Genomic DNA, 57671 nt, shown 5'->3' with positions numbered 1-57671 from the left:
CGCTTTTCCGATTCGAACGTTTGATCCGATCGAATTGGTTAAGCGAATAGACTCTGAATAGACTTCTACAGGTTCAGCAAACAAAACACTAATACGTTCTGGTGAATGGTCCAATATTTCATTCATTCCCGGACTTATTTCTTTTATTTCTGAATGGGCTTCAACCGCAGTACCGTCTACCAGTGAAATGAATATTGTCAGAAAGAGAATAAGACCGGCTAGTAAGTCTTTTTTTGTCCACACTCCATACACACATCCCTATTTTTTCTCATACAATTGCTTACTTTCTTTTTTTGAACAACAGAAAAATTAGTCCAATCGTTAGAGATGGAATTCCTACCCAAAGACAAATTTTTAGGAGAGAGATGATAAAATTCTCGTCCGTCGTTAACGTTAAGGACATACTTAAACAAACTAACCCAATAAGCAAAAGCAGACTAACAATGACCCAGTCTATCCATTTCATATCTTTTCTCCCCTCTCCTTGTTCCCAATATCATTAGGAAAAGAAAGAGTAAATTGGGTTCCTTCGTTTTCCTTACTCGTTATATCTATTGTACCACCGTGTAACTTTACTAACATTTTAACGATGGCTAATCCCAATCCGGTCCCTCCGAATTCTCTTGAGCGAGATTTTTCTACTCGGTAAAACCGATCAAAAATAAATGGAAGTTCGTCGGCTGGAATTCCTGATCCGGTATCTTTGATAATGATGTTAATTTGATTATCACCTTGCCTGAACTCACAGGTTACCTCACCGTTAGTCGTATGCCTCATCGCATTATCCAATAAGTTGGTAAAAACTTGTTCTATTCGTTTTCCATCTCCATAAAACAAGGAAAGGTTTTCATCCACTTTAACCGTAAATAGAAGATCTTTTTCTTTTGCTTTTAATGAATATTTCATATCGAGGTTATCGGCAAGTTCTGTTAAATCGATCCACTCCTTATTTATGTCAAACTTCCCTTCTTCCATCTTCGACAAATCAAACAAGTCTGATATAAGATAATTTAATCGAGTTGCTTCATGTTCAAGGATTGATAAATACTGTTCTTTTTCTTCCTCCGTCTGATACAGCTTTTCTTTCAAGACTTCCGAATAACCCATTAAATATGAAACCGGTGTCTTTAACTCATGAGAAATACTAGCAAAGAATTCACTTCTTGTATCATAGTGCCTCTTTAGTTCCTGAGTTAGGTTGTTAATGCCAACAGCAAGAGAACCGATTTCATCTTTTGATCGTACAATCACTTTTGTATTTAAATCCCCTTTGGCAATCTTTTTTGTTGCAGCCTGCATTTCAAGTAAAGGTGACGAGAGCTTTCGTGAAGCAATAAATGTAAACCCAAGAGCTAGAAAGAAACCTCCAACACCAGCAAGAAGAAACAACTGTCTTACCGTAGACATCGAATCATACATATCATTAAGTGGAAATAACATGAACAGACTACCTTTGAATTGATCAGCATTTATTGGATGACCATACAAAAGATAAGGAATGTCAGTGAACGGTTCTACGTATTCATAGAAAACAGGCCTTCCTTCAAAAAGGTTTTGCAAGTCGAACTCTTTAATGTTTATTTCCAGATCATCCGTACCTGTAAACGTGATCATATCTCCATCTTCGTCTAGTAAGAAGATTTTTTTTTGTGTAATATTTCCTGCCATTTCGACCATTGGCGTTGACATTAACATTTGATTATTCGCTATCATCTGGGCATAATTTGACGTTAATTGATGAGCTTCCTCTTTTGCCTTATTGTAATAATAATTACAAAAAACCTGATCAATGACATAAACAAAAGGTGCGAAAACTAATAAAAAAACGGTAATCATCGTCAGCCCTAATTTTACATCAATTCGATTCCATCTCATGTGTCTATTTCCTTTAACTTATAGCCGACACCCCAAACCGTTTCGATGATAGTAAAGCTCAGCCCTTCTTTCTTTAATTTCAAACGAATACTTTTTATGTGAGAATCAACCGTTCTTTCATCTCCGAAAAAATTCACTCCCCAAATTTTCAAAAGTAACTGGTCCCGGTTAAACACTTGCTTAGGATTCAAGAGTAATAATTTTAATAACTCAAATTCTTTAGGGGTTAAATGAACAGGATTGTCTTGAACAAAAACTTTATGATCATCCACATCCATTTTCAGCTCGTGGAAATGGAGTTGTTTTGTTTGCGTTGTTTGATTTACAACAGCTCTTCTTAAAAGTGCATTCACTCGTGCGATAAGTTCTTCTGGTTTGAAAGGTTTAGTTAAATAATCATCCGCTCCAATATCGAGTCCCTTCACCTTGTCCGTTGTCTCCGTTCTAGCTGTTAACATTAATATAGGCAAAGCCAAATTTTCTTTTCTAATTTCTTCACATACTTCCCAACCATCCATCTCTGGCATCATTACATCTAAAATAATAAGTTGAAAAGAATGACATTTCATTTCTTTAAGCGCTTCTTTCCCATTCACAGCTTCCACTATGTTATATCCTTGCTTGGATAAATGAATTCGAATTAGATTTCTCATATTCCATTCGTCATCAACAATTAGAATTTTAGTGTCCATGTTCTCCCTCTTTTCTATATAAAGAATCTTACTTATAAAATATTTTTTTACACAAATCTACTTGAAAAGAAGAAAATGGAGACAACTCAATTAAAAGCCTCCTCCACCGATTGATTTTACTATAATTTAGACCTATTGTGAGTTTGTTAAGTGGGATAAACTTACAATAAGGTTAGTTACTTTTTTCCCGTTTATCGAAGGGGTCATTCTGTTTATTAATCAAAAATTCATAACCCTCTGGTTTTCTTTTGATAGTAGCATAAGAGTGAATCATCATCGCAATTATTAGTAAGAATAAAAGTATGATCGGAACAAAAATTGATAATTTCTCCAAACGTACTCCCTTCCATTATTGTGACCTTTTTAAAGAATCAATTTCCTTCATCAACTTTTGATTTTGTTCCATTAAGTGATTCATATTTTTTTGTAAATCTTTTCCGTTTGGTTCACTCTTATTACTGTTATTTCCATCAGACATCCTTTTCATAAAGAAAAATACCATCACTAACATTAAAGGACATAATAATAGTGGAAGATAATAAGCTAAATTTTCCATAGTCAAATACCTCCTAATTTTTAAATCTATTTATATTATAAAAGGTAATTGTGTTGAAATTTTGAAGAAAAAAATATAAATTTCCTTTTGAATTAGATCATGGTTTAATGCAACACATACTTCCTTAAATCCCCCAATAAGTTATTGTATCTAAAATCCCAAGTATGATCAGAAAGCCCCCTGCAACTCTCTGTATCCATTTTCCGATGTTTCTTCCTTTTTTCAAAAGTGTCCCGTTTAATCCAAAAGTCCAGATGAGATACATTGTAATGAACAAAGGAATCGATGTACCAAACGAAAACACAGTTGGTAAGATGAATCCGTATGAAGTAGAAAGGGTTAACGGCATTAGCAAAAAGAAAAAGATTGAGAACATGGTTGGACAGAATCCTAATGAAAAACTACTTCCTAAAAGAAATGCCCCCCATTTTCCTCTGTTTTTATCACCAGCTTCTCTTTGTTTTAGACCGATAGACCATTTCCATGTGATGAGTCCAACTAAATAAAGACCGATTATGATAAAAATGGGCCCAAGTATTTTACGTATCCATGGAAGGTAACCAATTAGTTCTTGTTGAAATTCAGAACCTAATATCCACACTAGTAATCCTAACCCCGAAAAAACAACGACTTTCCCAAGTTGAAAGAATATAACTTCTGACCATGGAATAGCTTTTTGGATAGACCGATTCCCATAGAGTGTAATGGCACCTACATTTCCGGTGAATTGACACGGTGCAGCAGCTGCTAGAATTCCAATAATAAGCGCTGCTAAAAGCGGAATATGATCAAAACCATACATTAGTTGAATTAAGGGATCATATAATAATCGACTAATAGAATTAAATACATCATACATATTACAAACCTCGCTTTATAGTAATCAATTTTATGAAGCATCCTCATTTCGTATTTCTACATTTTCTTTTTTTCTTTCTTTTTTTGCCCACCGGAAAAAAAGTATTCCAATGATTGTAATAAATACCCCTTCTTGAACCAGCTTCATTACAATCCCTCCAAGTTGTTGATCATCTTTTATTGATAAGAACGAGATCAATTGAGGAGCATTTATATAGGTTGTATAAAGTACGTTATTAGAAAAGATAATTAAAGCGCAAACCGGTGTAATTAATACACTATTTAAGAAAATGTAGCCTAAACTTTTCAATTCAGATAACTCGTAATTACTTTTGGAATGAAGAATGGATAACCACATTGTAAAAGCTAATATTGTGAGAATTAAATGATAAACAGATTGATATAGATGGTTCAAACGTAAATAGTCAAATAGACTTGGATAATGGTATAGGGAAAATAATCCATTAAATAAAAACGATGCGATGATCGGTTTGCTCAATACTCCTAGTAATCCCCTGCTTAGTAACCTGGAGATGAAAGGATGCTTAGTTAATTGATTAGGTAGTCCTATAAGAATCAATGGTGGTGCCACAAAATAGACTATTGCCTGTTCAAGCATATGAGCACTAAACAAATAGTTGTGTCCGATTAAGTGAAGTGGACTTCCTACTGCAACATAAAAAACCCATACTCCTATAACAAACGATACGGCTTTTCCTTTACTGGTCCTATTAGCAACTTTTTTAGTGACATAGAAATAAAAAAATGTAATAAGAAAAATAAGGATAAGCCACCCTATATTCCATAGCTCTTGGTAACTGTAACTTTCAAAAATATAATTCATCATCTTATCTCCTACTTTTATAATCAAGCGTTCTTACTATAGCGGAAAAATGTGATAGATTTATGATGAAAAGTAAAAATAAAAACTACGTAATATCCATGAAACTAGGTTCATAGTGAGAAAAAAACCAACAAACAGATTCCTTACAAGTGTCAATGGAATTTCATAGAGATAGCAAGAAGAAACTCGAGGATTGAAAGATCCTCGAGTCTAATTTGTTATTATTTTCATTTAACCAGTATTCATACAAGGAAATCTCCTTAAAAACTTTTATGATACTAAGTGTTTTATTGACTAACCATCCTGGTTCATTAATTCGTACATCCACTTGTCATAGGGCATTCAGGAGCAGTGGCACAGTCAGAAACCCCGCGTTCCATTTTTTGTGCACACATAGCTACATGTTGTCCCTTCGACATTTGCGCACATTCCGCAACTCCGTTTCCACTAGCAAAAGCAGGAGTACTAATTGTCATGGTTGCAGCTAATACAAATAAAGCCAACTTCATTTTCATTCCATTTCCTCCTCATAAGTGTATGTTCATTACAAGAAAAGAATATAAAAAAATTGTGATGAAAATATGATGGAATGGAAAAGGTTATTCTTGAAAATAACGAAGCAGTATCGAGACCAGGAAGTCTTCGTTAGTTTTTTATCTTATCATACTGAGAAATTAAATAGCTGCCCGTTTGGAACTCGTAAAACCCTGAAAATTAGACTAATGCCTAAAGCATAGGTAATCAACTAGACATACGATGAACTTGTGATATAAGTTTTTTTAATTTAAGGAATTAAATTGAATCATACTATGTCTTATCATATGGAAAACCACATGTCACAACACAGAGCACTTGAAACGGTTCAACATTGTGAAGCTATTTGTGAATTTACCGAGTATTCTATTTTGCAAATGGACAGCTCAAGTCACAGAAAAGAGCAATTGCGATTACTTAGAGACTGCGCTGATATTTGTACGTTAACTGCTAAATATATGGCCCGTTGCAGCGTCTTCGCTAAATCTCTTGCTTCGTTATGTGCCCATATTTGTGAAGTTTGCGGGAACCACTGTTTACATCACCCAGACGAAGTTTCGCAACGATGTGGTCAAATGTGCTTACATTGTGCTCAAGGGTGTCGCGCCTTTGCTATGGGTGCATAATTATAGTAAAGCTAAAGATAAGAAGTGAATACCAATGGCTAGGTAAAAACAAGTGCGCTACGTAATAAGTAGCGCAACCTTAGCTGAACCTATTTCTTCCTAAATCCTGTCAACAGTTTATTACTTTCAGTAGATTGAATTTTTGATTATCATTTATCTTTTTTTTAGAACTTGCTGCTGTAAATTTTCAAAGCCGAATCGATTAATAAACTTGAAAAACGGTTCTCTTTTTTTTCCAAATTCGTGATAAAGATCTAGTATATCATCCACCATCGCATATAATTGTTCAGGTACTAGTTGTTTCTTGAACAATGTACCTACCTTAGCATCTGCTCCCTTGCTTGTGCCACCGATGTATAAATCGAACTCATTTGTACCTACTTTAATAATCCCAATGTCATTGATTAATGGTTCACCACAACCAACTCGACATCCCGTATATGCTGGTTTGAGGGTAAAAGGCACTTCCCTTCCCGCAATTCGTTTATTTAACTCGATAGCTACCGGCATCCCTTCTTCCTCCGATCCTTTACAAAAATTACAGGTACGAAGGCTTTTAACAAAACTTCCAACCGGATAACAGATTAAACCAGCTTCTGTAAATTTTCCTTTTACTAACTCCAGTTTATTTTCAGACACATCAATATAGAGCTGTTGAAACGTTGTTAATTCCAATTCTTGATCATCATTCATATATTCAGCTAGAACTCGTAATTGTTTTGCATTTAACTTTGCCCCAAAGGATATCCCAGCATTCACAGCAAGTTTAACAAGTTTCTCTGTTTGACTCATCTATTCTTCCCACCTTGTTTGTTTTAACAATGTATTCTAACTAAAGTTACATTACCCTAGTAAGGTATGTCAATAACACAATAAGAGCCAGAATTTAATTCTGGCTAAGGAAAAATCACATTTCTGATTTACATTTTTAACAGAGGTTGAAAAATAAATAACAAGAGATAAACAACAACCCCTACTATTATTGTAAGATTCATTCCAAACGTTAAAGATAACATGGCTGCTACTATTGAACCGGCAACCGTCATTAAACCGTTGATCCCCCAACTAATTGAAATTTGATGTTTTTTAAGCCTACTCATCCCATATGGAAATGGCATTCCTATAAAAAAACCTACTGGGATAAGCATAGTAATGACAAGCAAGGTTCTTTGAAATGTGGAGAGTGCCAGCTCAGACTGATAGTAAAAATGAATTAATAGATACACGACAGATGTTAGAAATGCCACAAGTAATATTGGGACAAATCTTCTATCCTCTTCTCTTTTCCATTTAGTCGAATAGGCACTTCCAATTCCACCGGAAATAAGAAGTGTTGTTAATACGATAACAAATGCCCAAGTAGGATGCCCTAGAGGCAATGTCAGGCGTTGTATCAGCGTTACTTGAATAAGCATAAAACCGATTCCAATCCCACTGAAATAAACCATGCTTCCAACTGGAACTTGCTTTCGATAAATTAAACTCATTACAGAAGCGCCAAGACTTATAAGAATCAAACCAAACCATAAAAAAGAAGGAATCCCATCATTCTTATGAAAAAAGAAAGGCTGAGCATCTCGGTTTGCTTTAAAAGGGATGGCCGTATCATGAAGCCTGTTTGCTAAATCTTTGTAGTGATCAAATCTATATGGAACATGTAAGGGGAGCTGTGCGATATTCGCGGCAGAGTCGAAAAGTTTCGTCGCTTCCTTTTCTGTAAATGGATGCTTTTTCAAAATAAGCAGTGGCCGTTCGATGCTTCCCGGCTCGGCTACTACATGACCAAAAATGTGTTGACTACCGACAACGGCTATGTGATTTTTAATTTCATTAGATGGAATTCCCCTTTCTTGATAATAGCTTTCTGCACTATGGATGACTTTAGCTAGCTCCTTTTCGTCGTGAAGTAGAAATGAAAGTTGGCCATTTTCTTTGAGTTTATTAAAATAGTCACGTAACGCTTCATTCGTATAAATGAAATTTTCCGTTAAGGCTAACCCTAGTCCACTATCAGATTGCTTTGTTACCAGTGAAAGGAATATCAAATCATAAGTATTTGTTGTCTCACGAATATAATTTCGACCATCAGCTACAATCGTTTCGACACCATCTCGTTCAAATACATCCCCAGCAAATGATCGAAGTGAATGAACGGCGTTAAAGCTACCTTTATTTATGTCTAGAGCTTCAATCTTGGAATAGCCTGCCATTTCAGCAGATAAGACTTCTTGTCCACCACCACTTCCAATAATCAATGCCCTCTCTTTTTCTTTTGGATTCTGAAAAGCTAAATCACTTGTATTCATTTGCAAATAGTCTACTGTATTTAGGTCTCCGTCAAAACGAGAAATCGAAGAAACAGCACCTCCGTCTATCGTCATATACAAAAAATCTCCGTCTTTTGCATCGTAAACATCAGTGCGTGAAAATGAATCCCATTCAGAATAGATAATGTTTCCCTCTTGTTCAGAAAACGTTGTATATGGACTTGTTTGATAAGACAAAAAACGGTCCGTTGTTAAGAAAGGAGAAAATATATTTAACATCAATAAGGCTAGTATCATGATTAACATAACTTTTGCAGCTTTTTTTAAATGAGTAAATACGAGAATACTCCCAACTAAAAATAAAGCAAGTGATATCATAGATATCATTGGAATAGGGGATAAATGATTCATCAAGAGAATGGCAAAACTCGCCCCAAAACTTGCTCCGACTAAATCGATGAAATAAACAACATGAACTTTAGTATGTAATTTTTGAAAAATACTAGCTAAAATATAACCAGTAAACAAAAATGGTACTGTTGAGAGAATGGAGTAAAAGGTGATGCCTTGAAATGGCGTAAGATAAATTAATGACGTTACACCTATTAGCAAAACACCTTGCCCACATAGTGCAAGTGGATATAGACTACGGAAAAGAATAGGAAACTGATAAGCAAAATATCCTCCAATTCCAATTCCTAATGTAGCTAACGAGATGACAAGAAATACATAATTGTAATCAAAAATAACTGCAAACAAACGTGTTAAAAAAATTTCAAACATGATCATCGAAAATGCAAAGAAAAAAGTCAGGGATAGATCTTTTATTAATTCTGGTTGTAATTTTACGAAGACTGATTTTTTCTTAATATTTAAAATTAGTTCTTGCATAAATCAATCACTTCCTGTGCGAGAGTTTCACAAATAATTCTTGCCTCAAATCTAATTCTTTAACCCTTGAAACTCCATAGGATGTAATAAGCATTAAATTGGTTAGGAGTAAAAAAAAGGACGAACAAAGAAAAGCCTGGGGTACCACCAACAGTTTGACATAAAACCCACGCTAAGCAAATTTCGACATAAAATAAGCCTATGATTCCTACGCTAAGAAATCATAGGCTTATTAGTAACTATTATAGTAGTTTTATTATCTGTATAATTCCAGACATATTTCCATTTGGTTATTCATGCAATCAATCCAAACATGCTGGTACTTACCATTTTTAGGGTTCCTTTGTGGTAACTCCTCAGTTTTTTCTATTTCACCTGTGTTGCAAATTAATCTAATAGGGCTTCATAAGCTGCACTCTGTATTAGTAACAGGATATGATATGACCAATGCTATATTTACTTTAGTGATCCACTAGCAAACACAAAGAATAGAAAGGCCAAAATAGCAGACTTTGAAGCTGCATGGGTGCAACTGGGTAGACAAGCAATTACTTATATCCAATAGTTAGTTGGTTAAGGTAGGTTCCGTTATTTGTAAATAAGAAAAACAAAAGTCCCAACTGTTAACTAGAGGGACTTTTGAAGATTATTTTTTAATAATTTATTAAACTCAAAAGGGCACTGAAAGTTTCGTTCTCCACCATGATATAGATTCCTAAACCAATAAAGACAATGGGTATAATCCATCTACCGTAATTCTCTAAGGTTTCAGAGACATGTTTAAAAGCTGCCAAACGATATCCAATAAAACACCAAATCGCAACCATAATAAAGAAAGTAATAACCGTTACTGCTAGTTGGTTCATGGTTAAAGTAGAGAAGAAAGGAACATATATTCCAATGTTATCTCCGCCATTAGCAAATGTTATAAATGCTACACTTAAAAAGACACTATTATACTTTCCAGAATTTAAACTTGAAAGAATTGCATTTTCATCCTCATCTTCTCCCTTTATAAACAACATAATCCCTAAATAGATTGGGATTAGTCCAAGTAATCCTACCCATTTCTCTGGAATTAACATAACTCCAAAAGTTCCTAAGAGACTAACTACTACTAACAAGGTAAAACCTAGATATTGTCCAATAATTATATCCTTAGGGGATATATGCTTATTCTCTGTCTGGTTACCTTTTAAACCTTCACTCGTTTTCACCTGTGCTTTTGCCTGTGAAAATAGCAGCATCAAAACAAAAATATCATCAATATTGGTAACTATAAATGCCCCTATTGCAGAAATAACGTTCAAAATTAAAGTCAATTACATCAACTCACTAACTGATTTTTTATTATATTTAGAAGTTATACTAATAATGAGTCCTTTTTAAAAAAGGAATTTCCATCTGTCTGGAAGAGCCCTTTTTAGCACTTTTTCCTTTATTCTTTCACTCTCATTAGTCGCAAACCATTTAGAGCTACTAGAAGGGTTGCGCCCATATCGGAAAGAATGGCAATCCAGAGCGTTAACCAACCTGGGATAACCAATAGTAAGGCAATAAATTTAATAGCAATTGCAAAAGTAATGTTAGCTTTGATGATATTAAGAGTTTTCCGGCTAAGTTTTACAGTGAATGGAAGTTTTCTTAAATCGTCTCCCATTAGAGCGACGTCTGCAGTTTCTAAGGCTGTGTCTGTACCAGCTCCACCCATTGCAATCCCAACTGTTGAGGCCGCCAATGCAGGTGCATCATTGACCCCATCTCCTACCATTGCTACGTTGCCATACTCGGATCTCAACTGTTTAATAAAGTCTAATTTGTCCTGTGGCATTAATTCTGCCTCTATATCAGATACTCCAACCTGCCCTCCGATAGCATTCGCAGTACCTTTGTTATCACCAGTAAGCATAATTGTTTTTTTGATTCCAAGTTGATGTAACTTTTGAAGAATTTCCTTACTTGACTCACGAACTTCATCAGCAACTGCAATAACTGCAAGTATTTCTTTTTCGGTTCCAATAATCATGGCTGTCTTACCTTGATTTTGAAGAGTAGTAACATTTTGCTCTAAGTCTTTATCGAAATCATTAGTCAATAATTCCTTAAAGAGTTTCGGGCTACCGATGTAATAAGTCGTCCCGTTTACGATACCCTTTATACCCTTTCCTGTGATAGAAGAGAAATCCTCTACCTGTACGTCAGAATAAGTAATGTTTTCTTCTTCTGCTTTTTTCATGATGGCTGAAGCAAGAGGATGCTGAGAACGATACTCCAATGCAGTAATAATGGATAGTAATTCTTTTTCATTTATCTGTTTGTTCAACACATTATAATCAGTTACAGCTGGGACCCCTTTTGTTAATGTTCCTGTTTTATCGAATGCAATAGCCTTTAAGGCGCCCATTTCTTCTAAATACACTCCGCCTTTTACAAGGACCCCTTTTTTCGCAGCATTTCCAATCGCTGAAACAATAGAAATAGGAGTCGATATAACCAACGCACAAGGACAACCAACAACAAGAACAGCTAATCCTTGATAAATCCATGTTTCCCAACTGCCATCAAAGAATAATGGAGGGACTATAGCAACTAATGCTGCAATGATCATAATAATCGGTGTGTAATATTTTGCGAATTTATCAACAAATGCTTGCGAAGGAGCACGTTCCCCTTGTGCTTCCTCTACAAGATGAATAATTTTAGAAATTGTTGTATCTTCTACAAGTTTCGTTATTTCTACTTCAAGTAATCCTTCTTCATTTAAGGTACCTGCAAATACTTCATTATCAACCGTTTTCTCGACAGGGACTGATTCACCTGTAATAGCTGCTTGGTTAACGGCAGAGTACCCACTTACAACTACACCATCCATCGCAATCTTTTGACCAGGTTTTACAATCATGATATCCCCAACAGCAATATCATCAACATGAATCATTATTTCTTGTCCATTACGTCTAACAAGTGCCTCTTTAGGAGCGATATCCATTAATGAACGAATCGATTGTCTTGCTCTATCCATAGAGAATCGCTCAAGTGCTTCACTGATTGCAAAGAGAATAACAACAATGGCAACTTCTGCCCATTCTCCAATAATAGCACCACCTATAACAGCCACTGTCATAAGGGTTTTCATATCAAATTCAAAACGTAGTAAGTTTTGCAAACCAACTTTAAAAAGTGATAATCCTCCGATAAACATGGATGCTAAAAACAATAAGGTAGTAACAATGTTCTCTTCTCCATTCACATACGAGGAAAGATAACCAAAGGCAATCAATAAGGAAGCATAAAGTAGAGTACTATGCTTTTTATAAAACGGCACTTTATCTTCTTTCGTATCTTCTTTTACCTCTTGTGATGCTTGGCGAGCAGATTTTTCAGGTGTCACTTTGAGATTCTCAAATGCACCTGCTTTTTCTAGTTCTTCTATCGTTGCATTACCATAAACAGCAATTTTAGATGCACCAAAATTTACTTTTGCATCCTCAACTCCAGATAGCTGTTTTACATTTTTTTCGAATTTACCCGCGCAGTTTGCGCAAGTAAAACCTTGTACACGATAGGCCTTCATTTCTTGTTCAGATGTTATTGCCTTTTGATCAGACATTGACATTCACTTCTTTCTTATGTTCTAGTACAATCATCATTATTTGTCTAATATGTTCATCGTCTAACGAATAAAACGCTAGTTTTCCTTCTTTTCTATATCTTACAATCCCCTGCTTATGAAGGTCCTTAAATGATGAGAAGCATTTGCCACCGTAATACCAATAATATTTGCTATATCACACACACATAACTCTTCATCTTGACACAAAGCATAGGTAATCTTTGCCCTATTTTCATCCGCAATTGCTTTTAACATTTGGGCAACACTAACAATATCGATTGTTTTTAAATCACCTTGTATTCGATTGACCTTTTCCTCGTCATAACAAAAAATTTCACAAGTATCTTTCTTATTCACATTATCACCCCATTGATATTCAAGTGTTCACTTGAATATAGTATATACCTTTCCTTGGTTAATATTCAAGTGAATATTTGAATGAAAAACATAAAATGATTTTTCTAATAGTAATTCCCATTAACGAACGTTTAAGGGAAAAACTTTACCTATCTATAGTACACATGATTTTTGGCGTTTTCTAATCCCTAAACCCTTCCCGTATTCATCTTCCCTAAAATTGACTTATAATCCGAATTAGGGAACAATTATTCTTGGGGAGGGAATTTAATGGGAAAAGTTTTTGGATATGCTCGTGTTTCTACTCAAGATCAAATTTTAGATCTTCAAATTGATGTTTTAGAAAAAGCAGGCGCAGCTGTTATTTACAAAGAGAAAATAACTGGAACGAGAAAAGAACGTCCAGAATTAGAACAACTCCTAAAGGCTATAAGTAAAGGTGATTCTGTGGTCGTTTATAAGTTGGATCGTATCTCAAGGTCTACAAAACATCTAATTGAATTGGTTGAAACCTTTGAAGAAAAAGAGGTCAATTTTATTTCCATACAGGATAATATTGATACATCAACAGCTATGGGACGTTTTTTCTTCCGAACAATGGCGAGTATTGCTGAACTAGAACGAGATATTATCAGTGAGCGTACAAAATCAGGATTACAATCTGCAAGAATGAGAGGCCGAAATGGGGGGAGACCTTCCAAAGACCCCAAGTTGGTGGAACGTGCTTTAAAACTACATTCATCTAAACAATATAGCATCAAAGAAATTACGGATATGACGGGTGTTAGTAAATCAGTGTTGTATCGAGCTTTAGAAAAAAATTAAACCTTCGGGTTGGATTAGGGGGATTTTCCTGTGTATCTAAGAGCAAGAGAACTACTTACACCTGATCAAAGAAAGGATTTTTTGTTAATCCCGTCTACTTTAAGTAATTGGGAATTAGCGTATTACTATACCCTTACACAAGATGATATTGAGGTAATAAGACGTAGAAGAAGAGATCATAATCGATTGGGATTCGCTATTCAAATTTGTCTTTTTCGTTACCCTGGTTGGTCTCTTTCAGATATCAAGAATGTTCCTGATAAGGTGATAAACTATGTTGCTAATCAGTTACAAGTAGATGCAAGTGAATTTAAGCTATATTCTGAACGAGAGCAAACGAAACATGAACATATGGAGGAAATACGAAAGTATTATGGTTTTTCTAATTTTTCAGCACAGTCATATCGGATTATTTCACAGGCATTACTCCCCCATGCAATTGAAAATTCAAATGCACTGTTCCTAATAGGGATGACTTTAGAAGAAATGCGAAAGCGAAAAATCATTCTGCCTGCTATGACAACGATTGAAAGATTAGTATGGGAAACAAGGCGAAGGGCAGAGGAGAAAGTATATAATTCACTCTATAAACCGTTATCTCCATGGCAAAAACAACAATTGGAGAAATTAATTGATACCCCTTCCGATAAATCCAAAACTAAGCTTGGATGGCTAAGGGAAATACCAGGTCAGTCATCACCAGATGCTTTTTTAAAAGTAATTGAGAGATTAGAATATGTTCGTTTATTAAATCTTTCAACAGAGTCCGAAAATATTCACTCGAATAGGCTGCTTCAGCTTGCTAGCTAGGCGCCCGATATGAACCTCATTCCTTTCGGAGGTTTAATGAGAATAAAAGGTACGCTATTCTTGTAGCTCACCTTTTAACTCTTAGTCAAGATCTAATCGATCAAGCTATCGAAATTCATGACCGCCAAATTATGATCTTACAGTCAAAGGGTAGAAAAGCACAAGAAGAACTGCAAAAGCAAAATGGAAAATCTATCAATGAAAAAGTACTGCACTTTGCGGATATTGGTGAAGCTTTAGTAAAAGCACGAAATGAAGAGCTAGATCCATTTGAAGTATTAGAGAAAATAATGCCTTGGGAAAGGATTGTTGATTCTATAGAAGAAGCAACACGTTTAGCTCGTCCTATGGACTACGATTACTTAGATTTGTTGGTCACCCGGTTTAGTTACCTTAGAAAGTATACACCGGTACTTCTCAGTAAATTGGAGTTCCGTACGACTCAGGCTTCTGAGCCTTTATTGCGCGCTCTAAATGTCTTGCGTGAAATTAACAATAATAAGAAACGCCATATTCCCGAAGCGCGCCATTGGATTTTGTGCCAAAGAGATGGCAGAAACATGTCTATGATGAAGATGGAAATATTAATCGAAAGTATTATGAATTAGCAGCATTAACCGAATTAAAAAACCATATCCGTTCAGGAGATATATGGGTTGCTGGAAGCAGGTTACATAAGGATTTTGAAGAATACTTAGTCACTAAAGATAATTGGGATGAAACTAAGAATACAGGCAATAGATTAGCTGTTGGTATGTCAGCTCAAGAATATATAATTGAGAGAAATACTGCTTTAAATGAAAGATTAGATTATATATTGGAAAACATAGATTCTCTTGAGGGAATAAGTATTGACAAGTCAAGGATACGACTTGACCGTTTAGAGAAAGATACACCGGAAGATGCCAAATCTCTTAGCCAAACTTTATATAACATGTTACCACGGGTAAAACTTACTGATTTATTGATTGAAGTTTCAAATTGGACAGGATTCGATGAACACCTTGCTCATGCGTCTAGTAATCGTCCACCTAAGGGAGAAGAAAAGTCTATTGTAATGGCTACGATTATGGCTATGGGAACCAATATCGGTCTTACCAAAATGGCTGAAGCAACACCAGGAATCACCTATCATCAGTTAGCTAATGCAGCCCAATGGCGATTACATGAGGATTCTTTGAGTAAAGCTCAAGCTACTTTAGTAAATTTTCAACATCATCTTTCTTTATCAAAATATTGGGGAAATGGGAGTACCTCATCTTCGGATGGCATGCGTGTACAAGTTGGCGTCTCTTCTCTTCATGCTGATGCTAACCCACACTACGGAACAGGGAAAGGAACTACTATCTATAGATTCACCAGCGATCAATTTTCTTCTTTTTATACAAAGGTTATTAACACAAACGCTAGGGATGCTGTACATGTCATCGATGGATTGCTTCATCATGAATCAGAATTATCCATTGAAGAGCATTATACGGATACGGCTGGTTACACCGATCAGGTTTTTGGATTAAGCCATATATTAGGTTTTCGCTTTGCTCCTAGAATGCGAGATCTATCTGACTCTAAACTTTATGTCATGGATAAATCCAATGTTTATTCAAAGATTGACAGCATTCTACGAGGAAAAATCAACATTAAGATTATTCAAGATAACTATGATGATGTCTTACGATTAGCACATTCCATACGGGAAGGTAGAGTATCGGCTTCACTTATTTTAGGAAAGTTAGGATCTTATTCTCGCCAAAATAAAATGGCAACAGCATTGCGAGAGATGGGTAGAATTGAAAAGACAATCTTTATATTAGACTATATTTCTAATGAAACATTACGCCGGCGTATCCAAAGAGGATTAAATAAGGGTGAAGCTATGAATGGATTGGCAAGAGCCTTATTTTTTGGTAAACGTGGAGAGTTACGGGAAAGAGGATTGCAAGATCAACTTCAACGAGCTAGTGCCTTAAATATTCTTATAAATGCTACTACAGTTTGGAATACCGTTTATCTCACAGAGGCTACAAAGATATTAAAAGAAAAGGGCTTATTAAAAGAGGAGTTATTACCTCACATTTCCCCATTGGTTGGGAACATATAAATTTACTTGGAGAATATTTATTTGATTCGAAAAAGGTACCCAAATCAAATGAATTACGACCTTTAAAGATATAAAAATTATGCTGATATCTCCTTAGCGTTGGTGATATCAGCTTATGTTTTCCATTTATTGTCTTAACGTGGGTTTTATGACAAAATGTTGGTTATACCCCAGCCTTAAAAAGTTTACCTACAACTTCTTAAGGCTTTTCCTCTAGTTTATAGAAATACCATTAGGGTATTCCCCTACATCTAATCGTTTTACTTCTTCTAACGTTTTTAAATCAACAACGGAAACCGTGTCTTCAAACATATTTGTAACAAAGGCATATTGACTATCCTTAGAAATTACAATACCATGTGCCCCTTTTCCTAACGGAACCTCCTTTTCAACTTCTAATGTATCAAGTCCTATAATAGAGATCGTGTCTGATGGGTTCTCTTCACTTCCTTGATTTGCAACAACGACATATTGATTGTCGTAACTAGCAAACATTTGTACCGGACCTACTCCGACATCAATGTGTTTGATTACTTCTTGCGTTGACGTATTAATAACAGCTAGTTGGTTATCAACATGCAATCCAACAAAGGCATACTTTCCGTCATGGGAAAATCCAGTTTGAACAGCACCCTCTCCTACATGAACTCGATTAACTTCTTCATTCAATTGTAAGTCAATAATGCTAACATCAGCACTTTGCATATTCGCTATATAAGCATTTTGTTGATCGGGCGATATCCTTACTCCATGTGGATATTCTCCCACTTCTACATTAACAACTTCATCTGTCTTTCTATTAATAACCGTGACAGAATTATCACCAGAATTTGTTACGACAACGATCTCACCATTCTCTGTAGTCGTTACATGAGCTGGGTGACTCCCTACCTGATGTTCTTCCACTTTTTCTAACGTGTTTATATCATATGCTACAATCATTTCTTGTTTTACCTTATCTTGTTCTTCGTTACCATCATCTTCATGGTTATGACTATGTTCCTCATCTTCATTATCCTCATGTGGCGGATTAATAGTTACCCAAATTAACTGAGACTCGACATTGACTTCTAGATTATGTGCTTCCCCATCAAGGTAAACAAGCTCTTGCCTTCCTTCTGGATAGTAAATGACAGACATAGTCCCATCCTTTTCATTTCCGACTACAACAATGTACTCTTCTTCGAAATCCGCTTCCCCCACGTCCACTTGTTTTTTTTCTGTCTCTTCCATACCATCATTCAACTTGTTTTCTGCATTAGCATTTTCTTCTTTATTTACCACGCTTTCAGCGTTCTGTCCACAAGCAGCAAGCAAAAGTGAAATTGTCAAAATCATGAGTATAAAGCAAATTTTTCTATTCATCTATTTCCCTCCTAGTTCTTTATAAATGTAAGTATAAAAGGAGGATTATTCGACAAATGTGATTCCAATCACAAAAGCAAATATTAAATGATTTTTGTTCAATAGATTGCCTTGCTTTCTTCATAGTTTCTATATAAATATCTGTAATGAAAAGTTGTTATCTGGTGACCCCTTTTTAAATTATAGAAATCAAAACACTTTACCTAATTTCCTAATTACCTGTGTATGATACTGCTTTTTCAAGATAATATTCATAATTTCAATTCATCATAACTTTTAAAATCATCTATAACAATCTCTGAGTTAAATAGTTCAATTTACATTGGGGGGGAAGAACGGTGAAAAAAAGTGTAATGTTGTCTATTGGTGGTTTAGCTCTCTTTGGGTTCATAACAGCTTGTTCAGATAGGGACGATGAAATATCAACAAATGAAGGGGAATACATAGGATCGAGACTGAAGAAAACGAGCTTGCAGTCGAAAATGAGGACGATCACGAGCATCTGCAACAAAAAACACTGATGCCCTTCCCAATGAAGAATCAGAAATTGATCATCACGACGATCTTCCTTATGAATGGCCTGCGCTTTATAATTTTGATCCTGGTACTTATTCCTTAGAACTTAATCAAAATGATTCGAGGATGAGACTATGAGGAAAAATAAAAATATTAAAGACCTAGAACATCATGCTGCTCACCTTATCAAATCAACTGCCGATCCGCAAAATCCAACTGAATATAAAGGACTGGGACACAGTCCTAATTTTCCCCGTTCCCTATAGGATTCCAAAGGTTGAGGTGTGTAGCCATGGACAGATTGTTTATTATAAGTTTGTTGTTATTAACAATTATACTCATTACGAATCCTTCCACCACTCATGCACATAGGTTAGTAATAGAACCTTTAGAACCAGGAGAAATTCGGGTTGTATATGATGATAGTCGTTTTTCAACACGAACAACTGTGACCGTTTATGTTGTAAATGGTATCGTGTTACAAACTGGAGGACTTGATGATCAGGCTATTTTCATTAAGACGAGAATCACGCTCATTTTTTTGTAGCTGATGATAGGATTGGTCACCGTACAGAGTGGACTGCGGGAGAAGAAGTTGTTTTATCTCGGATCCTCATCGCTGGCTTATAGCAGGAATTGTTCTCTTTCTTTTAATAAGCATTGCTGTCTTTTTCTCTTATCGAGTTAGAAAATGAAATTAACTAAACAAAAGTGAACTGAGCAATAGACAACCTGTAATAGTAAAATATTTGCACAACAGGAAGAAGTCCTCTTACCCTCTATTGCTTTAATAGCCCTGGCCTTCATGTTATTTATCAGGAACCCTACTTAAAATCATAAAAGATCCTCTTCAGGTTATATGCACAAATCCATTGACGATTTGTGCATTCATTTAGTTAGATTGTTATAATGGGTAGCCTCTTCAAAAGTAAGCTAAATTCACAAAATCGTTTTTTAAACACTATTCTACCTAGTAACTAAACATTTAACCAAGAGACTTTTCTTTTTATTTTTAACGCTGTAATACCTACAACAATAAGGAATAAGAATAGATATACAATATATTGTTCCTCAAATGAAATCAGTCCAATAGATAAAATAGATAGTACAAATACAAAGATAGCGTGACCAAACATAGTACTAAGTACGTAATCTTTGGTTTTTATATTACTCATTCCACATGAAATATTTATAATACTAGACGGAATTACAGGTGTAATGCGACTCACTAAAATAACTAGGAACCCATTCTCTTCAATCGTTTTCTTTATTTTCAAATGATTGTGTTTAAAGATCTTCCCTTGTGAAAAATACCTCGCTATATAAAATACAATCACAGACCCGATAATATTTCCGGCTAAACTCCAAAGATACCCATAAAAGAAACCAAATAACCAAATATTGAACATGGTGAGAACTAAAAATGGTAGAAATGAGAATAGATTTTGCATTATCATAAGTCCCATGGTTATTAATAAGACAATTATTAATTCATTGCCGATTAGTCTTTTTAATTCTATCCATTCACCAGCTTTCAGATATAAAAACCAATCATTTTGGCTGAAAATTAAAATTTTGAAGATAAGTAGTGTTACTAAAAATAATAATACTTTCATTCTATTTCACTCTCCTTCTAGGAAAGAAATAGAGAGGTATCATCTAGACTTAGATGTACCTCTCAGATGATTAGAACCAACCTTTAATTGCGTTATAAAGAGTTACCCATAGTTCTGAGAAAAATCCACCTACTGAACGAAGAACCAAGCTAAAGAAACCTGCCTCTTCAATCGCTTCATTTGTTATTACATCTACTTGGGCAATATAATTACTATCTATAAATTCATAATCATTTTCTCCTACATACTCTAACGATATCGTTCCTATTTTCTCTCCTTTTTCTACAGGAGCAATTAGCTCGCCATTCTCGTTTAAACGTTCTTGGTCAAAAGTAACTACAGGAATATAATTGTCTCTTTCTCCTACACGCACGAAACTTATTAGACTTTCGTCAGTAATAACAGCAACTTCATGTTCTTTCCCTTTCGAAACTCCAACGGTTTCCTGTCCCTCAGGTCTATATCCTTTAGGGATAAGTTCTTCTATTGAAAATTGTGAAAAACCATAGTCTAATAGTTTTTTAGTCTCGCTAAAACGTTCTTCAAGTGAGCTTGTCTTTGTTACAACTGTAATTAATCGAACGTTATCTCTTTCAGCAGTTCCAGTAAAGCTATATCCAGCTTGAGCAGTATATCCCGTTTTCAAACCATCTACGTCCGGGTATCCATAAACTAAACCAGGGAGCATCCAATTCCAATTATCCATTTGGATAAAGTCCTCTGTTCCTTCTTTAAAGATTTTTCTTTCAATACTAGCTGTCTCTAGAACTTCTGGATAATCTTTTAGTAAATGAAAAGCTAACTTCGCAGTTGCCCTAACCGTTAATTCGTTCTCATCCTTTTCTGTCGTTCCTTCTGGGTGCTTTCCTAAAAGATATTGGTTCGGTAGACCTGTAGAGTTAACAAATTTATAATCAACTCCATACTCCCCTAATTCCAATTGCATTGCTTTATCATTCATCATGTTAACGAATGATTCTTCTGATCCAGCAATTAGCTCTGCTAATGCCATCGTAGCACCATTAGCTGAATATATAGCTACTGACTCATAAAGTTCTTTAACTGTATATGTTTCATCTTGCCGTAAATAAACGTTGGAAAGATTATTATTATGTGATATTTCACGAACGAGGTCACTTATAGGAACGACCTGTTCCCAAGATATTGCCCCATTATTAATAGCCTCGAGAACTAAATATTCACTCATCATTTTTGACATGCTAGCAACTTTTAATAATTCATCTATATTTTTTTGTAATAAGATCTTTCCAGAGGTAGCATCTACAAGGATAGCTGAGTTTGTATTTATATTTGGATTCGCACTAACTGACACGGGAGAAGTTATTAATACATTTGTTATCACCAATACTAAAACTGCCATTGTAAAACTTTTTTTGAATCTAATTCTCACTTTTTCTGCCTCCAGTTCCAATTCTTCATTTAATATTCATTATTTATAATTAGCGACCTTACTACTATATTAGCGTACCTCTTAATTGTGTTTTTTTTGTGGACTTCTATCAATTATATTTTTTAAAACGTCAGCTCATCCATTTCTATGCTTAGAAAGTCATTCTGGTAGTTTTTTCAATCGTATAGTATTCGTTTTATATTTACACTAGCCTTTGTAGAATTATAAGCAAAAAGAAAAAGACAAGAATTTTTGAGATTCAAGTCTCTGATTGGCGTGATAAAATATTTCATGCATTTACTTTTCCTTTACTTCTATCCAAAAAGGAAAAGCAATTATTTGTTCTGCAAATTTAAATTCAACCCATAGTTTGTAAAAACCGCTATCTATAAATTGAGCAACAAATACTGTTTCATGATCTGAATTAGGATGCACATGAATAAATTGCTTTACTTCATCATCAATGATTACTACATGTCCAAGAGCCCCTAGATAAGGTTCAGGTTTCTCACCTTTGAGATCGAAATGAAGTGTAACATCTTCTCCGATTTTCAATGGACCGTGAGTCATTTCAACGATCTTCCCACTAATTTCCTTTATCTTTTCTTTGTTAGGAATAAGATTCATTTCATTATGACAGAAATGAGTATGATTAAGTATATTGCCCTCTATTGCATTCGCTTCAATTAGATAATGTTTCCCTTTCGGATTTATATCAACAAAAGCCTTATAAGATGTAAGATCACGAAGAGGGAGCGTTACTTCATACGTATACAAATCAATTTGCTCAGGATGTAAATGATAAAACTCTTGCAAATCATCACTGACGACGATCAGGTGCATATATTTCTCATGTGTTTGTAATAGCTCTAGTGGGCTCCCTTCTCGATCTTCTAAATGAATATTCAAAATAGAGTCCTGATACGTAATGGTTGTAATGATATCGTTTTCGGCTGCGCCCATGTGCATATGATGTTGCATTTCATGATGTTGATGTTGTTCCATTTGATTCTCCTATCTCTGTGGATGACTTTTTTTCCTAAAAATTACTTCTTGTTCCCAACCACTAAACGGATGAGAGCGGTTTTTCGTAGGTCACGGTTGAACTCTTGGTGCGTGTCTCGGCTTATCATCTTGTGTCGTAGCCTTTTGTAATAATTGTTCAAGTGGCTGCCATTTCTTGAGTAATAGAACAACCAAGAATAACGCTACCCCTGTTGCTCCATACACGACCCACGGTAAATAACTAACTTCTGTTCCGATTTGAAGTAATTGACCACCAATAAAGTTTCCACCAGCTTCACCTAAGCCTGACATCACATTCGCCAATCCAAAGAAGAGACCGATCAATCCGGCTGTCGATAACTGTGAAATTGTACTATCGATAGTTGGTAAGATAAGCATTTCACCTACAACAAAGATGGCACCACTTAAAACAAGGTGAAAAAACGATGTAGCAAAGTAAAGAGAACCGACTCCAAACCCAATAAATAACATCCCGAATGCAAGTGCGGTTAACGGATGTAACCTCTGAATAACTTTTCCTGTCATCACGTTTTGAGCCAAAATGACAATCCCACTATTGATCGTCCAAATCAAAGCCACATTACTTGGATCAGGCAAAACCTCCGTTGCCCGTAGTGGAAGCGTTAAAGCTAACTGAGCATACAAAGCCCAAATCACAACACTTACTACACCAAACATAATAAAAGGTTTGTTCTTAAACACTTCCTTATAAGCACCCGATGGGATAACGGGACAATTTGCATCTCCGCAATTTTTCGGAAGGAAAAACCAACTCTTTAATGCGAGTACCACATAAATAACTCCCGCTATCCAAAAAATCAACTTAGAGGATCCTGTCACAACAAAGAAGATAATAAGGCCAGCAGCTGCTGTTCCGATATTAGCTGCAATCCCACGCATCGAAAAGGCTGTCGTTTGCGTTTCTTCTGATGCCAGTGCCGCAATGGCCGCCTTGGTTGATGGAGCATTCAATCCATTGCCAAGACCTGTAATCAGTGAGGCTACAAGTAACAATCCAAATATATTAAAGAGTCCAAAACCGATTAATCCAACTGCACCAATCATGCTCCTAACCCAATAATGAACCTTCTGCCAATACGATCTGCCAAAAATCCTCCGAGTAAGCTCCCAAATTGAAATGATATGGCATTCATTGCTAAGATCATTCCTATTTGCGCTAGAGATAATGCTGCATCTATTTTTAACATAATCGGTAACATAGGAATCACTAAGTATGTTCCTAAATGGGAAAGCAAGACTCCGAATAATAAAATCAGCATGGTACGATCTAACTTTTTAATGTCTTGTATAATCATTTGACCCCTTCTTTAACAGGTATTGAACAAAAACAGGCAACCTTGGTCACCTGCTTTTGCTCGATTTTAAGCTACCATTTTACGGCACTCTTCTGCACACTTGCGGCAGTAAGTAGCACATTCCTGGCAATGAGCGTCTTGGAACTTCTCACAGTCAGTAGCACAGGCTTCGCAGATCATAGCACACATTTCACAAAATTGTTTTGCAAACATACTTCCACGTGACATCCACTGAGATGCCATTGAACAAATATCTGCGCAGTCTCTTAACATACTGATACAGTGAGTTCTAGCTTGGACATCAGGCTCTTTTAGACATGATGATAAACATTCTTCGCATGCTTGCATACATTTGTTGCAAGCATCAATACACGCCTGATGTTGCTGTATAGTTGAATCAATCAAAGTGGTCATTTTACATCTCCTCCCTTCTTCCTTATTATTTAATAGACCACTCTACAAAAACCTAGTAAATATTACCAAGTTACATAAGGCAGAAGTATTAAAGGAAATTTGTTCGAAATTTAATTATCATCATGATACCAAAACGTAAATAAGCCCCCTGGAGAAGAGAGCTAAGAATAAAGATATTAGTATTTACTTTAATTAAAATCTACTCTTCAAAGCTTACTCAAATCCTAAGTATTCTTCTAACGTTAACCCTTGTTCATGAATTATTTTGGCCGGCTCTTTGCCTACAAACCGAAGATGCCATGGCTCGTATTGATAACCTGTAATTTTTTCTTTATCTTTTGGATAACGTATGATAAAACCAAACTGCGCAGCATTTTCCTTAATCCATTGCCCCTCAGGTGTATCTTCAAATGAGGTGACTAATTGAAAATTCACTTCCGGACTAGTGACATCCATGGCTAGACCAGTTTGGTGCTCACTATGCCCAGCATTCGCACTTACTCGACTTGCCTTTTCTTCACCGGTTCTCTCAACATAATACGCAAAGATACTCTCCTGTCGTTCATAAGAGCGATACCCGGATTGAGCATAAAGATTTAAGTTTTCATCATTGGCTTTTTTAAATAAATCTTCAAGTGCTGCCGCTGCCTCCTGTCGTATTAAGCGTTGAGGCAGATCCTCAATGAACGGAAAGGGGACATTTGGCTCAACTAAATCCGAAGGTACATAGTCTTTTGGTAAGCCCCGCTCTTTATTTATTAATAAAAGAATATCATCTAATTGCTCTTCCGTGTAAGATTCCCATGGTTTATCTTTATCAAAATCTTCTTGGGATTGTTCGCCTTTATCAATACTATTTTTTATTGGAGCACTATCTAAATCATCGTTCTTATTCTTCATTTTTCCGTCGTCTGTTGATAAGTAGTCACTTAATAACATTTCTTTATTTTCTTCTTTTGTAGAATCTGTTAATAGTGAATTTTCTTTATAAATTACAATTAAGATTCCAAATACCACTGCTAGTGCAGCAATGTAAAAATACCTCATTTAATACATGACCTATCCTTTCTGTGTTATTACTGCAATTACAACTTAGCGAGATTTCAGATCTTAAACTTTCTTAATAAGTGGCTTATTCATACAGAAGTGGGTTGCTTCCTTTTTTTCCAAACAACAAAAATTAAATAAAGCGCTGCAATGCTAAGGATCATTTTTCCTTGCCACTCAAATTGAGTAATCTGATAAACCGAATACGCTTCAATCAAAAGCGCAGGTATTTTACCTACTGAGCTTGCAATAGCAAAAGTGATAAATGAGACACTACCAATGGCTCCAGCAAGAGTAACCAGACCTGAAGGAACAAAAGGAAGAAGGCGAAGGGATAAAATTAAATAAAAGGCATCTTTTCCTTTTAAATGTACTAACCGTTTTAATTTCGGGTACTTGTCCAATGGCTTCTGAGAAAATTGTTTTAACCCTTTTCGATACAAATAAAATGCTATGATGCTCCGAGCGCCTCTCCAACAAAAGAAATAATTGTCCCCATCCAGAACCCGAAAAAGATAAGATTCGCTGCAGTCACAAAGAAACTTGGAATAACTCCTAATACTGCAACAATAATACTAATTCCAATACTAATTAAGATTGCAAAGTGTTCATACTCTTGAAAGTAATATATAAGTCTATCTTCCATTTTCCCCTCCTCTATTTATCTTCATAATGATTTAAACCCTCGTAATTTTAATAGATCTCCATAGACCCTTACGTTTTATTTTTCGTGTATTGTTACTCTGATCAAGAACTATTATTCTATCGTTCAATTATGTAGAAAATATGAAGTTTTTTAAATTTTGGTATTATCTATAGTAACTTTGTTTATAGACAACAAAAGACTCCTACAACAAATTGATAGGAGTCAATGCCATTATTCTTTCATGCGTCATTTGTTTTCTTCAATTACCAACATTACATTAATCTTTTACAATGATTACTCTATAACATGAGCATTTTCCTTAAGATGACTTTGACTTTTTTAGTTCCTCTAAAGATGCAGTCAACTTTTTATTTTCTTCCATTAACTTACTCATTTGTTTATGTGCTCGCTGCCAATCTTCAGATGAGTTAATTAAATTCTCATTCTTATTTTTTTGCGTCCCATTAGGGGTACTCTGCTTAGCCATCTTGACGGCTTTCCAACAGAAGAACAGACAAACGATTTTAATCGCAATAAATACTAGTAAAAATGTGTTCAATTGTTACAACTCCTTTCGTAATCCTTCCATTTCTTTCAATAGTTTTTGATTATCCTTTTCTATTTTCTCTATTTGTGAATGCATTTTTTGTAACTCGATCGATTCAGAAACTGATTCTTCGTTGTTTACTGGATTAGCAGTTATGTTTTTTTTAGGCGAACAACAGGTAGAACTTCCACCGTGCTTGCCCATGCCTTTAACACAAGTCAGGATTAAGAGCACAAGAACACCAAGTAAAAGAAATGTAACTAAATCCATTTTTCCAAACCCCTTTCATTAATTCGGTTCCCTACAGAACTTTAAGGATCTTTCATAAAAAATGTAACAAAAGAATTTGATGGAAATATGAAGAAATACAAAAGATTAATACTTTCTTTAGAAAATTTAATTTTTGAGGCTATTTCTATTTATGAAAAAAGGACTTATTCTGCTCGCTGGTTGTTAAGTCCATCCATATTTGATAACAATATATCAAGAATTGTTCAATCTTATGGTGAAGACCGTTCCTACATTAACTGTACTTTTGATTTGTATTGTTCCACCATGCTGTTCAATAATTTGCTTAGTAATGGCTAACCCTAATCCGCTACCACCGTATTTCGTGGAACGCGATTTGTCTACTCGATAAAAACGGTCCCATATATAGGGAAGATCCTTAGCTGGAATTCCTTCGCCATTGTCTTCAATTTCAATTATTATTTCTTTGTATCTCTCCTCTAATCTAACTTGTATTTTCCCATTTAGGTTTGTGTGTCTAATACTATTATTCAAAAGATTAAGTAAGACTCGTTCAAACTGATCTGGGTCAATGTTAGCAAGAAGAGTTGGGTGGGCGTACGAAAAGAGTATGTCTATTTTCTTATCATCAGTAGCTAATGTTACTTTCTTTTTAACTTCTTGAATGAAATCTACAAGATCGATTTCCTGAATATTCAACTGGATTTTACCTTCCTCTAGCTTCATTAATTGAAAAAGGTTCTTTACTAAACTTTCCATTCGCACAGCTTCCTGGTGAATGATTGTTGCCTGATCATGAACAAGGTCTGCTTCCACCTTCTGATCTTTTAACAATGCAGCATAGCCTTTAATATATGTTAGTGGTGTTCTGATGTCATGGGAGACGTTGGTTAGAAATTGTTGTCTTGTATCCCTATATTCTTTAAGTTGTATTGCCATAGTAGAAATATGCCTTAATAAATCGTCTATTTCGTCATTTCCTTTACTAGAAAGTTGGACATCAAAGTTCCCTTTTGCTATTTGCTTTGTCAAATCCCGTGCATTCGTAATTGGAAGAGTAATCTTTTTTGATAAGAAAATTGTAAACATACCCGAAAATAAAAGTGTAATCAATCCCATTGACATTGTAATACCTAAAAGAGTTAATCTAGCTTCTTCAAAGCTACCAGTATCTTGGTCAATAAATAGATACCCTGCCAACTCTCCGTTGATTTTAAACGGTTCGTATGACCAAATATGGGGAATATGTTCGGTCATCGTGTTAACAAATTCTGTTTTTTCATTCGATCGTTTAGAAAGACTAACAATCCAACTTTGATATCGATCAATCATTTCCTTTGAAACTTGTTGGGTACTATTTTGAACATTAAAATTCGCATCAAAAATAATAAATGTATTATCTTGGTTTCTTTTTTCCATAATCATCACATGTTCTAGCGTTTCTGGCACCATATGCAGTTCTACTACTTCGCGGTGTGCGTCAAGTCTATGCTCAATTTCCCCCTGGAGTTGATTTTTGTAAAATGATTTCGAAAGGGTGTAAAAGGAGAAACCCATCATGACTATGATCAATACCACGGACAAAAGAACAAGCAAGCTCACTTTAGTCGACAATTTCATGTACTCAATCCCTCATGCTGAGGAACTTTATAACCAATCCCCCATACTGTCTCCACGACAGTGTTGTCAAGCCCGGCTTTTTTTAATTTGTCACGGATGTTTTTAATATGGGTATCAATATTTCGGAAATCACGATCATCTGCCTCATCCCATACAAGGTAAAAGAGTTGTTCCCTTGTATAAACACGTCCAGGGTTGGATAGAAGGGTACTAAAAAGTTGATACTCTTTTTTCGTCAGTGGAATCCCTTTCTGATTGTAGAAAACCATTTGCTGCGAATGATCTATAGTAATTCCAAACATCCCCTTCCTTTTTTCTACCTGTTGTAAAGGTTCTACACGTCGAAGTACAGAATTAACTCTGGCCACTAGTTCTTTCGGTTCAAACGGCTTCGTAATATAATCAGATGCCCCAAGGTTTAACCCCTCTACCACCTGATCTGTTTCACCAATAGCTGAAATAATAATAGTAGGCACTAATAATTCTTTCTCTGTTAATTCCTTTAATACTTGAAAGCCATTCATTTCTGGCATCATAATATCAAGTAACATTAAATCAAACTGTTGCTCTTTTATTAATTCAAGTGCTTCTTTTCCAGAACCCGCGCTCGTTAACTCAAATTCACTAGAACCAATACATACACAGAGCAATGATTGCATTTGTTTTTCATCATCAACTATAAGTATTTTTTTCATTGATCTCACCTCATGCTTAATCTATTTCTTAAACATACTGCCTCTTCACCTAAATTTTTAATATAAACTTCCTAATGTCATACTAACTTAAAAGTATGTAAAAACAATGAACTTTTAGTCAAAGAAGATTCATTTTCATTCCATTACCACTTTATAATGAACTATTCTCTTGCCTCTTTTTCTATTATTAATAAAAAATCTCACTTAAATTAATAGAGTTTTGTAGAATTTGATTCTTCTAATATTTAACTTATGGTCATATCTATTAACGAGTGAAAGGAGAGGTCGCTTTTGAAATCTAGCAAAACTCATAGTACTGCACCCATACAAAATATGATAATTATGTTGATTTTAAGTATGATTTCCATCTTTATAATTATTGGAGCATTAACGACCTTGCAAACATCGCTAACAAGTGACGCATTAAAACGAACAACTTATGACATCTCCGTTGAATCACTCTTTTATTTTATGAGCATAGAGAATCATTATTTTTCAGAAGTTTTGCCAGCTGAAAGTCAAAATCCTTCAATAGGGAAATTTGCATTTGAATTAATAACTAATATAAATTTTGATGATCCTAGAACTTTTTTAGGAAGAGAACTTCCTGGGTTTTCTTTTTATGATGGAACGATTGTTGTCGCTGGAGAAGGATCTGATTTTACAAATATGCCTACTTCTGAATCAGCGCCCCCTTTGGATGTCATTCTTGCTGAAAGAGAGGCCGCTTCTGAGAATTTGGCAAATATGAACGAAGAAACTTCTGATGAACGTAATGATATGAGCGCCGAATCGCAATCAACACAGAATAAAATCGTTCATATTATCCATTCACATAGTCGGGAATCATTCCTGCCTGAATTAAAAAACGCATCTGAACCGGACGATGCTTGGCATGCAGAGCTAAATGTTACTTTAGTAGGCGAGAGATTAGGAAAAGAATTAGAAAAAAGAGGAATTGGAACAGAAGTCGACAAAACTGATATTAGTGGTATGTTAAGCGAACGTAGCTGGAGCTATCCTCAGTCCTATGAAGCGTCAAGAGACCTTATAAAAACAGCAATGGAAGACAATCAAGACTTGGAATTTTTCTTTGAAATTCATCGTGATGCATTACGCAGGGATATAACAACTGTTACAATAAACGGGATAGAATATGCGCGAACTTATTTTGTTATAGGAAAAAATAACCCTAACTATGAGAAGAATCAAAAACTAGCTGAGGACTTGCACTATTTACTCGAAAAACAATATCCAGGGTTAAGCAGAGGGGTACTTGTAAAGGACGGGACTGGGATTAACGGTAGATATAATCAGGATCTTTCAGAAAACTCCATCCTTATTGAAATGGGCGGTGTAGATAATACATTAGAGGAAAGTTACCGGACAACTGAGGCATTAGCAGAAATTATTAGTGATTATTACTGGAACTCCGCTGAGAAGGTGAATAACTAATTTTACTTAGCATTATTTCTTAGAGTATAGTAATTACTCTAGTTCTACTTGATTTTTGACAAACGTAACCAAATGAAAAAATTACTGAAATGACATGACTATAATCCTGTTATTGAAGGCCCCTATAATTTTGGGACCTTCAATAACAATATTGGTTCCCCCTCAAAAAGTACGTAAAAAACAGAAAGCAGGAGAGAATTTACTTAAGTATAGTTAACATCGTCTTAAATAAAAATGATTAATTTTATGAGCCCCTGTTGAGATTATAATAAATTCATCAAAATTAATTGATCTTTTCTTTAGTAGTGGTATCACTTTTTCCACTATCAAATTAGAAATATTATTTGGTGAAAAAGCAGAAACTCGCTCGTATAGCTCGTTAGGAATGTCTATTATAAGTTGATTGGATTCATTAGATATTTTAATGAGAATTTCCGAGCTAAGATTTTCTGCTTCTGCACTTATTCCATATAATTTTTCACTTTTTTGGTTTAATGTATTTTGATCGATTCTTAGAAACTCGTACGATAAAAGTTCATTTGTTGTTACTGACAAATAGTGACACAGAGTGTTCAAAGTATTAAAATTTATTTTATTTGCATGTTTAGAACAAAGATACAAAATTTCCTCCAGTGGAATTTTTGTATCTTTTGCAATATCTTCAAAAGAAATCTCCTTATCCAGCAACAAGTTTTTTAAGTGGAACACGATCATTTATACTCCCCCTAAATTATTCTATAATGAATTAAGTAATACAACTGAACCTTCGCGCAATCTTACAATCAAACCCTTTAAATAATTTGAAAATTCAAGGAAGCTAATGTTCAACCGTAATAATAGGTGTTCCTATTGTCACATCAACATTATCTGAGTATGGAACACTCCTAACCCCTATTTGTAAATTCATTTTATCATTCTGATTTAAGGGTAGACTTAAATCCCACCTAGGGTTATACGCAGAAACCGATATGAATTGATCCTCTTCAACCCCTTCTTTAACCTCTCCAGAAAAGTCACGTACTAAATCTTGAGCTAAGTCCTGTAAGTTCTTATTATTATCTTCAATACTTCCTTGAATCATATAAAAGATGGAACTGCCTTTAATGTTTGATGATATTTCATTCATAATGTCAGAATTCCACTCATCTCCAACAACCTGATAAGTAATATTCACTTTATACTTATTTCTATCTTCATAAGATGTAATCACGATACGTTCATCTAAGCTTTGGTTATTTTTTGTACCAACTACTTTATTGTGATGGTCATTTTCAATTTTTTCCGTGCTCCATACAAAGTCTGTTTTATTTTTTTGTGTGTCATCAATTAGTTCAATCACTTCAGTTACATTCATTACATATAGTTCCTCCCTTGAATAAGCTGACCAGGAATGTAACGTCATATTATTTTTTGTTATGACTTCATAAATATCTTCAAGTTCGTTTATATTTTCTTTTTTTTCATTAATTGAACTAACCATATAAAAAGAAAAAATAAAGCTAATTATTATAATCACCATAGGAATGTTTCTTTTCAGTTGTCTCACCTCACGTACTTTCACCTTACCTAGTAATTTATTTGTATCCACTTTCTCCCGATGTGTGAACATTTAAAGAAATAGTAACCCTTGTACATATTTAATCTTTTAAACTAATAAACTAAAAGTATGAACATGAAGGGAGAGAATAAATTGCTTCAACCAGTCGTGCTCGGTATTGTTTTTATACTTTTATTAACTTGGTTAATATGTCTTTCCTATCTATTTAAAGAAAAACTAAGCAATATGATTGGGATGGTTGTTTCAATGACTCTTGGAATGATTACCGGATTAAGTATAGGTACGTTCTCTGCAGTTTTATTTCCTGACTTGTTTTTTGAAATTACTGTTCTAAGCATGTTAATTGGCGGGTTCGTTGGTGTAATAGCAGGATTTCCTTACTCCTTGATCGCGATTATTGATGGACTCATTTCTGGAGTAATGGGGGGAATGATGGGAACGATGTTAGGTGTTATGATTTCCTCTGAACATTATAACCAACTTTTAAACATAATGAGTCTTTGGACTGTTGGGATTTTCTTTCTAATTTATTTACTTTTAGTTTATGAAATTAATAAGGAATCAAACAATAATTCATTGATTTCACACCCACTTCCATACTTTACTCTTGTTTGTTTGTTTATTCTCAGCTTTCACTACTTTACTTTTGAATTTAATAACAGCACAAACCATCATGCCGATCATGTAAATAATCAAGAAATAATAATGGATGCGAATGAATATCAGTTTGGTCCAGATCAAGTTCAAGTGTTACCTGGTGAGGAGGTAACACTAACTCTAGTTAATAACGGAATAGAGCAACATGATTTTGAGATTAAAGGATTGGATTTTCATCTTCATGCGATGCCTGGTACTTCTGAAAGTATGTCAGTTGTTTTTCCAAAATCCGGTACGTATGAAGCCATTTGTACCATACCTGGACATGAAGCAGCTGGAATGACAGCTACTATAATCGTTACGGAATTATAAGATAAAGCTTCCCTACTTACTTTTCACTCAAACTAGTAGGGATAAGCATTTTAGTTCTAGACAATTCTTTATTGTTTTAAAAAAGGAAATGAACTTTATTCTGTTGAAAGAGGTCCATCCCATACAGCCATGCCACCTCCGAAGTTAGCTACTTTATCAAATCCTTTTTCAACAAGAAAATCGGCACTTTCAACCCCCATTCTTCCTGTATGACAAATAAGAATAATCCGTTTTTCTTGATTTAATTCATTATAGCGGTCTTGAAACTCTTCATAGGGGATATTGATGGCTCCAGATATATGCCCCTCTTTATAGAGCTCCACTTCTCGTAAATCAACTACTTCTACATATTCGTTACCAACCTCCATCAGTACTTCCTCTTGGTTAATATCATCCCATTTTTGACTTATAGGGTCCTCTTCTAAGGTAGCTGTTTGGAATGGATTAACAACAATTACAATTGAAATGACTATTACAACGATAAAACTTAAAGGTAAAAGATATTTCCTCATCATTTCTCGCTCCTTTTTCCAGTTCTATATTTTTTCTTGCTTATTTAAAAGATTAGAGAAAAGGATATGTATTAAAACTGTAACATGTAAACCCCCTTAAGTAGGAAACAAGCATTGTTAGAAGCGTTCAACATACAGCAAAAATAGCCGAACATGTTGAATAACTTTATTTAACATGTTCAATGAAAAAACTTAAAACTATTTACTATGCTCCATAGTAGTACCAAATTCATAGACCTTTTCAATAAAGACTTGGTGCCAAAGCATGAAAGTCAGTACTGTCCATAATGGACGACTATAATCCCCTTTGCTCTTAAATATTGAACTCTCAGCCAAATTGATTTTACGATGTTGTTCAAGCAAATGAAGAATCTCTTCTTTCTTAAATAAATAATCAGTCTGACTATCCATAATCAAATTTTTAGCCCAATCGTACAATTCATTTTGTAGCCAATGTCGAATTGGAACGGGAAACCCTAGCTTCGCTCGATTGACAATATGCGCTGGTACAATGTGCTTCATTGCACTTCTAAGAGCAATTTTCGTTTGTGATTTATCTACCTTTATAGTGGGATGAAGGTTAGCAGCCACTTTAAAGACTTCTTTATCTAAAAATGGAACACGGAGTTCTAATGAATGCGCCATTGTCATTCGATCAGCCTTCACTAGAATATCACCTCGTAACCATGTCTGAAGATCGATATATTGCATCTTCGTAATATCATCAAGGTGTTGAATTTGTTCATAAAATGGCGTAGTGATCTTTTCATAGTTATAATCTGATTGATACTGGCTCAGTAACTTAAATTTATCGGCTTCTGAAAACATTTTCGCATTCCCAATGTAACGCTTTTCAATTGGTGTAAGCCCACGCTCTATATAATTTCTTCCCTTTACTTTTTGTGGAACTCTGTTAAGAATAAAGTTCATCATTCTTTTACCACTATCAGGAAGAGTCGATAAAGGACGGAGTGACAAAGGCTCCTTATAAATTCGGTAGCCTCCAAACAGTTCATCTGCACCCTCGCCAGATAAGACAACTTTTACATGTTTGGCAGCTTCCCTTGCTAAAAAGTAAAGGGGAATAGCTGCTGGGTCAGCAACGGGATCATCTAAATGCCAAATAATTTTAGGAAGTTCCTCAATAAATTCAGTAACTGAAACTTGATAATAAGAATTTTCAACCTCCAAAGCTTCCACTGTTTGCTTCACAGGATTTAGTTCATGATAACCTTCTTGCTCAAATCCAACAGTAAATGTCTTAATGGCAGGATTAATTTTTTTCGCTAATGTCACTATACAAGTGGAATCAATTCCACCAGATAAGAAAGCTCCTAATGGAACATCACTAATCATATGACAATTTACAGACTCCTCTAACGTTTGTGCTATCTGTTTAGAACTTGTCTCAAGATTGCCTTGACTTGGTTTGAAGATTGGCTCCCAATATTTTGTTTGGATTAAACCCTCCCCTTTCTTTTTGATGAAATAATGGCCAGGCTCCATTTTAAACGTATCAGTTGTCATCGTTAATGGCTCAGGCACATATTGAAAAGTTAAATAATGATGTAATGCTTCCTTATTTAAAGATTTATTGTTTTCAAGTGCTACTAAACTTTTTTTCTCAGACGCGAAATATAGTTCATGCTCACTTTCACCATTCGTATAATACAATGGTTTGATACCAAAGGGGTCTCGTGCCCCGTACATCGTTTGCTCCTGCTTGTCCCAAATCAAAATAGCAAACATTCCTCTTAAGTCAGAAAAAGCTTCTTCTTTTTTATGACTGAAAAGAGCAAGAATTGTCTCTGAATCTGATGAAGTCTGAAACGTGTAACCTATATTCCCCAAGGTTTTACGTAGTTCCTGGTAATTATAAATTTCACCATTAAATACCATCCAGTAACGCTCATTTTCATAGGAGATAGGTTGATTGCCATTTTCCACATCAATGATACTTAGCCTTTTAAATCCAAAAACGATGTGATCATCCTTGAAAAAACCTGTGTCATCTGGTCCACGATGATGAATCAAGTTAAGCATATTATTTATTTCATTTTTTTCTTTATTTCCTATTACTTTTTGTTCATTTACATAGCCAACAAAACCACACATTTTGAAAACACCTCATACTTCTTTTTGTTATAGATCAGATAATAATATTATCCTCAATGTTTGTTTTTTTCATGGAGAATTCATGTGAAAAAAAGGGGGATTAATTTAATGTTCAACACCACAGTACCCACCAATTTTGAATCCCAAAAATTATTATGAAATTAAAGATTAAAGACATGACCTTCATAAAAACACGACCTCTAATTTTGTGGTCATGTTTTTATGGAGTACACCGAATTTACTCAAACAAAATTATCATTCTTGTGTTGTCCAGTTATCCTTGCCACCAACACATAAAAAACGAGAATACTTGTTATACTTAGACTTACAGTAAAGAAATAAATATAAGTTAAATAGGGATGAAGTCCAGAATATAACCAAGGAAAAATCCCCAGAGAATAATCCAATATATCATTTGTTAATGTCCATAGTGCTACAATTAACAAATGTTTTAATTTAAAACGGAAGTATCGACTAAAAAAGAGTGCTTGAACTGCCATTCCAATGTGAGAAACAATTAACATATAACTTGTCCAATGAAGAGTACCTCCAGTAAAACTTGTTGCCACAATCATGACAACTGCCCAAATTCCATATTTAAACAAAGTCACAGCACCAAACGCTTCTATTAGCGGCCACTTTTTCCCTACTAAAAAGGACAGCAACGTAATGGTAAAAAACAAACTAGCAGTTGGACTATCTGGGACAAACGGCCAAAACCAAAGTTTCGTTTCAACTAATTGAGGCATATACCATATATATCCGTAGATCGTTCCCAACAAATTGGTCATAAACAATAACCAAATAGTACGTTTTCTTCCAAGCCAGTTAATAAGCCAGTTTAAGTAAATCAATAAATTTCCTTCTTTCTACATCCTATTTAAAATTAGTCTTACAAGCTTTGTGTTAACGAGTATTGCACTTAATTGTGTAGAAACTATGAAGAGGATTTATGAATTTTTTTTAAGAAAGCTAATTGCTTAATTTCTTATGACAACAAAATAAATGGCTCCTAACCTTCGTAAGGAGCCATTTATTTATATACCTTTACTTTTTTTAACCTCTTTTACGGTAAACCAAAACCCTATTAAAGAGCTTAGCCAGACTAATGTAATAGTGATGATGAAGGGTGCTTGTAGCCAATTAGGTGAATCTGGGTTGTGTATAAAAATAAAATAAGCCGTATGCAAAATTACCATATGGTAAAAGACATGTACAGTTTGTTGAACATGTTTCCAAGCTTTTAATCCCAATATCTTTTTACTTATCGTGTTTGAAGTTAACATTAAGATAAGAACATATACCAACGCTACAATCCCCAATAAATTACCTAAAGCAAATCCAGGATGCAACACCCAATCCCCTGCAAATGGACTAAAAACGAAAAAGAACCGGAATACTTCCCATTGAACCCAGCCATCAAGGAGAATCAATACATGAACAATTGCCGTAACGCCTGTCCATATCCCAAGTTCTCTTCTCCAAACTAGCCATTTTCTAATTGTTTTGAATACTTTAGAAAGGGATCCTAGAAGCAAAATTACACTTAAGAATAGTAATGATACATCTGCAAATGCTCTGTTCCAAGCATGCATTGGATCCCAGAGTTCTCTACTTTGAAAAAATAGATAAGCTAGTATAAGAGAAAATCCCCCTATAACTATTTGTCTATAAGTACTATTTTTCATCGCACACCTCCTCAATCTACTGTAGGAGTATACCCTGCATGTTTGTAGAATGTATGAAGATGATATAGAAGAAAAATTGTTAAAAAGCATAAAAACACTAGTTAGGCACCTAACTAGTATATTCTTAGCTCTATTTAATTTCCGCTTCTTGTAACATCCATTCAATGTGTCCACCATAGCCCGATGTTGGGTCATTAACGAAAACATGCGTAACCGCTCCGATTAATTTGTCCTCTTGAATAATTGGGCTACCGCTCATCCCTTGTACAATCCCTCCTGTTTTTTCCAGTAATTTAGGATCAGTGACTTTAATGATTAATCCTTTTGTTGTGGGAGATTTTCTTGGATTTGATTTAAGAATCTTAATATCAAATTCTTGTACTTTATCTCCCTCTAAAACCGTAAGTATTTTAGCGGGACCTTCTTTAACTTGATCAGCAGACGCTACAGGAATAGGTTGGTCAAAAATAGTACCTTTATTGAATACTTCTCCAAAAAGACCAAAAGGACTATTTATCGTTACAGAACCCCAAAACGCCTGATTAGGTAAAAATTTGGCTATCTTTTCACCAGGTTCACCGCTAACCCCTTTCTCAATTGATGAAACAGATGCCAACACAATGTGTCCATCATAAACAACGGTTGGATGATTAGTTTCAGCTTCTGATATAACGTGACCAAGTGCCCCGTATTTATTCGTATCAGGATGAAAAAATGTTAAAGTACCTATACCTGCCGTTAAATCACGTACATATAGACCGGATTGAAATTTGCCATCCTCTTTATTTCTTAAAGGGGTTAACTCTTTTAATAAAAATTGTTTTTTTCTCCTTATTTACTATTTTTAGTATGTCATTTTTCTCGCCAGCTTCTTGAACAATCTCTTCCACTTGAACCGCCCTACTTATAGGATTACCATTAATTTTCGTTATCAAGTCGCCTACTTCTATTCCTGCCTTTATTGCAGGTGATTCTTCTCCAACTGAAGACTTAACAGAATGATAGCCTGCAACAAGCACGCCTTCTTTATTTAGCTTAACACCAATGGATTGACCTCCGGGCAAAATTTTCAGTTCTGGTAATGTACGAACCTGAACTTGTTTAATTGGAAAATTACCTATTTCAATTGTCAAAGTTGTATCATTGGCTTCTTTGCTTGTTGCAGTGATTGAGGTTGTACCTGTTCTATTATTTGTAGAAGTAGTAATGTTTGTAACAAGTTTTTCATTTTCAGTTTTTGTAGAAAAGTCACCTATACGTGTAGAAGAAACTTCCCAGCTTATTTGCTGCCCTTCATATACAGTAATCTCATTTGGAATACTTATGACATCTTGAACAGGCGTAGAATAGCCCACGAAAAATATGCTTAGTAAGAGAATACAACCTATTAATTTTCTGATCCCCTCACCAATCATAATTTCACCCTCCTTGGTATAAAACTCGCGTTTACTTAATCCCCTAATTTAATGTTTAATTTTTACGGTTAGAAAGCAAAAGTATAGACTATCCTTTCTCCCTAGGCTGAACTATAGGTCCTAGCTTGAATGCCTTTTCAATCATTCTGGTATTTTTACAATTTTTTTATGCTTTAATTTATCATTTATCATAACTTTTTTTCTATCTTCACATTTTTTACAAATCTTTCGCTTATTCTATTACACAAGTTTCACATATTTATCTAGATTATCGAACCACTAACTTAATACTTATTTTTTGAAAGAGGTCGTAGAATGGAAGTTCTATTTTTTATTTTGAGTTATATTGTGTTTCTTGTACTTGCTGTTACAGCCTTATCTAGGTTAATAAAAAAAGGAATCTTAAAACAAGGCTTATTTGTTTTTTCTTTTCTAATCTTGGCCATGTTTACTTTTTTATTGTATTTAAATATACAGGAAGAATGGGTAGATCTCGATTTCACTAGTAAAATAAACAGTTTTAAAGAGGTATACAGTAATTCACAACCCCCTTCACAAATAGTATCTAACGATTCAAATTTACCTTTTATTGTCCATGAAAATGACATAACAAGAGGTTTTGAGAGTTATAAAGAGGCTGTTATTTATGCTCAAGAGATACAAAGCAATGTTTATTTTCTTAATGATAGTCACATCGTTTGGAGATATGACTTTCAACTTCCTCTAAGTATATTATTAGATGCCCCTTTAATTTCTCAGTTACCTGAGCTTCCAAGAGGATGTGAAGTAACAAGTCTTGCCATGTTTCTAAATTATGCAGGAGTAAATGTAAACAAAATGGTACTTGCAGATGAGGTAAAAAAAGATTCAACTCCCTATCAAAAAAAAGGCGATCAAGTCTTTTTTGGTAACCCTTATGATGGTTTTGTAGGTGATATGTATAACATTAACAATCCTGGTTATGGTGTATACCATGGTCCTATTAAAGAATTAGCAGAATTTTACTTGCCTAATAGAGTAATTGATATAACCGGGACTGACTTCCAACATATTCTCTATCACGTAAGCAATGGAAATCCAGTCTGGATCATATCTAATGTTACATTTTCGAAACTTCCTGAAAACTTATTCGAAACTTGGGATACTCCAAGCGGCTCTGTTAAAATAACGTATAAAGAGCATTCTGTCTTAGTTACAGGATTTGATGATGATTATGTTTATTTTAATGACCCCTTGGCAAATGTTAAGAATAGAAAAATCCCCCAAAGGGATTTTGTAGAAGCATGGGAACAAATGGGAAAACAAGCAATTACCTTTGTAAACTAGACAAGAGCAATAGATAAACATCACCATTTATCAATTAAGCTAAAAACAGCTGACCCTTAATAAATGGTCAGCTGTTTTAGAATGTCTATTTTTTCTTTCTCTTCTTTGCTTTATTATTTCTTTGTTGCTTCACGATCTCATCAAGATATCCTTGATTGGCTAAACCTGCTTTTCTCCGATAAATCCAAGTTATTACCGCCCCAATAATCAATATAATAGAAGCTACTTGTGCCGTTCGCAAAGTATCACCAATCATCAGATTATCTAATCTCATTCCTTCTATGACAAAGCGACCAATAGAATACCAAATGAGATAGCTATAAAAAATTTCACCTTGTTTTAGGTTTAACCTACGCAGATATAGCAAAATTACAACACCAATCATATTCCAGATTGACTCATATAGAAACGTTGGTTGATAGTAGGTTCCATTAATGTACATTTGATTAATAATAAAATTAGGTAACAAGAGATTTTCGAGAAACTCTCTTGTTACAGATCCACCATACACTTCCTGATTCATGAAGTTACCCCAACGACCAATTGCCTGAGCAAGTAAGATACTAGGAGCACCGATATCCAACAATTTAAATATTGGTATATTTTGTTTTTTTGCATAAACAATAGCTGTCGCTACACCGCCAATTAATCCACCATGTATAGCTAAGCCACCCTCCCATATATACAACACTCTTATAGGGTCGTCTACGTAATGTTCAAATCGGAAGGCCACATAATACAAGCGGGCACAAATAATGGAGATAGGTAATGCCCATAGTAGTAAATCCGCAAATGTATCTTTCGGTAGCCCTCGTTTAATCGTTTCTCGTGTAGCCATTATATAACCAATGGCTACACCGATCCCAATAAGAGCCCCATACCAATAAATTTTTAAAGGACCGATCTCAAGAAAAACTCTGCTTAACGGTTGAATTGTTTCTTCCATTTCCCTTTCACCTCTTAGCTGTTTACTTGTCTTGCTAAGTTAATATAAAATCTTAACTATAGTTATAAATATATAAGGAAAGTTTGAATTAATTATGAAAATTAAATATAATTCCTGTTAGTTCTTTTATCATTTAAATAGTTTCAAAGGTACGTTGATAGTTTCGATGATTGATACAGGTACGTTCAAAGGGGAATTCATCCTCCCTACCACAAACAGGATACGTAATAAATTCAGCTACCACACTATTGTTGTACACAGCAATTACTGTTAGTTCTATCCCATCGTATAAAATTATTTCATTTACTTCGGCAGCATTTGGGTTTATTTTTTTTGATTTGTTATACATATAAATCCAGCCTTTCTAATTTTTTTAGTTTATAAGTGGCTCTCTAATCCAAAGTCCTAGTAAGTAGAACTTCGATTTTATCTCAATGTCTCTTCTCACAGACAAAGACAAAAGCAGGAGGAATATTCAAAGGAACTATTTTAAGACTCGTTTTATCAAAAGCCGCATTAAGATAAGGAAGCAAAAAAGGTGTATATTGAAAAGCAATAAATTTTCCGCCTGGTTTGAGAATATAGTCTATCTGATCAAGTAAATTGATTAGTACTTCTTTTTTGAAATTTAGTAAAGGAAGGCCAGAAAAAATATAATCAATTGATTTTTCTTGTTCATTTAGGCTCCCCTTTAAGTTAAAAGCATCATCAAAAATAGTAATTTCAGAAGCAAATCTGTTTAACGATTGTTTTAAGGAGGAATTGTTTTCAAATACTATTAATGGGTGATCTAGTTTTGACTCTTTGAGTATTGTTTCAGTAAGTACTCCTGTTCCAGCTCCTAATTCAACAACCTTCGAATTTTTTTGTAAATTTACTTGATTCACCATACTTTGAACGAGGTAAGGAGAGCTAGGGATAATACTTCCAATAGCCTTTGGGGAGTGCATAAAACTTTTCAAGAAAACTCTTTTCTCATTTAGCATAATTAAAACCCCTTATTTTCGTTATTAAGAGGATTATTTCATATGAATTTGTTCAAAGTATGAAGTTTAATATTTTCATAAAAATATTTTTTAGCAGCAATGTGCAATTGGGAACCGGTTAAGAACATAACAAAATAGTTAAAGGTACTATCTTAATTCGATCATTCGTTAAAAGTACGTTCTATTCACAAGATCTTCTAAAATTACGAAAGAAAACATAGATTAACAGATAAAGAGAATGAGACTTATTATTAGGAGGAAACTGATGGGGACTTATGATAAAAATATACCGTTGTGGTCGGTAATTTGAGAGTTTGCGATGAGTAAAGTAATTTGGTTATGGCTCGGTTGGATGTTTTTAACTAGTTTATTCTCCTATTACCACTTACATTGGAAAATAACTGTTTCTTTGTTCTTAGCTGGTTTACTTACGGCGATCAAAGCTTTGGTTGAAGATCAACTAAACCTTACCGATTGAGAAATACAACATACAATTACTTCTAGGGATCCGTTCTACGTTTCCCTAGTCTATTTATAACAATATCAAAAATGCGAGTCATTGCATTTAAAAATAAGTGGGTTTTCAGTGTTAAAAGAGAAAGTACCCGCTACGAGTTTTATAAATTTCCACGTAGCGGATCTTTTTTTCTGAAAATTAGATAAGTAACGTATCTCTATGCAATACGTTTGCACTTAAGGCTTTATAGCTAATTATCACCTATTAGAGGACTTGAACTATAAATCTCAGTTAATAAATAGTCACCTTCACTGCTATTGTGTGCAGTTTCATCCCTAGCATCTAAATCATTAAAATGCCACCATTCCGAAGCTAAGGGTGTCAGCCCCGCCGTCGTAGCATAGGTTTGTAACTTTATAGCAGCCTCGTTCATTGAATCAGCATAAGTTGCAGTTTTCCAATCAATTGCATTTTGTGATGAAACTGGGGTAGTAAATACAGCAGATGCTCCGCTTAATTCATGTATTTGTGTAGGCATCGCATATTCCATATAATCTTTAATTAAGACTCTGGTGTATTCACCAATTGGAACCTCCTTTTTAGAGTTAATTTTAACTAAACTGAGATCGATGCCATAACCCATTTGATGATTAGAAACACCGTCTGTTATAAACCAATTTATCCCCCAAGGAAGTGTGTTAATACCAGTCATAACTTCTGGATCATCATCGGCTAACTTACTCAAGCCTTCTACAACCGCTTTCTGTACAGAGTAGGGCCTAAATCCCTCATATATTTTTAGTGAGTTGCCCTCTGACAGGGCAAGCTGCTGTGCTAAATGAACTTTTTTGGACATTGAATATAGCACAGGCATAATATATTCTTCACTCTCAAGCCGTTCGTTGTATGTCTTGCCCGGATATAAGGCACGGTTTGAAATATTAGGGATATCCTTACCAGATGAAACGAATTTAGAAGAATAGGTATTAGTGTTATCATAGATAATAGATGGAATAACATCGGGAAGGTTAATAAAAGTATAATTATGTTGTAACCAACCAGCTAAATCACCTCTTTTAATAAACCACCAATCTCCCTCTTCTCTTAAAATTTCGAAAGCAGTACCTGCTTCAAATATATCAATAGTTTCAGAATCACTTTTTGGAAATTCTTTCAAATCTAAACTGATAGAAGTAAATCCTGTAGCTCCAACCACAGGTAACTCTAAATCCCCTTCGTACATTCTTGCTTGTGGCTCTTCAATTACTTCATCGGCTGAAATTTCGGAAGATTTTTCTACTTCATTCATAGCGGGAATGGACTCATTTGGTATAAAATTATCCACATTTGTTCTATCAATACAAGCTGTTAGTAACATTATGATTATTAGCATAGCCATTATCAATATAACATTGTATTTTTTTAGCCAAATCATGATTATATATCTCCTCAATATTTAATTTATGCAAATATGAAGTACCTCAAAATATAAAGTACTAAAAGATGAGCTGGATAAAAAACATAAAATCCCCATTTAATAAGAGCTGAGCTTTTTCCTCTTTCTCCATTATATAAAGCAAGAAAAGGAATGGCCAAAAGGATACCAAAGCGAAAAGCGTAATCCATTCCTAAACTTATGCCAGGAAGAATATAAAAAACAGTCCCTATAAATGCAAAGCTAATCATCTGCATCTTAAACTGTCCCTTGTATATTCCAAAAAATAAAATCCACAATACAAGAATGTAATTCCAGTCAGCCGTCCAAGCGAGTAAACAGCACAAAGCAATAATCATAACTTTTATTAATCGAGAAATGTAAGTAGTTTGACTAATAGCTAATGCAACTAACCCCATAAACAGTCCCCATATTACACTAGTTCCCTGCCACCATTCAAGACCGAAGTACATCACAAATGGGAAGTGCGAAATTAAAGCAAAAATGAAAAGTCGTTTTAGATATTTTTGCTTATTAGAAGTATAGAAGTATCCTTCTGCAATCATATAACCTATTATGGGGGCAGCCAATCTTCCAAAACCACGAGCAAATATTGCTAGTGTAGTGTCATCAGGCACAAGCCATATTGATGCATGGTCTACAACCATCGCAATAACAGCTAGTAGTTTAAGTGCATTTGAATTTATAAACTTTGTTTTTATTGACATTTGCATACTCCGTTTCCTATTAATTTTTGTTATCTGATTTAGCATAGCCATCAAATATGGAGTTTTTATGTGTTTTAAATTTTAATAAATGATCACTTTTGATTACTTAGGAGGTTGATGATTTAAAACAAAAAAACCTCTTTAGGGCCTGCTGTAAGGAGTTTATCAAACGAAGTTGTTATAATCTGAAATTTCTCCAGACTAATTATTAATCTCTTCATCTGTTTCTAGCTATCAAACTTAAAAATATATAACCAAAAGAATTTTTTGGACACTCAGGCTCACCATTTATTTTCAATAATAAGCCCCATTGCCTTGGGAGTTCAGAAGACTTTTCAAAAAACTCTTTTTCATTTAGCGAATTAAAGAACTTACTCATCTCTTTCATGACCATCAACTTTTCTAGATGTTGGTGATCTCTATATCTATACAACTACTAATATTTTTAACAAATCTGTTTACTTCCATGTTTTTTTACAAACTCCCACATATTTCGTAACAGTAATGTAAAAAACAGCTTCGAGCGTTCGGGTTAATGGTATCCTCAAGTCCATTTTTCCAAATGGGTAAATTTGGTCACCTCCTAGTCTAATTTTTCATGTTAGTTTAATAGAGTCACTTACTTCTAGGAGGTTTATACAATGAAAAAATTAATAATCACTATTAGCGTTGCAGCATCACTTGTTTTTATTGGAGGAAATGATACAAACGCACAAATAACGACACACACCGTAGCGTCTGGAGAATTTTTGTATAAAATTGGTCAAAAATATGGAGTTTCTGTATCCGCTATTAAAAATGCAAATAATAAATCGTCATCAATGATTATGGTAGGAGAAAGGTTAACAATTCCAGAATCTATCTCTGCTTCAGAGAGGGATTTACTGGCACGTTTAGTGATGGCTGAATCAGAAGGAGAACCTTATGCTGGTAAAGTCGCTGTTGCAACCGTCGTATTAAATCGAGTTGACCATAAGGATTTTCCGAATACGGTTCGAGGAGTTATTAATGAAGTTTCAAACGGATACTACGCGTTTACACCTGTTCAAAATGGACGTATTAACCGTCCGGCTGATAATGAATCGATTCGAGCTGTTGATGAGGCTCTAGCATTTAGAGGGCAAGGATCTGGGTCACTCTTTTTCTATAATCCAAAAATTGCTACTAACCAATGGATTGCTACTCGTACCGAAACTGTTCGGATTGGAAATCATGTTTTTGCTAAATAAATTATGACATTAGAGAAGGAGCGTCAGGACACAGCATCTCCTGACGCTCAATCTTAGAATTTCCAGTACTTTGATAAAAATAAAAGATTACTTAAACCATGGACTTAGCAAATCAACGCCCTTGTTGTAAAGCTAACCTGCTTCACCACAGAAAATAAGAGATTTATTGCTATCTCAAGGTATTTGAATAAGAAATTAATTCATATCTTTGACTTTTTCTTTGTTCTTTAAATGTTGTTCAAGTATGACAGTTGTTAAAATGGCTACTATTGCTTGATATATTAATAGGTCAGTCATTATTCCAAACTCTTCAGGTTCCCCAATGAATTTTGTGATATAGAAAGAGACGATGAAGAATGTTATGACTGTAGCAAGCCCCAATCCATAGGCCTTTCCCAATTTTATTAGCAACTATTATTGCGAAAAATTTATTTAATAAAAAACCTCCATACATTATAAAACTTCCTATCATTAATGAAGTTCCTATCTCAAAAAATCTTATCTCGCCCACCCTTTTCATTTTACAATGGGATCCAATAGAATTAGGTTTTATCGACAAGTTCTATCGTACATGCTACACGTTAGTTGGAGAAAGTAATAAATTCAAGATTAATAAAAATGATTAAGGAATAACCTACTCCTTTTTCTTAGGCATTTGTCAGCCTCCTTCTATACAAGTTGCAGTAGAACTTCCTATAACAGAATTTAATTCTTGAAGTAGTGAGTATAGACGTTCACTTCCAACTAATGTCTTCAATGTTTGTTTCGTTAGTGGAACATTATATTTTTTAAAAACTTCTTTTGTCTCTCCCCAAACATCAACAATTGCTTCAGGTGACATATTTGATTGAATAACCATGTGAGTCTCCTCCTTTGCTTTTATCTATCATTTTATTAATAGCTAAATTTACTCCCTGCTTCAATAAAAACAAATGACCAACCGCTAAAAACTATGTTTTAAATAATCATTCACTTAATTATTGATCATTTCTCTTAATAATTTTGTATCTTCCTTTTGAATTCTAAATCCCTGTAAAGTGTTTGATAAATTAACAAGCAAACCTTCGCCTTCTGTCTCCCCACCTAAACTTAAATGATAGTGTGCGGAGGATTTATCTTTAAAGTATACTGTCAAATCAAACTCCGCTATGTAATTTAACATACCTTCCATTTTCTGAGCATTTTCAATTGCTTCTATAAAAGTTTTCATCCTGCTTGCATCTGTGAACTGTTTCGATTTTAATGAAATGTCTTTAGAGTCCCACTCCGGATGTGAATTAAGGGAAATACTTATAACATCTTTATCGTAAAAAGGGATGCCCATTTGTGTTTTCTCACTGCAACCCACAACAAAAGTTAAAATAATTACAACATATAATAAAAAACACTTCCTCAATTACAACCCTCCTCCCTCACGTTTCCCAGTTCAACAACCTTGCAAAATCTCCATCTATTTTAACATAAAATTACATTTGTCTTTCTTAATCAATAAGACTGTTACTATAATAGTTGATCAAACCTGTAATAAAAAGCGAAAAAGGGATAAATGACTATTTGCCTCATTTACCCCTTACTGTTTCATTGATTAACCTTTTTAATTCTTTCTACTTCCTTCCTCTGCCAATACTTCCCACGTTTTCCCAAAGTCCTTTGTCTCATAAATACTTTGTTTCATTGATCCGAGTACTAACATTTGATCATCTGTTGGATGGTTACTAATATACATAATGTAATCATCGTCTACCTTAAAATTCAGAGATGCCCATGTTTCTCCAAAGTCTTCACTCAAATACAAGCCTTCCTTTTCCCCAAAGAGATAGGCTACTAAATCTTCTGAATCAGAATCAAGAGTTTGGAAAGAACTTGCGCTAAGATTATTTTCTTTTAAAGCCCACGTTTGACCACCGTCAGATGATTCATATAGTCCTGTCTCAGTTCCAGCTAGTAAGTAATCAGGAGATTGCGGATGAGACGTTAATGAAAGAACCGAAGCTACAGGTCCTGGTAATCCTATAGTATCAACCATCTCCCAATCATAACCTCCATTGTTTGACCGATATAGGTTTGAGTTATATACATCAATTCCATACATGAATTCTTGGTTTCCTTCATTTACATGTAAAAGATGAAAATCGACTTCCTCATAAAGTGCAATTGGTTCCCATGTTTCCCCAGAATCATGACTAATAATGACCCCTAATGGATCAACATAGTCAGATCGAGCACCAGGATGTCCACTTGAGATCATCAAGTCCTCATCTATAATTGTATAACCCATGAAATCATGCTGATGTTCTGGCTCACCAACTAATTCCCAACTGTCTTCATTTAAATTAATTAAGCCCATATGTGTAGCTAGAAAAATACTCTCGTCATGTTGTGAGTATTCTAATCCATGAATATGCATAAACGAGTCGATCTGATTTGTGTCATTTGAGCATGCTGATATAACAAATAGAGATAGAGTAATCATACTAGCCATTAATCCTTTTTTCATTGAAATAATCCCCTTTAAATGTGTTTTCTTTTTGTTGGAAATTTGCTCAATATATCGTTAAAACCTTCTACGATAGAGCGACAACTTCTATTTTAACATGTTCTTTCTCTTTACAAATTCTTCTTCTGAGATTTCACCGGTTGCGAAACGTTCCTCCAAAATGGCATAGGGAGACTTCGCTTTACTTTCCAATCGAAACAAAAGCCTTAGTATTAAATAAATGATTACAAGCAGAGCAAGTGCAACAAATCCCATTTTTAAGATATACGACATCATTTCAGCTGAATCTCCAAACATACGATCTCCTCCTTTAAAAGCCCATAAAGCCATTAAAAATATTATTTACTAAATAAGAGGTAATTCTAGTCATCCAATCAAAATATAAAAATACACCAAATATGATCATTAAAATTCCACCAAATTTCATAATGAGATTTGTATATTTTTTAATCCAATTCATTCTTCCAATAAAGAATGTCATCAAAAAGAACGGTATTGCAAACCCAATACTATAAGCACTCATATAAAGCATCCCGGAACCCGAGTTGGTCATACTTAAAGTAATAACGGAAGCTAAAATTGGGCCAATACAAGGAGTCCATCCAGCAGCAAAAGCAATTCCTATTACATAGGTTCCGACATATCCACTTGGTTTTTTGGAGAACTGGAATTGATGATTTTTCATTAGAAACGAAGGTCGGATTACTCCTATAGTTATCAATCCAAACAAAATAATGAAAATGGCCCCTAGTTGTCTAATGAGATTATTGTATTTCAAGAATAGGTCTCCTACTAATGTTGTGGACATTCCAAGCACAACAAAAATAGTAGAAAACCCTAAAATAAAGATGAACGTGTGGAACATAGCTCTTGGAGGTAAAAAACGACCTTTTTTCTTCATCTCATCCACCGTCATCCCGGTTATATAGGATAGAAAGGCTGGATATAACGGGAGATTACAGGGGGATATAAAAGATAAAACCCCCGCTCCAAAAGCCAATAATATAGTTAAATCTGCCATAACAATCTCCTTTTAAGCGTATGAATGTAATCCTGCGATGACTAAATTAATAAATAGCAAGTTAAACATTATGATCCCAAAACCAATCACTAAGAGCCATGCGGATTTCTCACCATGCCAACCCCTTGATAGTCTTAAGTGTAAATAAGCAGCATAAAAAAGAAACGTTATAAGAGCCCAAACTTCTTTTGGATCCCATCCCCAAAATCGTGTCCAAGCGATTTGAGCCCAAATCATGGCAAATATTAATCCACCTAAAGTAAAAACTGGAAAACCAATAATAATCGATCTGTAACTAACTTCATCAAAAAGTTGTGGACTAACGTTTTTCAAGATAGGTTGTATCGCAGCTGCAATCCGTCTTCTTAGAATGAAACGTAATAGAAGATAAAGAATACTTCCTGAAAGGATTGACCATAAAAACGTATTAAACTTTCTTGGAGACTCCACTCCGTTCATCCAGCCGGGTGTTTCAAATAATGGGCCAAACCGGTTTTGATCAGCTGTTATTAATTCACCTTCATAAGGACCTACAATAGCCGGTAATTCATATTCAAGCTGTGCCTCCACTTCCCATTCATTTATCCAATTAAAAGTGACAGAATAATTAATTAACGAAAACACTCCCACCGTTATTGCAATGGCTACAGCACACGTTACCGAATAAATAACAGCCTCAAGCCAAAATGTTTGTTTAGAGCGTTTGCTTTGGTCAACGACACGTATGAGGTAGATTAAACCTGCAATAAATCCAACCCCTAGAATCCCTTGACCAATAGCAGTGGTTATCACATGAATATGAAGCCAGTAAGTTTGCAAGGCGGGTATTAAAGGCGTAACTTCTCTTGGGAATACTGATGCATAGGCAATGATCACAATTCCAACAGGCATTGAGAAAATACCTAATACCGGCTTCTTATAAATAAGATAAAGAATTAGAAACGCAAAAATAATAGTTAATCCTAAGAACGTGGTATATTCAAACATATTACTAACCGGAGCATGTCCAGCCACAATCCACCTAGTGACAAAATACCCTAGTTGTGCTAAAAATCCTGCACACGCCAGACCAAAGCTGATCCATCCCCACCTCTTCGTTTTATTACCTAATGTACTATTTTCATAATAGATCGTAATAGAGAAAGTAATTGTCGCGAAAATGTAGATAAAAAACGCCGCGAGCAATAGATTACTACTTAGTTCGACCATGTTGTAACACTCCCAAACCACTTATTTGTCTTCTGTCCTATCGACCGGCTGTTCGAGCTCTGCCTCTTTTGCCACTTCAGCCATTTCACGTTTAAAAGCATACCAATTCTTATTCGTATGGCCTGCCATCATTACTTTCCCATTCTCTTCTTGTATCCAAATTCTTCGGTGAGTCCAATAGCTTCCTTGGACTAAACCAATCATAAAAATGAATCCTCCTATTACTAAAATGGACAAAGTATAGTCTTTTCGAACAATCAGCGCAGATACATGTTTTGTCTCTAGATCAGATAACCTAATGGAATAAACATTTTCATCTGTAGGATCGAAATTACGTCCAATAGTTAAAAAACTCACTTCTTTTTTTTCTTGATTTGGACTATTCACTTCAAAGATAAAGGCAGGATTATCAGGAATCCTTGATTTGGTACTTGGAATTCCATCATTATTTAAATAATAGTCTGGTAGATAATCTTGTAATTTAACGTAGTAGTCATTAGGAAGATCATATTGTTGTTCAGGATAAAATAGATCAACTTTAAACTCTCCAATCGTTTCACCTGTTTCATCATGTTCAACTGTAAACATCATCTTATTTAACTCATGGAGTTTGTAATCAACTTGATATAGACCAAACCCATCAAATTTAAAGGGATCATTCACCCTGATTTGGTACGTATCCACTTCTTGAAGATCGCGCTGTGAACCTACTGGACCGTCATCGTTTCGTTGGTACAGTGTCACGTTTGTTTGATAGGTTTTAACAACAACTCCCCCTGCTCGATCAATCGCCGTTTGGAAGAGCTCGTCATTTTCATCGTATAATTCAACAATAAACTGATGATTTTCCAGATAGTATTCTCCATTTGTTCCTGGGATTACCTCCGTATCCCCTTCTCGAACCCAAAGGTGGTGATCAACAAACATTCCCGGAAAAAAGCGTAGCATCCCACCAATTAAGAAAATAATGAGACCAATATGGTTTATATAAGGTCCCCATCTAGCAAATCGGCCTTTTTCAGCTAAAATAGAGGTTCCATCTGTTCTAACGTTGTATTTCTTTCCCTTTAAACTACTCAACCATTTCTCTTTATTTGGCGCTATATCTAGTTGTGTTTCACTTACTAGACGCTGTTTCTTCATAAAATTGATGTGTTTATGGACACGTTGGTGTTTTAAGGAACGATATAAGGGAAAAAAACGATCCACACTAGCAATGATAAGTGAAACGGTCAAAGCAGCCATTAATAATAAATACCACCAAGATTGATACAGGTTATGAAAACCTAATTCATAATACACTTGTCCGAGAAACCCATATTGATCTTGATAGTACTCTGCCGGATTAACGGTTGGTGGTATATACATTTCCTGTGGAAGAATGGTCCCCAATGATGACGCTAGCAACAAAATGACAATAATCCAAATCCCTACTTTTACTGAGGAGAAAAAATTCCATATTTGATCAACTATCGTTTTATTGTAGGTTTGCGAACGTCTTGCCGCTCCTTCATAACGCATATTTAAAACTTGCTGATTTTCACTCGCGACTAATGGTCTGCCGCATCCTCCACATAAGTCTGTTCCTTGAGGATTTTGCTGTCCACAAGAACAGCTAAGGTTATTCATTTCAATCACTCCTGCGGTTTAATACTTTCCATATACTGTGCGATCGCTTGCTCTGACATGCCTCCTGTAATGATGTTAATGATTTCCCCTTCCGCATTGATTAGAAATGTAGTCGGAAGTGGAATAACACCATAACGGTCTAATACTTGTTGTCCTTTATCCATAGGAATTGGGAACGTTAAGTTTAGTCTTTCTACAAAGCGCTGAACGGTTAATTCGGGTTCACCTACATTTACAGCAAGGATTTCAACTCCCTGATCTTTATATATCGCATATTGGTTTTCCATATAAGGCATCTCACGCTCACACGGTGGACAATATGTACCCCAGAAATTCAAAAAAACACCTTGCCCCCGGTAATCTTCAAGCTCCACCTCATTGCCATTAAGATCTGTAAGAACAAAATTTGGTGCTTCATCGCTTACCCGAACAGCTGCATCCGCATCTGAAAAAAAATTAGAATAAAATGTATACCCTATCGCGATTGCCATGATGAGCAAGGTCACTGTTCGGATAAATAATCGTCTAGTTTTCATAGAACTCCTCCTTTAAACCTACAATAGTTAAGAGTATAAAGAGAAATTGTGAAGGAATCATGGAGAAATGCTAAATTGGAAAATCTGTCACATCCTATTCATATAATCACTATGACATAAAAAATGAGCCCCTTAATATTAAGAGGACCCATTATAGTACTATTTAATATGCTTTGCCTTTTTGGTGTAGATTTTAAAGATCATATAAACGCAACTTACTAGGAAAACTGGAATAAGAGTATATAAACAAATGGTAATAAAGGTAAGACTAAGATGACGATGGGCTTCAGGTAGAATCCAAGTTGCTGAAATCGTTAAACATATAATTCCTAATAAAATAAAAACAAAAATAACTAGCCATTCTGCTTTCTTCAATTGGCTTCATCTCACTTTAATCCAAAATTTTGGGTAGAATAATAGTGAATTCAGTTCCTTCACCAACAGTGCTCTCCACCTCAATTGTCCCATTGTGTAACTCTATTAGTTGCTTCACAATGGACAATCCAAGACCAGTACCACCGAAAGCCCTAGACCGAGACTTTTCTACTCGATAAAAACGCTCGAATATATACGGTAGCTCCTCTTCTTCCATGCCAATTCCCGTGTCCCTAACCTTAATCTTAATATTTTCATCATTACTAACAGTATAAATTGTAATGGATCCTTCTTTCGTATACTTTATTGCGTTTTCAACTAAATTTATAAGAACTTGCTCCAATCTTAAAGGATCACCAAGTACTATACTGTCTTCCTTATCAGATAGTTCACATAGGTATTCTATATTAAGGTTTTGGTCTAGAGCTTTGTATGCCGTTTTCTTTACAACAAGTTTTATAATTTCATTAATGTTCACTTTTTTATGTTCAAGATTAAAACGGCCTTCGTCCATTTGTGCTAAGTCAAATAAATCATCGACTAAATAAGTTAGTCTTGTAGCTTCATGATCAATAATTTCAAGGTATTGGTTTCTTTCTTCTTCTGTTTTCCAACGCCCTTCACGCAAAACTTTTGAGTATCCTTTTAAATAAGTCATAGGTGTGCGTAACTCATGTGATATATTGGCAAAAAACTCTCTTCTTTGTTCATTTACACGTTGTAAACTGAAAGCTAAATCATTGATAGCACGTGCCAGTGAACCTAACTCATCACCTGATTTCTGAATAGTACGTGTATTATAGTTGCCTTTAGCAATTTGTCTTGCAGCTTTTTCCATACTTACTAATGGCTGAGATAGTTTTTTGGTAATGAAATAAGTAAGTCCAATCCCTAGAAATAAAGATCCAATCGCTGAGAGTTTCAGGAAATCTTGTACTTTTTTTATGGATTGTATGATACTCTCGAGCGAAGAAAAAACAATTACATGCCCCTTTGAATTATTAACATTTATATGTGAAGCAGTCGCAATATACGTTTTCCCATCAGAATCTTCAAATGAATTAGTCATATAGTGCTGCGAATCAGCAGAATGGATAAGGTTAAGAAGGTACCCTGTGTCATGATGACTCATCGAAAAATTCGATTGAGCCAGACCTCTCCTTGATCACTAAGTGCTAGCATTTTTTGATTCGAGATTTTCGCAGCTACTTCCACAACCTCTAATCGGTTTTCAACAGTACTATCATTAATTAGATTAGCATATTGAGAAGACAGCATATGTGTTTCTTCTTGGGCTTGACTAACATAAAACCCATAAAAAATTTGATTCATGACAAAGCCTAACGGTAATATTATCGTAATTAATAAGAGTAGAATCGTAAGGCCTAATTTAATATCAATTCGATTCATAAGTTGTACCATCTCTTTTTATACAAATTTGTATCCAACACCCCATACAGTTATTATTCGATTATTTTTTAGGCCAGCAGCATAAAGTTTTGATCGTATATTTTTCATATGAGAGTCTACAGTTCTTTGTGCTCCTACATAATCCTCTCCCCAGATTAAATAAAGAAGGTCGTCTCTCGTATACACTCGTTGTGGATTTAAAGCGAGCTTATATAAAAGCTCGAACTCTTTTGCTGTTAATTCAACCAATTCATTATTCACATAGACACTTCTATTTTCATAATAAATAGATAATCCATCTTCAAATGCTAACTTTACTTCGTCTTTCTTTGCCTCAATTGTAGTTACTCTTCTTAGCAATGCTTTTACACGCGCTATTAATTCTTCTGGTTCAAATGGTTTTGTAAGGTAATCATCTGCTCCTAAATTTAACCCATCTACTCGATCTTCTAATGCCTTCCTGGCTGAGAGCATTAGTATAGGAATTGTTGAATACTCTCTTACGATTTTACATACCTCAAAACCATCAAGATCTGGCATCATAATATCTAGTATAATTAGATCATAATTATCTGGGTTATTCCGAATCTTAGTAATAGCTTCCTTACCCGTCGAAGCCTCAAATAGGTCAAATCCCTCATCCTTCAAATAAATCGATAAAAGAGTTCGCATTTGAAACTCATCATCAACAATTAAAATAGTTTTGTTTTCAATCATATGTTTAACCCCTTAGTATTTAATTTGAAACGAAATGGTGAAAATTATGAAAACACGTTATCATATTAATGTTAAAATTCTAATGTAAAAGGAAGTTCCCATATCGTTTCTGACAAATTTGCTCTTGAGATCATTAATAAAATTGTCTCAGGTAGTGGTTGAGCGAACTCAAATTCACCTTTCATCGTATTTAGATTTTGCTCAGTTCTAGATACCACTGGATAAATCCTCTCTCCTTCAAGCTCTATCGTTACCCCTATTCCTTTTGTTGGATGTACATCATTTAAATTTAACCTTAAATAGTTATCCTTTAGATCTATATTTGTTAGTATAATTCCGTCACTCATAACATTATTTCTATTCCCATCTATTTCAAAGGTCACTAATTTTTTATTGAAAGTTGGCTTAACGTATAACGAAAAAGATAGGAATCCTGCTAATTTTTGGTTTTCACTTTCACTTAAATAGAACTCGCGTATCATCACTTTCTCATCATTAACGAACTCTGTTTTTTGCTCCTCATTAATTTTGTAAAATTCATGACCATTAGCTAAAATGATCTGACTTGGAAAAGCAACAGCATAATCATTTTTGTTAATTCCGCCCTCCGTAATACTTTCCAGCGTTACTGTTAAGAAAAAACCATTCTCTACTTCCACGATTTCATCTATTACCACTTTTATATAACTGTTTTCATAAATATTTTGAACGTCTTTGGTATCTGGTTGTTGACATCCACCCAAAGTAATAAAAACGAATATCAATACTGATATTATTCTCACATTACTCCTCCTATAGCCCACATATATAAAGGGTTAACCTGTCAATTTATATTAAGTTACAATGATTCCCAATATTTTCAGAGAGTAAATATTACTAGTCGCACTATTATATTTCCCCTAGATAGAAACACTGCTTTTATTTGATATAACAATAGAAGATAAATGTGGAGAAAAGATGAAGATAAAAAAAATAAGATATTACCTTTTCAAAAAAAACACTGTAATTATTTAGAAACACATACTTTCTACACATTTTCTAGTTAACATCCAAAACGTAACAATTTCGATTTAAAAAAGGAGACAAGATTATGAAAATGAAGCTTACGGTTTTACTACTATTATTTTTCATCGTTATTCTTGGTGCATGTAACGCATCAAATAACGAGGAAGAATTAATAGACGGTGAAACAGAAAATACCATTACAGAAGAAGTCTTAACAGTTGTCACAACTACTTTTGTTTTAGAAGACTTTACTCGGAAAATTGGTGGAGAACATGTTGATGTGATCAATGTAGTTCCTTTGGGCGCAGATGCTCATTCGTTTGAACCGACAGCTAGACAAATGATCGAAATAATGGAAGCAGATGCGTTTGTATATAACGGAGCCGGCTTTGAAGGCTTTGTTGATGCGGTACTAAAAAGTATGGAGAAGGAGGACGTTGTAGCTCTTCAAGCTTCTAATAACATTCCTTTAAGAGAAGATGATGATGAACACGATGATGAACATGTGGATGTTCATGAAGAAGACGAACACAGTGATGAGAACTTGGATGTTCATGAAGAAGACGAACACTTGCACGCTGGAGTCGATCCGCATGCTTGGCTTGATCCGGTATATGCCCTGCAATATGCTAAGAATATATATGATTTACTTGTTCAATTACAACCTGAATTCGAAGAGCAATTTACAGAAAACTATACTAACTTAAAAATTGAATTAGAAAATTTACACGTTGAATTTGAAGAAATGGTATCTACTGCTGAACGAAATCAATTTATAGTATCTCATGCTGGCTATGGATATTGGGAACAAAGGTACGGGCTTGAACAAATTGCAATATCTGGACTATCACCTACAAACGAACCGTCTCAGCGTCAAGTTGAAGAGATTCTTGAACTAGGTCAGTCTCTGAATCTTACTCATCTGTTTGTTGAACAAAATTTCACATCTAAAATTGCTGAAATGATAGCTGACGAAATTGGTGCTGACATATTATATTTACACAACCTTGAAGCAGCAACACAAGAAGATATTGATAACGGCGAGAACTATATAAGTATAATGAGAGGGAATATTGAAGCTTTAAAACAAGGTTTAAATAAGTAAGAAATTAGAATCTCATTCATTTACATTAGTA

The 57671-nt window shown here is 34.8% G+C and carries 57 protein-coding genes and 5 pseudogenes (1 of these 62 running past the window's edge); 12 read left to right on the top strand and 50 right to left on the bottom strand.

The genetic code is table 11. The annotated features are described in order from the left end of the window. From JCM9152_RS16140 to JCM9152_RS16105, 8 genes are all read right to left on the bottom strand, one after another. Window positions 1–243, bottom strand: partial view of a copper resistance CopC/CopD family protein gene (locus tag JCM9152_RS16140; protein ID WP_081728081.1) — the 5' portion only. The gene continues 1644 nt to the left of window position 1, outside the view; only the first 243 of its 1887 coding nucleotides appear in the window; its start codon is at window positions 241–243; its stop codon lies off the left edge, out of view. Between the two features lie 37 nt (window positions 244–280). Then, window positions 281–466 (bottom strand): hypothetical protein, encoded by a 186-nt coding sequence (locus JCM9152_RS16135; protein WP_003322280.1) that lies wholly within the window; start codon window positions 464–466, stop codon window positions 281–283. Continuing rightward, a complete protein-coding gene (locus tag JCM9152_RS16130; protein WP_034634015.1) occupies window positions 463–1875 on the bottom strand; it encodes a sensor histidine kinase in 1413 nt (470 codons plus the stop codon). The genes JCM9152_RS16135 and JCM9152_RS16130 overlap by 4 nt, the downstream gene beginning before the upstream one ends. Then, window positions 1872–2567, bottom strand: coding sequence for a response regulator transcription factor (locus JCM9152_RS16125; RefSeq protein WP_034749212.1), 696 nt, complete (start codon window positions 2565–2567; stop codon window positions 1872–1874). Before JCM9152_RS16125 ends, JCM9152_RS16130 begins: the two co-directional genes overlap by 4 nt. A gap of 349 nt (window positions 2568–2916) precedes the next feature. After that, a complete protein-coding gene (locus tag JCM9152_RS16120) occupies window positions 2917–3123 on the bottom strand; it encodes a hypothetical protein (RefSeq protein ID WP_035346261.1) in 207 nt (68 codons plus the stop codon). Window positions 3124–3247: 124 nt separating this feature from the next. Next, window positions 3248–3982 (bottom strand): cytochrome c biogenesis CcdA family protein, encoded by a 735-nt coding sequence (locus tag JCM9152_RS16115; RefSeq protein ID WP_034634016.1) that lies wholly within the window; start codon window positions 3980–3982, stop codon window positions 3248–3250. A gap of 30 nt (window positions 3983–4012) precedes the next feature. Further along, window positions 4013–4825: a cytochrome c oxidase assembly protein gene (locus tag JCM9152_RS16110; RefSeq protein WP_034749227.1), complete on the bottom strand. Its 813-nt coding sequence runs from the start codon at window positions 4823–4825 to the stop codon at window positions 4013–4015. A 311-nt stretch (window positions 4826–5136) separates the two neighbouring features. Then, complete coding sequence (locus JCM9152_RS16105; protein ID WP_034633974.1) at window positions 5137–5340, bottom strand: hypothetical protein; 204 nt, start codon at window positions 5338–5340, stop codon at window positions 5137–5139. Window positions 5341–5634: 294 nt separating this feature from the next. On the opposite strand from JCM9152_RS16105, the gene JCM9152_RS24360 reads away from it, so the two are divergent. Continuing rightward, window positions 5635–5985 carry a four-helix bundle copper-binding protein gene (locus tag JCM9152_RS24360; protein WP_081727747.1) on the top strand — a complete coding sequence of 117 codons (351 nt, stop codon included), beginning with the start codon at window positions 5635–5637 and terminating at the stop codon, window positions 5983–5985. A 153-nt stretch (window positions 5986–6138) separates the two neighbouring features. Here the strand turns inward: JCM9152_RS24360 and JCM9152_RS16100 are convergent, their stop codons facing one another. Continuing rightward, window positions 6139–6777: an NAD(P)/FAD-dependent oxidoreductase gene (locus tag JCM9152_RS16100; RefSeq protein WP_034633972.1), complete on the bottom strand. Its 639-nt coding sequence runs from the start codon at window positions 6775–6777 to the stop codon at window positions 6139–6141. A 128-nt stretch (window positions 6778–6905) separates the two neighbouring features. Next, window positions 6906–9143: a spermidine synthase family protein gene (locus tag JCM9152_RS16095; RefSeq protein WP_034633970.1), complete on the bottom strand. Its 2238-nt coding sequence runs from the start codon at window positions 9141–9143 to the stop codon at window positions 6906–6908. Window positions 9144–9547: 404 nt separating this feature from the next. Between JCM9152_RS16095 and JCM9152_RS24320 the strand changes: the two are divergent. Continuing rightward, a pseudogene (locus tag JCM9152_RS24320) lies at window positions 9548–9708 on the top strand (C39 family peptidase); the annotation flags it as partial. Between the two features lie 88 nt (window positions 9709–9796). On the opposite strand, the gene JCM9152_RS16090 reads toward JCM9152_RS24320, so the two are convergent. From JCM9152_RS16090 to cadC, 3 genes and pseudogenes are all read right to left on the bottom strand, one after another. Next, window positions 9797–10465 (bottom strand): CadD family cadmium resistance transporter, encoded by a 669-nt coding sequence (locus tag JCM9152_RS16090; protein WP_003322298.1) that lies wholly within the window; start codon window positions 10463–10465, stop codon window positions 9797–9799. A gap of 116 nt (window positions 10466–10581) precedes the next feature. Next, window positions 10582–12753: a heavy metal translocating P-type ATPase gene (locus tag JCM9152_RS16085; RefSeq protein ID WP_003322300.1), complete on the bottom strand. Its 2172-nt coding sequence runs from the start codon at window positions 12751–12753 to the stop codon at window positions 10582–10584. Beyond that, window positions 12746–13113, bottom strand: a pseudogene (gene cadC / locus JCM9152_RS16080) (Cd(II)-sensing metalloregulatory transcriptional repressor CadC). The gene JCM9152_RS16085 and the pseudogene cadC overlap by 8 nt, the downstream one beginning before the upstream one ends. A 270-nt stretch (window positions 13114–13383) precedes the next feature. Here cadC and JCM9152_RS16075 point away from each other — a divergent pair. Both JCM9152_RS16075 and JCM9152_RS16070 read left to right on the top strand, forming a co-directional pair. After that, window positions 13384–13938: a recombinase family protein gene (locus tag JCM9152_RS16075; RefSeq protein WP_003322302.1), complete on the top strand. Its 555-nt coding sequence runs from the start codon at window positions 13384–13386 to the stop codon at window positions 13936–13938. 30 nt (window positions 13939–13968) lie between these two features. Beyond that, a pseudogene (locus JCM9152_RS16070) lies at window positions 13969–16923 on the top strand (Tn3 family transposase). A gap of 139 nt (window positions 16924–17062) precedes the next feature. On the opposite strand, the gene JCM9152_RS16065 reads toward JCM9152_RS16070, so the two are convergent. After that, window positions 17063–18214 carry a YncE family protein gene (locus JCM9152_RS16065; RefSeq protein WP_003322315.1) on the bottom strand — a complete coding sequence of 384 codons (1152 nt, stop codon included), beginning with the start codon at window positions 18212–18214 and terminating at the stop codon, window positions 17063–17065. 338 nt (window positions 18215–18552) lie between these two features. Here JCM9152_RS16065 and JCM9152_RS16060 point away from each other — a divergent pair, with 338 nt between their 5' ends. Together JCM9152_RS16060 and JCM9152_RS16055 are read left to right on the top strand one after the other, a co-directional pair. Then, the gene (locus JCM9152_RS16060) at window positions 18553–18735 is read left to right on the top strand and encodes a hypothetical protein (protein ID WP_003322316.1); all 183 of its coding nucleotides are present in this window, start codon (window positions 18553–18555) and stop codon (window positions 18733–18735) included. A 287-nt stretch (window positions 18736–19022) separates the two neighbouring features. After that, complete coding sequence (locus JCM9152_RS16055) at window positions 19023–19277, top strand: hypothetical protein (protein WP_034750434.1); 255 nt, start codon at window positions 19023–19025, stop codon at window positions 19275–19277. Between the two features lie 430 nt (window positions 19278–19707). Here JCM9152_RS16055 and JCM9152_RS16050 read toward each other — a convergent pair whose 3' ends face one another. The 12 genes and pseudogenes from JCM9152_RS16050 to JCM9152_RS16000 form a co-directional block, all read right to left on the bottom strand. After that, window positions 19708–20346: a TVP38/TMEM64 family protein gene (locus JCM9152_RS16050; RefSeq protein WP_003322320.1), complete on the bottom strand. Its 639-nt coding sequence runs from the start codon at window positions 20344–20346 to the stop codon at window positions 19708–19710. A gap of 70 nt (window positions 20347–20416) precedes the next feature. Next, window positions 20417–21757, bottom strand: a complete 1341-nt coding sequence (locus JCM9152_RS16045; RefSeq protein ID WP_003322321.1) for a D-alanyl-D-alanine carboxypeptidase family protein — start codon at window positions 21755–21757, stop codon at window positions 20417–20419. Window positions 21758–22054: 297 nt separating this feature from the next. After that, a complete protein-coding gene (locus tag JCM9152_RS16040; protein ID WP_003322322.1) occupies window positions 22055–22762 on the bottom strand; it encodes a DUF8832 domain-containing protein in 708 nt (235 codons plus the stop codon). A 90-nt stretch (window positions 22763–22852) separates the two neighbouring features. Next, the gene (locus JCM9152_RS16035; protein ID WP_268870598.1) at window positions 22853–23848 is read right to left on the bottom strand and encodes an MFS transporter; all 996 of its coding nucleotides are present in this window, start codon (window positions 23846–23848) and stop codon (window positions 22853–22855) included. Continuing rightward, window positions 23845–24099 carry an MFS transporter gene (locus JCM9152_RS23775; protein ID WP_268870596.1) on the bottom strand — a complete coding sequence of 85 codons (255 nt, stop codon included), beginning with the start codon at window positions 24097–24099 and terminating at the stop codon, window positions 23845–23847. The genes JCM9152_RS16035 and JCM9152_RS23775 overlap by 4 nt, the downstream gene beginning before the upstream one ends. 66 nt (window positions 24100–24165) lie before the next feature. Beyond that, window positions 24166–24513, bottom strand: a complete 348-nt coding sequence (locus JCM9152_RS16030; RefSeq protein ID WP_003322324.1) for a four-helix bundle copper-binding protein — start codon at window positions 24511–24513, stop codon at window positions 24166–24168. Window positions 24514–24726: 213 nt separating this feature from the next. After that, the gene (locus JCM9152_RS16025; protein ID WP_003322325.1) at window positions 24727–25560 is read right to left on the bottom strand and encodes a M15 family metallopeptidase; all 834 of its coding nucleotides are present in this window, start codon (window positions 25558–25560) and stop codon (window positions 24727–24729) included. 89 nt (window positions 25561–25649) lie between these two features. Continuing rightward, a pseudogene (locus JCM9152_RS16020) lies at window positions 25650–26206 on the bottom strand (TVP38/TMEM64 family protein). A 319-nt stretch (window positions 26207–26525) separates the two neighbouring features. Continuing rightward, window positions 26526–26765: a hypothetical protein gene (locus JCM9152_RS16015; RefSeq protein WP_003322328.1), complete on the bottom strand. Its 240-nt coding sequence runs from the start codon at window positions 26763–26765 to the stop codon at window positions 26526–26528. 3 nt (window positions 26766–26768) lie between these two features. Beyond that, complete coding sequence (locus tag JCM9152_RS16010; protein WP_003322329.1) at window positions 26769–27023, bottom strand: hypothetical protein; 255 nt, start codon at window positions 27021–27023, stop codon at window positions 26769–26771. A gap of 213 nt (window positions 27024–27236) precedes the next feature. Next, on the bottom strand, window positions 27237–28622 hold the full coding sequence (locus tag JCM9152_RS16005) for a sensor histidine kinase (RefSeq protein ID WP_003322331.1): 1386 nt from the start codon (window positions 28620–28622) through the stop codon (window positions 27237–27239). Continuing rightward, the gene (locus tag JCM9152_RS16000; protein WP_034633248.1) at window positions 28619–29317 is read right to left on the bottom strand and encodes a response regulator transcription factor; all 699 of its coding nucleotides are present in this window, start codon (window positions 29315–29317) and stop codon (window positions 28619–28621) included. The genes JCM9152_RS16005 and JCM9152_RS16000 overlap by 4 nt, the downstream gene beginning before the upstream one ends. A gap of 291 nt (window positions 29318–29608) precedes the next feature. Here JCM9152_RS16000 and spoIIP point away from each other — a divergent pair, with 291 nt between their 5' ends. Beyond that, window positions 29609–30772: a stage II sporulation protein P gene (gene spoIIP / locus JCM9152_RS15995; protein WP_034633249.1), complete on the top strand. Its 1164-nt coding sequence runs from the start codon at window positions 29609–29611 to the stop codon at window positions 30770–30772. A 213-nt stretch (window positions 30773–30985) separates the two neighbouring features. On the opposite strand, the gene JCM9152_RS15990 is transcribed toward spoIIP, so the two are convergent. Continuing rightward, window positions 30986–31486: a helix-turn-helix domain-containing protein gene (locus tag JCM9152_RS15990; RefSeq protein WP_034750428.1), complete on the bottom strand. Its 501-nt coding sequence runs from the start codon at window positions 31484–31486 to the stop codon at window positions 30986–30988. A 103-nt stretch (window positions 31487–31589) separates the two neighbouring features. Then, a complete protein-coding gene (locus JCM9152_RS15985; RefSeq protein WP_034633254.1) occupies window positions 31590–32360 on the bottom strand; it encodes a YwmB family TATA-box binding protein in 771 nt (256 codons plus the stop codon). Window positions 32361–32462: 102 nt separating this feature from the next. On the opposite strand from JCM9152_RS15985, the gene JCM9152_RS15980 reads away from it, so the two are divergent. After that, entirely contained in the window at window positions 32463–33299 is an 837-nt protein-coding gene (locus JCM9152_RS15980) for a cupredoxin domain-containing protein (RefSeq protein ID WP_034633256.1), read from the top strand. A 95-nt stretch (window positions 33300–33394) separates the two neighbouring features. On the opposite strand, the gene JCM9152_RS15975 is transcribed toward JCM9152_RS15980, so the two are convergent. The 5 genes and pseudogenes from JCM9152_RS15975 to spoIVB form a co-directional block, all read right to left on the bottom strand. Further along, window positions 33395–33811 carry a rhodanese-like domain-containing protein gene (locus JCM9152_RS15975; protein ID WP_003322347.1) on the bottom strand — a complete coding sequence of 139 codons (417 nt, stop codon included), beginning with the start codon at window positions 33809–33811 and terminating at the stop codon, window positions 33395–33397. 198 nt (window positions 33812–34009) lie between these two features. Continuing rightward, window positions 34010–35926: an asparagine synthase (glutamine-hydrolyzing) gene (gene asnB, locus JCM9152_RS15970; protein WP_034750906.1), complete on the bottom strand. Its 1917-nt coding sequence runs from the start codon at window positions 35924–35926 to the stop codon at window positions 34010–34012. 242 nt (window positions 35927–36168) lie between these two features. Then, entirely contained in the window at window positions 36169–36780 is a 612-nt protein-coding gene (locus JCM9152_RS15965; protein ID WP_034633084.1) for a DUF1405 domain-containing protein, read from the bottom strand. 183 nt (window positions 36781–36963) lie between these two features. After that, window positions 36964–37614 (bottom strand): ferric reductase-like transmembrane domain-containing protein, encoded by a 651-nt coding sequence (locus JCM9152_RS15960; protein WP_034633085.1) that lies wholly within the window; start codon window positions 37612–37614, stop codon window positions 36964–36966. A gap of 130 nt (window positions 37615–37744) precedes the next feature. Beyond that, window positions 37745–39029: pseudogene (gene spoIVB, locus JCM9152_RS15955) on the bottom strand (SpoIVB peptidase). Between the two features lie 315 nt (window positions 39030–39344). Between spoIVB and JCM9152_RS15950 the strand changes: the two are divergent. Then, window positions 39345–40355 (top strand): C39 family peptidase, encoded by a 1011-nt coding sequence (locus JCM9152_RS15950; protein ID WP_034633087.1) that lies wholly within the window; start codon window positions 39345–39347, stop codon window positions 40353–40355. A gap of 85 nt (window positions 40356–40440) precedes the next feature. Here JCM9152_RS15950 and lgt read toward each other — a convergent pair whose 3' ends face one another. From lgt to JCM9152_RS15935, 3 genes are all read right to left on the bottom strand, one after another. Beyond that, complete coding sequence (lgt, locus tag JCM9152_RS15945) at window positions 40441–41301, bottom strand: prolipoprotein diacylglyceryl transferase (protein WP_034633097.1); 861 nt, start codon at window positions 41299–41301, stop codon at window positions 40441–40443. 133 nt (window positions 41302–41434) lie between these two features. Continuing rightward, complete coding sequence (locus tag JCM9152_RS15940; protein WP_034633098.1) at window positions 41435–41650, bottom strand: DUF2187 family protein; 216 nt, start codon at window positions 41648–41650, stop codon at window positions 41435–41437. Window positions 41651–41732: 82 nt separating this feature from the next. Then, entirely contained in the window at window positions 41733–42287 is a 555-nt protein-coding gene (locus JCM9152_RS15935) for a class I SAM-dependent methyltransferase (protein WP_052002430.1), read from the bottom strand. Between the two features lie 319 nt (window positions 42288–42606). Here JCM9152_RS15935 and JCM9152_RS22700 point away from each other — a divergent pair, with 319 nt between their 5' ends. Next, window positions 42607–42765 (top strand): hypothetical protein, encoded by a 159-nt coding sequence (locus tag JCM9152_RS22700; protein ID WP_156314941.1) that lies wholly within the window; start codon window positions 42607–42609, stop codon window positions 42763–42765. A 229-nt stretch (window positions 42766–42994) separates the two neighbouring features. Here the strand turns inward: JCM9152_RS22700 and JCM9152_RS15930 are convergent, their stop codons facing one another. Then, on the bottom strand, window positions 42995–44179 hold the full coding sequence (locus JCM9152_RS15930; protein WP_035346256.1) for a D-alanyl-D-alanine carboxypeptidase family protein: 1185 nt from the start codon (window positions 44177–44179) through the stop codon (window positions 42995–42997). A gap of 26 nt (window positions 44180–44205) precedes the next feature. After that, window positions 44206–44907: a TraX family protein gene (locus tag JCM9152_RS15925; RefSeq protein WP_003321603.1), complete on the bottom strand. Its 702-nt coding sequence runs from the start codon at window positions 44905–44907 to the stop codon at window positions 44206–44208. 641 nt (window positions 44908–45548) lie between these two features. On the opposite strand from JCM9152_RS15925, the gene JCM9152_RS15920 reads away from it, so the two are divergent. Further along, on the top strand, window positions 45549–46136 hold the full coding sequence (locus JCM9152_RS15920; protein WP_034633106.1) for a cell wall hydrolase: 588 nt from the start codon (window positions 45549–45551) through the stop codon (window positions 46134–46136). 658 nt (window positions 46137–46794) lie between these two features. Here JCM9152_RS15920 and JCM9152_RS15910 read toward each other — a convergent pair. From JCM9152_RS15910 to JCM9152_RS15855, 12 genes are all read right to left on the bottom strand, one after another. Next, window positions 46795–46995 carry a hypothetical protein gene (locus JCM9152_RS15910; protein WP_034633116.1) on the bottom strand — a complete coding sequence of 67 codons (201 nt, stop codon included), beginning with the start codon at window positions 46993–46995 and terminating at the stop codon, window positions 46795–46797. Between the two features lie 114 nt (window positions 46996–47109). Further along, on the bottom strand, window positions 47110–47532 hold the full coding sequence (locus JCM9152_RS15905) for a YhfM domain-containing protein (protein ID WP_034751700.1): 423 nt from the start codon (window positions 47530–47532) through the stop codon (window positions 47110–47112). 198 nt (window positions 47533–47730) lie between these two features. After that, window positions 47731–48633 carry a F510_1955 family glycosylhydrolase gene (locus JCM9152_RS15900; protein ID WP_034633119.1) on the bottom strand — a complete coding sequence of 301 codons (903 nt, stop codon included), beginning with the start codon at window positions 48631–48633 and terminating at the stop codon, window positions 47731–47733. An 87-nt stretch (window positions 48634–48720) separates the two neighbouring features. Continuing rightward, on the bottom strand, window positions 48721–48930 hold the full coding sequence (locus JCM9152_RS15895; RefSeq protein ID WP_034633120.1) for an SHOCT domain-containing protein: 210 nt from the start codon (window positions 48928–48930) through the stop codon (window positions 48721–48723). A 13-nt stretch (window positions 48931–48943) separates the two neighbouring features. Further along, window positions 48944–49654, bottom strand: a complete 711-nt coding sequence (locus JCM9152_RS15890; protein WP_034633122.1) for a cytochrome c biogenesis CcdA family protein — start codon at window positions 49652–49654, stop codon at window positions 48944–48946. A gap of 12 nt (window positions 49655–49666) precedes the next feature. Further along, window positions 49667–50863: a c-type cytochrome biogenesis protein CcsB gene (gene ccsB / locus JCM9152_RS15885; RefSeq protein WP_034633124.1), complete on the bottom strand. Its 1197-nt coding sequence runs from the start codon at window positions 50861–50863 to the stop codon at window positions 49667–49669. Between the two features lie 21 nt (window positions 50864–50884). After that, the gene (gene resB, locus JCM9152_RS15880; RefSeq protein ID WP_034633127.1) at window positions 50885–52492 is read right to left on the bottom strand and encodes a cytochrome c biogenesis protein ResB; all 1608 of its coding nucleotides are present in this window, start codon (window positions 52490–52492) and stop codon (window positions 50885–50887) included. Window positions 52493–52497: 5 nt separating this feature from the next. Further along, on the bottom strand, window positions 52498–53028 hold the full coding sequence (gene resA / locus JCM9152_RS15875) for a thiol-disulfide oxidoreductase ResA (RefSeq protein WP_035346254.1): 531 nt from the start codon (window positions 53026–53028) through the stop codon (window positions 52498–52500). Window positions 53029–53419: 391 nt separating this feature from the next. Then, the gene (locus JCM9152_RS15870; protein ID WP_235715736.1) at window positions 53420–54472 is read right to left on the bottom strand and encodes a sensor histidine kinase; all 1053 of its coding nucleotides are present in this window, start codon (window positions 54470–54472) and stop codon (window positions 53420–53422) included. 59 nt (window positions 54473–54531) lie between these two features. Continuing rightward, on the bottom strand, window positions 54532–54813 hold the full coding sequence (locus JCM9152_RS23435; protein WP_034751195.1) for a hypothetical protein: 282 nt from the start codon (window positions 54811–54813) through the stop codon (window positions 54532–54534). A gap of 18 nt (window positions 54814–54831) precedes the next feature. Beyond that, the gene (locus JCM9152_RS15860) at window positions 54832–55530 is read right to left on the bottom strand and encodes a response regulator transcription factor (protein ID WP_012961010.1); all 699 of its coding nucleotides are present in this window, start codon (window positions 55528–55530) and stop codon (window positions 54832–54834) included. Window positions 55531–55601: 71 nt separating this feature from the next. Continuing rightward, window positions 55602–56312, bottom strand: coding sequence for a hypothetical protein (locus JCM9152_RS15855; RefSeq protein ID WP_034633139.1), 711 nt, complete (start codon window positions 56310–56312; stop codon window positions 55602–55604). A gap of 308 nt (window positions 56313–56620) precedes the next feature. Here JCM9152_RS15855 and JCM9152_RS15850 point away from each other — a divergent pair, with 308 nt between their 5' ends. Continuing rightward, on the top strand, window positions 56621–57640 hold the full coding sequence (locus JCM9152_RS15850; protein WP_034633142.1) for a metal ABC transporter solute-binding protein, Zn/Mn family: 1020 nt from the start codon (window positions 56621–56623) through the stop codon (window positions 57638–57640). Window positions 57641–57671 lie beyond the last annotated feature (31 nt).

Origin of the sequence: Halalkalibacter hemicellulosilyticusJCM 9152 (assembly GCF_000513115.1) — a bacterium.
GTDB classification, from domain to species: Bacteria; Bacillota; Bacilli; order Bacillales; family Bacillaceae_D; genus Halalkalibacter; species Halalkalibacter hemicellulosilyticus.
Note: the sequence above shows the minus strand (reverse complement) of the source record. Positions and strands in the feature narration are given on the sequence as shown.

Excerpts from the sequence above, each read along its gene's own strand:
- JCM9152_RS16005 (WP_003322331.1), bottom strand. The coding sequence starts at position 28,622 with ATGAAATTGTCGACTAAAGTGAGCTTGCTTGTTCTTTTGTCCGTGGTA.
- JCM9152_RS16030 (WP_003322324.1), bottom strand. The coding sequence starts at position 24,513 with ATGACCACTTTGATTGATTCAACTATACAGCAACATCAGGCGTGTATT.
- JCM9152_RS16050 (WP_003322320.1), bottom strand. The coding sequence starts at position 20,346 with ATGAAAGTATTATTATTTTTAGTAACACTACTTATCTTCAAAATTTTA.
- JCM9152_RS16065 (WP_003322315.1), bottom strand. The coding sequence starts at position 18,214 with ATGAATAGAAAAATTTGCTTTATACTCATGATTTTGACAATTTCACTT.
- JCM9152_RS15940 (WP_034633098.1), bottom strand. The coding sequence starts at position 41,650 with ATGTATAACAAATCAAAAAAAATAAACCCAAATGCTGCCGAAGTAAAT.
- JCM9152_RS16125 (WP_034749212.1), bottom strand. The coding sequence starts at position 2,567 with ATGGACACTAAAATTCTAATTGTTGATGACGAATGGAATATGAGAAAT.
- JCM9152_RS15920 (WP_034633106.1), top strand. The coding sequence starts at position 45,549 with ATGAAAAAATTAATAATCACTATTAGCGTTGCAGCATCACTTGTTTTT.
- JCM9152_RS15925 (WP_003321603.1), bottom strand. The coding sequence starts at position 44,907 with ATGTCAATAAAAACAAAGTTTATAAATTCAAATGCACTTAAACTACTA.
- JCM9152_RS15990 (WP_034750428.1), bottom strand. The coding sequence starts at position 31,486 with ATGATCGTGTTCCACTTAAAAAACTTGTTGCTGGATAAGGAGATTTCT.
- JCM9152_RS16110 (WP_034749227.1), bottom strand. The coding sequence starts at position 4,825 with ATGAATTATATTTTTGAAAGTTACAGTTACCAAGAGCTATGGAATATA.
- JCM9152_RS15900 (WP_034633119.1), bottom strand. The coding sequence starts at position 48,633 with ATGAAAAAAGGATTAATGGCTAGTATGATTACTCTATCTCTATTTGTT.
- JCM9152_RS15860 (WP_012961010.1), bottom strand. The coding sequence starts at position 55,530 with ATGATTGAAAACAAAACTATTTTAATTGTTGATGATGAGTTTCAAATG.
- JCM9152_RS16130 (WP_034634015.1), bottom strand. The coding sequence starts at position 1,875 with ATGAGATGGAATCGAATTGATGTAAAATTAGGGCTGACGATGATTACC.
- JCM9152_RS16100 (WP_034633972.1), bottom strand. The coding sequence starts at position 6,777 with ATGAGTCAAACAGAGAAACTTGTTAAACTTGCTGTGAATGCTGGGATA.
- resB (WP_034633127.1), bottom strand. The coding sequence starts at position 52,492 with ATGAATAACCTTAGCTGTTCTTGTGGACAGCAAAATCCTCAAGGAACA.
- JCM9152_RS15910 (WP_034633116.1), bottom strand. The coding sequence starts at position 46,995 with ATGGTTATTCAATCAAATATGTCACCTGAAGCAATTGTTGATGTTTGG.
- JCM9152_RS23775 (WP_268870596.1), bottom strand. The coding sequence starts at position 24,099 with ATGATTATACAAGACATTAAAAAGTTAGATCGTACCATGCTGATTTTA.
- JCM9152_RS16075 (WP_003322302.1), top strand. The coding sequence starts at position 13,384 with ATGGGAAAAGTTTTTGGATATGCTCGTGTTTCTACTCAAGATCAAATT.
- JCM9152_RS16120 (WP_035346261.1), bottom strand. The coding sequence starts at position 3,123 with ATGGAAAATTTAGCTTATTATCTTCCACTATTATTATGTCCTTTAATG.
- JCM9152_RS15850 (WP_034633142.1), top strand. The coding sequence starts at position 56,621 with ATGAAAATGAAGCTTACGGTTTTACTACTATTATTTTTCATCGTTATT.
- JCM9152_RS16010 (WP_003322329.1), bottom strand. The coding sequence starts at position 27,023 with ATGGATTTAGTTACATTTCTTTTACTTGGTGTTCTTGTGCTCTTAATC.
- JCM9152_RS16115 (WP_034634016.1), bottom strand. The coding sequence starts at position 3,982 with ATGTATGATGTATTTAATTCTATTAGTCGATTATTATATGATCCCTTA.
- JCM9152_RS16000 (WP_034633248.1), bottom strand. The coding sequence starts at position 29,317 with ATGAAAAAAATACTTATAGTTGATGATGAAAAACAAATGCAATCATTG.
- asnB (WP_034750906.1), bottom strand. The coding sequence starts at position 35,926 with ATGTGTGGTTTTGTTGGCTATGTAAATGAACAAAAAGTAATAGGAAAT.
- JCM9152_RS16055 (WP_034750434.1), top strand. The coding sequence starts at position 19,023 with ATGGACAGATTGTTTATTATAAGTTTGTTGTTATTAACAATTATACTC.
- JCM9152_RS15930 (WP_035346256.1), bottom strand. The coding sequence starts at position 44,179 with ATGATTTGGCTAAAAAAATACAATGTTATATTGATAATGGCTATGCTA.
- lgt (WP_034633097.1), bottom strand. The coding sequence starts at position 41,301 with ATGGAAGAAACAATTCAACCGTTAAGCAGAGTTTTTCTTGAGATCGGT.
- JCM9152_RS16025 (WP_003322325.1), bottom strand. The coding sequence starts at position 25,560 with ATGAGGTATTTTTACATTGCTGCACTAGCAGTGGTATTTGGAATCTTA.
- JCM9152_RS16040 (WP_003322322.1), bottom strand. The coding sequence starts at position 22,762 with ATGGAACAACATCAACATCATGAAATGCAACATCATATGCACATGGGC.
- JCM9152_RS23435 (WP_034751195.1), bottom strand. The coding sequence starts at position 54,813 with ATGAATCGAATTGATATTAAATTAGGCCTTACGATTCTACTCTTATTA.
- JCM9152_RS15935 (WP_052002430.1), bottom strand. The coding sequence starts at position 42,287 with ATGCTAAATGAGAAAAGAGTTTTCTTGAAAAGTTTTATGCACTCCCCA.
- JCM9152_RS15870 (WP_235715736.1), bottom strand. The coding sequence starts at position 54,472 with ATGACTAATTCATTTGAAGATTCTGATGGGAAAACGTATATTGCGACT.
- JCM9152_RS15950 (WP_034633087.1), top strand. The coding sequence starts at position 39,345 with ATGGAAGTTCTATTTTTTATTTTGAGTTATATTGTGTTTCTTGTACTT.
- JCM9152_RS16135 (WP_003322280.1), bottom strand. The coding sequence starts at position 466 with ATGAAATGGATAGACTGGGTCATTGTTAGTCTGCTTTTGCTTATTGGG.
- resA (WP_035346254.1), bottom strand. The coding sequence starts at position 53,028 with ATGAAAACTAGACGATTATTTATCCGAACAGTGACCTTGCTCATCATG.
- JCM9152_RS15975 (WP_003322347.1), bottom strand. The coding sequence starts at position 33,811 with ATGAGGAAATATCTTTTACCTTTAAGTTTTATCGTTGTAATAGTCATT.
- JCM9152_RS24360 (WP_081727747.1), top strand. The coding sequence starts at position 5,635 with ATGTCTTATCATATGGAAAACCACATGTCACAACACAGAGCACTTGAA.
- JCM9152_RS16095 (WP_034633970.1), bottom strand. The coding sequence starts at position 9,143 with ATGCAAGAACTAATTTTAAATATTAAGAAAAAATCAGTCTTCGTAAAA.
- JCM9152_RS15960 (WP_034633085.1), bottom strand. The coding sequence starts at position 37,614 with ATGAAAAATAGTACTTATAGACAAATAGTTATAGGGGGATTTTCTCTT.
- JCM9152_RS15895 (WP_034633120.1), bottom strand. The coding sequence starts at position 48,930 with ATGTTTGGAGATTCAGCTGAAATGATGTCGTATATCTTAAAAATGGGA.
- JCM9152_RS15890 (WP_034633122.1), bottom strand. The coding sequence starts at position 49,654 with ATGGCAGATTTAACTATATTATTGGCTTTTGGAGCGGGGGTTTTATCT.
- JCM9152_RS16085 (WP_003322300.1), bottom strand. The coding sequence starts at position 12,753 with ATGTCTGATCAAAAGGCAATAACATCTGAACAAGAAATGAAGGCCTAT.
- JCM9152_RS22700 (WP_156314941.1), top strand. The coding sequence starts at position 42,607 with ATGAGTAAAGTAATTTGGTTATGGCTCGGTTGGATGTTTTTAACTAGT.
- JCM9152_RS16035 (WP_268870598.1), bottom strand. The coding sequence starts at position 23,848 with ATGATTGGTGCAGTTGGATTAATCGGTTTTGGACTCTTTAATATATTT.
- JCM9152_RS16105 (WP_034633974.1), bottom strand. The coding sequence starts at position 5,340 with ATGAAAATGAAGTTGGCTTTATTTGTATTAGCTGCAACCATGACAATT.
- ccsB (WP_034633124.1), bottom strand. The coding sequence starts at position 50,863 with ATGGTCGAACTAAGTAGTAATCTATTGCTCGCGGCGTTTTTTATCTAC.